A 57,671-nucleotide genomic window follows, 5' to 3' on the forward strand; every position below is an offset into this window, starting at 1 on the left:
GAAAAAAATGGAAAGAAAATTCACGATAGAAAAGAGCTTATAAATACTATTCCTTGTGTTCTTTTTTGTCATAACGATATGAGGTTTGCTACAGGAGAACCGGAACACCGGCGCTTTTTTTTAGACCAGTCTTTGACTATGTACGACAGTTTGTATATAGACGATTTACGGAATTACAGAAAAATTTTAAAAACACGAAATCTTTTGTTGAAAGAAAAAAATTATTCAATGATTGATATTTATGATGTTCAGCTTGCCCAGAAAGGACTTGAAATTCAAAAAAAGCGGAAAAATGCCATTTTTCAGTTTAATGAAATATTCGGGAAACTTTATGAACAGATTTCTGGGATAGAAGGCGTTTTCATTCAGTATATTCCGTCCTGGAAAGAAATAAAAATGGAAATAGGAACAAAATTTCCTGATGTAAATGACGTTCTTTCCGTTCTTTCTGAAAAACGAGAGCAGGACAAAATAATGTGTACTACAATGAGCGGTCCTCATCGTGATAAAATTGTTTTTGTAAAAGACGGAAGTCAATTTGTTCCAAACGCATCTACAGGTCAATGCCGCCTTATTTCTCTTTTACTGCGTGTTGCGCAGGCTGTTTACTATACGCGCATAACAGGAATAAAACCTGTTCTTTTAATGGACGACGTTATGCTTGAACTTGACCCTGAAAAACGACAGAAACTTACGGCAATGCTTCCGGAATATGACCAGCTTTTCTGCACTTTTTTACCCGGAGAACCGTACGAACGGTATAAAAAAGAGTCGACTAAAATTTATACTATAAAAAACGGAGAATGGAATGAACAAAAGTGAAGTAATTTCTTGCACAGATATGATATTAAATACGTTTTCTTCGATTGAAAAAGAAGCGTTCAATAAAAATACAAAGTTCATTTCTGTGTGGAAAAAAGTAGTTACAAAAATAAACGGATGCGGTCAGAAACTTTATGAACATTCTTCGCTGATAGAAATAAAAAACGGAATACTTCTAATTGAAGCAGATCATCCCGGCTGGATACAGCTTTTTCAGATGAATTCAAAATTTATTGTAAAGGGAATTTCAATGTATGCTCCTGAAATGGACGTAAAATCTCTTGCATTCAGGCTGAAAGGCAGTAATGCCCTGCTTCATAACGTTGACTATGACGAAGTTATGTCGAAAGAAAAAGAGATTATGAGAAAAAAATATGAAAATGATGAAAAAATAATTCAAGATACTGTCAGAAAAGTCGAAAATGAATGTACTTTATACGAACTTCCGCCTGAATTGCTTTCAAAATTTGAAAGTATGAAAAGCAGTGTGTTGACCAAGAATGAAAATAAATGATATATTTTCATACTGTCATTTTTGAAGATTTTTTAAATCGTAAATAAATTGAATCTAATTTAAGGAGTATAGTTCTATGTTACGGACATATCAACCTAGTAAAGTAAAGCGCAATAGAAAATTTGGTTTCAGAGCACGTATGGCTACTAAAGGCGGACGCAAAGTTCTTGCACGCAGACGCGCAAAGGGCCGCAAGAAGCTTACTGTTTCTGATGAAAAGAAGCCTTATTGATAAAATTAACTAGGGATGGAAAAAGATTTTAAGACAGGCTTTTTTAAACGGGAAGAACGTATAAAAAATCCTGTTGAATTTAAGAGCCTGTTTAAAAACGGAAAAAAGGCAAGTATTTCCGGTGCTAAAATTTTCATTCTTGAAAATGCACTGGAAATAAACAGAGTTGGATTTCCTTTGCCACGCGGCTACGGTAACGCAGTGCAAAGGAACTTGTCTAAACGTTACAGCCGTGAAGTCTATCGTTTACTAAAAGCACATTTGAACACCGGTTATGACATATTGTTATTGGTATATCCGGGGAATGATTCGTTCAGCACGCGATGTGTTCAATTTCGTACATTGTTTATTAAAGTAGGATTATTAAAAGAGTGAAAAATTTTTTAGGAAATTTTCTCTGCTTGTTTATCCGTATTTATCAAAAATATATTTCTCCGTTGTTTCCTGGATGCTGCAGGTTCACTCCGACGTGTTCCGAGTATGCTATTGAGGCAATAAAAAAATATGGTTCTGGTAAAGGAACTTTTCTGGCAATAAAACGAATAATAAGATGTAATCCATATTCTAAAGGCGGTTACGACCCTGTACCGTAATTTTTTCGTGCAGGGAGTTTAATGCCCCGATTAACTGTGCCGGGGTTATTGATTAGAAAAGAAAACTTATACGGAGAAAAGGATGAATAAAAACACCTTAATCGCAATAATCCTTTCTACTGTTGTAGTTGCCGTATCATTTATTCTTCAGCCAATTTTGTTTCCGGGAGTATATGAGCCGGAGCAGCCTGTTAATGAAGGATATTCTGAAACGGAACAGACAGCAGCAATATCAGAAGAAAAAGATAAAAAAGAAGCTGTTTTTTCAGAAATTCTGTCTGACGAAGCTGTAAGTGAAAAACAGATTACAATAAAGACAGAAAAAGCAGAAATTGTACTTACAAACCGCGGAGGCGATATTGTAAGTTACAAATTGAACGATCATATTGACGTTGATACTCAGGAAGGCGTCCAGATGGTTGATAACGTTACTGACAGAAACAGGGCGTGTTCAATGAGTTTTGGAGAAGCAGATTCTCCGGTTATAAATTCGTTGTTCAACGTTGACCAGAAAGACGAAAATACAGTTCTTTTTTCAAAGAAATTTACTGTAAGGAATGATGACGGTTCAGAAAGCAGTTTTATACTTGGAAAGAGATATACGTTTGTTCCAAATGAATATATGTTCAGGCTGGATATTCTTATTCACGGAGAAAATGAAAATACGGTAATAAATGTAGGAAATGCCGGCTATACGCTCAGGACTTCTCCGCAGATAGGACCGCATTTTGATCCGAAAATAAACCGCTATGAAAACAGGCAGTTTATTTCTTTCAACGGTAATAAGGCAAAAAGACAGGTTATAGGTTCAAAACAGTTTAAATCTTACAATAAAGAATATATATGGAACGGAATTGCCGGAAAGTATTTTGTAGAGCTTGCCATTCCTGAAAAATCCCAGAGTATGGATTTTACATATTATTCCACCCTTATAGAAACGGATGATTATGCGAATGCGCAGGCAATTATGGTCAGAAAGCCTGTAAAAGCGCAGGACGTACAGGATACATACTATATGTATTTTGGACCGCGCAACGAAAAAGATTTGAAAATATACAATGTTGCAGAAAACAACAGCTGGAATTTAAGCGGTCAGCGTCTTTCAGAGTGCCTTCAGTCAAACGGCTGGCTCGGCTGGCTTGAAACAATACTTAAATGGCTTATGGAAATCATCAATAAATTCACCAAAAATTGGGGAGTTTCCATTATTTTGATGACTATTTTAATTAAGCTGATTATGTTCCCTTTCACAAAAAATCAGTCGCTTTCAACGCTTAAAATGCAGGAAATCCAGCCGAAAATTCAGGCAATTCAGACAAAATATAAGGATAATCCGCAGAAACAGCAGGAAGCAATGGCAAATATCTATAAGGAAGCAGGATATAATCCGATGAGCGGATGTCTTCCGATGATTGTTCAGTTCCTTATTCTTTTTGCAATGTACAATCTGTTCAATAACTATTTTGAATTCCGCGGAGCAAGTTTCATTGACGGATGGATTTCAGATCTTTCTACTGGAGATACGGTTCATACGTTTGTAAGAAACATTCCTTTCTTTGGCAACCAGCTGCGCATTCTCCCGATGATTTATCTTGCTTCACAGTTGTTTTACGGAAAAATTACGGGTAACGGCGGAACGGCTGCTGCCGGTTCTACAAAAACACAGATGAATATGATGATGTACGGAATGCCTGTCATATTCTTCTTTATTTTTTACAATGCGCCTTCAGGACTCCTTCTGTATTGGACAGTAAGCAATATTTTCCAGATGATACAGCAGATAATCATCAACAATACGATGAAGCAGAAAAAAATTGAAATGGCAAAACGAAAATAATATTTTTTAGAGGTTATATAAATGACATACGAATTTGAAGGTAAAACTGAAAAAGAAGCAATTGAACTTGCCGCAAATGAGTTAGGACTTCAGCGCGACCAGTTTGATGTTGAAATTCTTGAAACACAAAAAACATCTTTATTCAAAAAAGGATATGTTAAGATTTGTGTTCATACAGCAGATGATGAACCAAGGTCAAGAGGTTCTAAATTTGAATCTTCCGCTGCATCAGGCGGAACAATAGCTGATCCTGTTCCGCAGGGCGTTTTTGAAGAAAAACTCGTTGATTTTATCAAGAACGTTATTGAAAAGATGGGATATGAAGTAAAGGCAGGAATTGTGTTCCGCGAGGAAAAAAAGCTCGGCATAAAACTTGATTCCGAACATTCTTCGATCCTCATAGGAAGAAAGGGAAAAAATCTTGACGCTCTTCAGCTTCTGGCAAACATTTATGCAGGACGGCTTGGTCACGAAGAAATCCGCGTAATTCTTGATACAGAAAACTACAGAATCCGCCGCGAAGAATCTCTTGTCCGCCTTGCTTATACGACGGCAGATAAAGTTCACCAGACACATCAGTCAATTCTGCTTGAGCCGATGAATCCGTTTGAGCGTCGTCTCATTCACACGACGTTGAACGATATTCCTGATATTGATACAAAATCTGAAGGCGAAGGATTGTACAAGCAGGTTCGCATCAGTTATAAAGGATTTGCAAGATAATAAAGGTGAGGTTTTTTATGAAAAAAATCAGTGCAGGTATTGCAGTTTTAATTTCTGCATCTTTTTTGTTTGCTCAAGGTGCAAAGCCGGAAGATTTTGTTTCTGCGGAATATCTTGAGCTGTTGAAAAAAGACGGAAAAATAGAGCTCATTCACGAAAAAGATGATACAAATTTAAATCTTGTTCCGGACTGCAAATACGGAGCGGCTGTTGAAGCGGAAAAAATCGTAAAGACGTCAAAACAGGTTCCGTTTGTGGCAGAATATTTGTATTTAGTTCCTAAAAATGACGGTGATGATTCTGTCGTTCCGGGAATAAAGGGAACTATTGATGATGTTTCGGTTCTTTTCCGTTCCATAAGCAAAATGAAGGGAATGAAATATCATTTTGAAAAATCAAAGCCGGAAACTCTTTACAAAGAAGCTTATATGATTGCAAGCGTAGATTCTGACGAGCCGGTTGCAGATCCTGTTGAAGGAAGCGCAGACGGTCTTGTAGCATACTGCTATCAGGACGATCATACATACGGTGATATGAAATACAAACTGTCATATCTACAGTCAGATAATATGCTTTTTGCAAATTTTCTGCTTGCAATTCCGATGTCTTATCTTGGAATAAAAGCCGTTGACACAGGGAATATGAAAATTAATATTATTGCAATTGAATGTGATGATTGTTATATACTTTATCTGAACACTGATGTTGCCGCAAAAAAAATTGCTATGGCAAATGTCAGAAAACAGATAAAAGATTCTATGACAGTCCGTATGGAAGCAGTATACAGATGGTTCTTGAATCTGCTGTAGTAATATTGGAAGTCAGGAAAATTTTTCTGGCTTCTTTTTATTGGAGGAAAAACAGTATGAAAAAAGTTCTATTATCAATCTTGTTTGGATTTACTATTTTAATGAACGGAGCTTGCAGCTCTAAAGGAAAAGGTATGGACGCAATTAAGGGAAAAGACGGTTTGTTCGCCGTAATGAGCACTTCTAAGGGTGATATTATTCTTGAGCTGTATTTCAAGGATACTCCGCTGACCGTAGCAAATTTTGTTGGTCTTGCAGAAGGAACTCTTGATGCAGCAAAAGGAAAAAAATTTTATGACGGACTGAAATTTCACCGAGTAATAAAGGATTTTATGATTCAGGGAGGAGATCCGCGCGGTAATGGAACAGGCGGTCCTGGATATAAATTTGCTGATGAAATTGTAGATAAGTATACGTTTACAGGTCCTGGAATTCTTGCTATGGCAAATTCAGGAGCTAATACAAACGGAAGCCAGTTCTTTATCACTCACGTAGAAACTCCGTGGCTGAACGGAAAGCATACGATTTTTGGTTCTGTAGTAACAGGTCAGGATGTTGTTGATGCGATTGCACAGGGCGATGAAATAAAATCCGTAACAATTATACGTAATGGTGCGGAAGCAAAAGCATTCAAAACGGAACAGTCTGATTGGAATGCGTATGCTGAGGAAGCTACAAAAAAAGTTCTGGCTGCAAAAGAAGCTAAACTTGCGGCAAAAATTGCAGAAGTTGAAAAAGCTTTTCCTGGATTTACAAAAACAGTAGACGGAATTTATTATAAAATTACGAAAGAAGGTTCAGGCGAAAAGACAGGTAAAGGAAAGAACGTTTCTGTTGATTACAAAGGTTATTTTGTTTCCGGCGAAGTTTTTGACCAGTCAGCAGGAAGAAGTCCGCTTGATTTTAAGACTGCCGCAGGTATGATGATTCCGGGATTTGACATTATGGTTCAGGATATGAAAAAAGGCGAAACAAGGACAATGGTTCTTCCGCCTGATATGGCGTATGGAGAGCGCGGAATTCCAGGTGCAATTCCGGAAAATTCCTACCTTGCATTTGATGTTACGCTTTTGAAAAACTAAGTTCTGTATTTACTGAATTTTTAATTTCATAAAAACTGCTTTTGGATTGGAATGTTTTTCCTTTTCAAAAGCAGTTTTTTTTACGGACATATATTCAGTCGGAAGAGTTTTGAATTTCTTTCCGGAGACCAAAGCGCTTTGCGTTCTTCCGACATAGAATCTGTTTTGTCCGGACAAAAGCCGATTTTTTCAAACCAGTCTGATGTCCGCGTAGTAAGAATGAAAATGCTTTTTACGTTCCGGGATTTTGCGCGCTTTATAAGGAATTCAATCATTTTAGGACCTATTCCCAGATTGGAAAAAGTTTCGTCAACGGCTACTGCGGCAATTTCAGCCTGATTGTCAGAATAAATATGGAGTGCGGCACAGGCGCGTATTCCGCCGTCGATTTCGTAGACAATGTAATCGTTTATTTTTTCAAGCAGCTGGTAATCGGTACGAGGAAGAAGTATTTTTTGTTCGACGAACGGGCGCATTACTGTAAGAACGGCAGGAATGTCCTGCTGAGTCATCTGGCGTATGCTGCCGTAATTCTGTGAGTAAATCATTGTTCCTGAACCGAGTTCGCTGAAAATTTCACACGGAAGCGCGCCGTCTGACGAACCGTTTACGATGTGCGCCCTCGTTACTCCGTTCCGGCACGCCTTTCCTGCCGTAGACAGCAGGGAAAGTGTTTTTTTGTCGGGAGAATTTTCATTTGCCTGAAGGAAAAGTTCGAGTTCCTCTAAATTCATTGCAGGAACCTGTGATTCTTCAGAAAGTCCTATTTTTTCCGGGATAATGAAATTTCCTTTTTTTATCTCGGCGTCTTTCATCAGGAAGAAAAGTTTGTCTGCCTTCAGTTCTACGGCAATTTCCTCTGCAAGCGTTATTGACGAAATGTTGTACGGTTTTCCAGTACTGCTCCACCCTATACACGGAAAAATCGGAATAAAACCGTTGTCCAGTGTATTCCGGATTGCATTTGCCTGAAGCTTGTCTATTTCGCCGGCAGTACCGTAATCAATTCCTTCTAAAACACCCTTAGCCCGGGCGCGCACCCAGTTTCCGATTGTTGCGGTAATCTGGTGGGCAGCAAGGCTTGTCATAACGATATTTGATACGTCAAAAGCAGCCATTTTTATCTGTGGAATTGCGTTTTCCGAAGTGATGCGCGTATTGTCTTTAAATTCCCATTCTATGTGGGATTCCGTAAGGACCTGGTCAATGCGTCGGCGAGCGCCCGGAACAATAACGACTTTTAAACCAGCCTGGTGAATAAGGCTGATGTCGCGCATATGGCTTGAAAACAGTGGCGAGTCGATAATTTCATCATCTATATAAATGACAATTACGGCGTTCTGAAAGCGCTGTATATACCGGATAACGTCCCGGATATTCTGAGCCTTTGAGTTTCGGGTCAAGTCTTGCATAGAAAAAAGTATACAGTTTCAGCGCGGATTTTGAAAGTAGAAAGCTATTTCAAATCGTACGTTTCATCGTATTTTACGGTAGTAACGTTCGGAAAGCCGTTCTGGTGCAGATAGTCAGTAAAGAATTCCTGCGCTTCTTTTTCTCCGTGGACAAGGAAAATATTTTTCAGGCGGCTTGTGTCTATCGTTTTGAGCCAGTCCGTCATTTCTGTATAGTCCGCGTGGGCGCTGAATGCGTTTATCTGTTCAACCTTTGCGTTTACGTGATACATATCGCCAAGAATTTTTACTTCCTTTTCGCCGTCACGGATTTTTCTTCCAAGCGTGTTTTCCGCCATATATCCTACGATAAGAATTGTATTGCGTTCGTTGCCGATTTCGTTTGCAAGGTGATACAATACCCTTCCTGCTTCGCACATACCGTCGGCGCTGATGATAATCATCGGTCCTTCCTTGTCATTGAGCGATTTTGATTCTTCTACGCTTGTAGTAAAGGAAAGTGAACCGAAACCGAACGGATTTTTATGATGTTTGAGGAACGCTTCGTTTACAGATTCGTCGTAACATTCCGGGTGGACGCGGAAAACGCTGGTTGCATTTGCCGCCATAGGAGAATCAACGTAAATCGGAACGACAGGTATTTTTTTTCTGTCGGTGAGCAGGTGCAGATAGAAAACAAGTTCCTGCGCGCGTTCGATTGCGAACGAAGGAATGATGATTTTTCCTTTTTTGGAACAGGTGTCGCGGACAACGCGCTCAAGTTCCTTCATTGCGAATTCAGCGTCTTCGTGCTTGCGGTTGCCGTACGTACTTTCAAGAACGATATAGTCCGGTGGAGGCATATTTACGGCAGGATTTCGGATAATCGGTTTTTCCTTTCGTCCGATGTCGCCGGTAAAAAGAACGCGCGTTTCTTCCGAGCCGTTTGTTATTGTAAGATACGCAAATCCTGAGCCGAGAATGTGTCCAGCGTCATAGAATTCGAGCGAAACGTTCGGCGCGATGTACATTTTCCTGTTGTAGGAAAGCGATATAATCTGGTTTGCTGTTTTTACAACGTCATCTTCATTAAAAAGCGGACGCCAGGTAAATTTTTCGCCTTTTTTGTTCGCCTGTTTTGCAAGGAATTCAGCATCTCGTGCCTGAATACGCGCGCTGTCCATCATAACAAGATTTGCAATGTCGCGCGTTGCCGGAGTTGCGTAAATATTTCCGGTAAATCCTTTTTTTGTAAGGACAGGCAAAAGTCCGCAGTGGTCATAGTGTCCGTGCGTAAGAACGACTGCATCAAGCTTGTCGGCAGCAATGTCGAAATCCCTGTTCTTTGTATCAGAAAGCTGGCGCTTTCCCTGAAAAGCACCACAGTCTATCATTATCTGATGTCCGTCTATTTCCAGAATATGCTTTGAGCCTGTTACTTCTTCTGCGGCTCCTAAAGAATACATTGTAATCATAATACTGCTCCATTCTGTTTGCAAAAGTTCTTTCTCTAAGTTTAAAACGGTTTTTGCTAATTAACAAGAAAAATATTTGCCACATCGGACTAATTCTACTATAATTCAAAGACGTAGAAATATCATTGAGGTATATTGTGTACACACGGTTATTGGAAAAAGTCCCTAAAAAGATTGTGCATAATGGAAAAATACAATTCGGTACTTTCTCTGGAGTTACAGATTATCTTGATATTCGGGGTGTTCGCGCTCCGTTCGCTGGAATTCCTACTTCCCGGTTTCTTTCAAATTTCAGGATAAAAAGCAGGCTTACATACGTTTTTTCACTGCCTGATTATATAGGACTTGTTGAATTTTTTGACGACAAGGCGTTTGGTCTTGCGGAAGTCATCTACTGGAATAAGGAAACTAATCAGAAGCTTGCATATCATACGTTTATGGGACCGCGCAGAAGGTTTGTTCCTGTAAATACGTCTGCGGCAGCCTGCATAAGTTTTGCAAAAACTCGATACATAAAAGTCAACTGGAACAGAAAGCGTGCAAAATCCGTTCTTTCGTTTACAGTCCGCGGTGATAAATTCCGCCCTGCATCGAAGGGAAAATTCATATCGCACATAAGCCCGGACAAACAGTCGGAGCTTCTTACCGTATGCCCTGCTCCAATTCATCAGCGTTGTTCTGCTACATGGTTTGTTCCTATGAATATTACAGGCGGAATTGCTACGGCTAAACACCGCAGGCAGATAAAGGAACTTCCGCAGACAAAGGGACAGGCGCTTATGCTTGTAAACAGAACGTATCTTCGTTTTCATTCTTCAAGCGAACTGATGGTCGGTTTTTTTGAATACGAAGGAAAAAAGATAACGTTTACTTTTTCAAGTACAAGTCAGGCGGCTCTTGACGGCGACAGATACAATGAGAATATGCTTTCCGTTGACGGAGATATTACGGCAATGCCTCCTGTGTGCATAACACATCCGTTTGGAATTCAGAAAAAGTGGATTGTTCAGGATACTGAAAGTATGGTAGACCTTTCGTTTATGCCGGTATCCTGTTCAAGCAGGACGCTGAATATCATTGTTATGCGGAATGCGTATACTACGATATATGGTAATTTTGAGGGTGTTCTTCTTACTAAAAACGGCGAAAAAATAGTATTGAAGAACTGTTCCGGCATTGTAAAAAAAAGTATGCTTCGATTGTAGGCGTGCAGCGCGTGTAAAAAGGCAAGGAATTTTTTATGGGTAATTCTAGACCAAAAACAGCAGACTGGGCTCCAGGAACTCTTGACAGAACGCGAAAGGCTATCGGCAATATAGATGAAGCTGAAGCAGAAAAGATGACTAAAGTGCTTGGTGGAGAGATTATGTATGAGCGTACAAGTAATCCTTCTTCATCAAAAAAAATAAAAGGAACGGGAAGACTGATGCGCCAGTCAGCATCTTCCGTGCAGAAGGATGTTATGAATACGCAGACGCAGAATTCAGGGAAAGGACGCAAGCATCAGGAAGGACTTATTGTTATTCCTGCAAAAGTAAACAGTTTGATAGACAAGCTGATGATGTCTGATGAATATGGAATAAAACCTGATTACGGTCTGTTTAATTTTATAAAATATTTTCAGACAAACGGCCACGAGCAGATAATCAGCGAATTCTGTACATTTACGATGAAAATGCACATTGAAAACCTCCAGAGTTTTATTACCGTTGTAAAAACGCTTATCCAGATTGCACCGGCTTCCTACAAGGCAAAAATTGCAAACGGAACAGAGCCGAAATTCAAATTCCTGCGTATGGTTGCCGGCTGGACACTCCAGGGAATAAAACTGACGTATATGGATTTGCTGAATCTTACGCAGCCGTATTACGTAACCGATTTAATTCCATATACAAGAAGCGTCTACAGGCTTCTTATTCAGGTATATTATTACGGAGAATCAAAAATTCCTAAGCTGATAAAAGAAATTTACGCAGATGAAGCGGCATATCCGGATGCACCTAAAGACAAGCTTTCCGGACTTGCAAAAGAAGCAATCACACAGTGGCTCTACATTCAGAATGAAATTATAAAAAAGATGTATCCGCTACTTATGCGTATGTGTTCAAATACATTTGAAGAATTCCCGGATTTTTTCAAGGTGAAAGTTGCAGATATCCTTAAATTCGTAGGACTTCATAAATACGATTTACTTTTGCAGGAAAAATCGAAAGAGCCGCCAGTTGAAGAAAAAGCAAAGGAACGAAAAGCCGCTGTTCCGACTAAAGGCGTAAAGGATGCGCTTGTTACTACGGGAATTTCTCTTCTTAATCAATTGTTTCCGCAGGCTGGTTTTGATAATCTGGAAAATCATCCTGACTTATATCCGTATTTTCAGCCGTTATATAAATTTGCAGACGGATTTAACGTACTTAGTCCGGAAAATCCTCTTCAGGTTACGGTTGTACTTTTGAGAATTATAGAGGATTTCTTTCAGGGATGCAGGAATATTGATTTTATAAATATAAAAGACGCATCAGAAAAAGATGAGGGCGATTCTATTTTAAAAGTCCTTGATGACTGGTCTGCATACCGCGAAAGCGTTTTTGAACGTCTTTATTGTTCTCCGCTTAATGATTTGGTCAATCAGATTTATTCGCAGAAAGATTTTGAAGATTCTCAGTTCGGTAAAAAACTTGTTACATCGCTTTTGTGGCAGACAAACTATCATTTTCTTCCGAACTTTAAGTTTGAACAGCTTATTCTTGAACGTCCGGCAGACGAAAGCAAATATCCGCCGCTTTTCAAAAGAACTGATTTTGTGCGGAAATATCTTACGTCTGTCGTTTCGCAGTGTGATTCGCTTGTAAAAACGCACGGTGACGTTACTTGTGTACGCAATCCGTGGGAACATTACAAATTCGACATTCCGAATGAAATTTCAAAGCGCATTGACATTCTTTTGGGCGCGCAGAACAAAAGTGCAAACACAAATGCTAATAATGCAAACCTTTTGAAATATACGCTATGCATTATTTCCGTTCTTGACTGGTGGATAAACAATCCGGAAAGTCCTGCCTATATGACTTCTCCGCGTCATATCTACCGTATTTCTGCGGAAGACGGAAAGCCACAGTTCTCCGTTCAGGAACGTAATGACCAGAATAAACTGTTTGCAGATGAAATTCGGGCTGCCTACCAGCGTAAATCGGCGGAGCAAAAATAAACAAAAGGAAAGACAGGCATAAAAATGAAAAAAGAACTTTCTCCTTCTGATACTGTAATTCAGAACGTTTGCAAAGTACGTAAAAATGAGCGAGTCTTGATAATTGCAAATCCGCATACGGCAGACATTGCTCAGGATTTATATACTTCTGCAAGTAATGCAGGGGCGCGGACGACGCTTATTTTCCAAAGCGAAAAAACGTCATTTGACAATGCAGAACCGGAAGTAATTGCTGCAATTGCAACAAATCCTGATGTGTGTATTTCCGTGTCTGCATGCAAACTTGGAAAAGACGCCGGTGCATCTGCAAAACCGTATATCCTTGAAACAGGCGAAAAATTCACCCATATTTTTGACTATCTTCTTGAAGGTAAAAAAACTATGCGCGCCGTATGGACGCCTGGAATTACGCAGGATATGTTCAGCCGGACGGTGAATATTAATTATGCGGAACTTGCCGAGCGCTGCCGGATTTTGGGAACGTATTTTAAGGACGTAGAAACCGTGAATGTTACTGCACCTTCCGGAACTGATTTAACAGTTCCAGTGCACGGACGGAAACTTCTTTTTGATGACGGTGATTTTTCAAAAGCAGGATGCGGCGGAAACATTCCTGCCGGAGAAGTATTTATAAGTCCTCTTATAGGAAACGGCGTTGATTTCGGCTGCTTTGGAAAAATTGTTTATGACGGTTCGATGACGTTTAGTGACGGAGATTCAATTATAGAAACGCCTGTTTGCTGTACGGTGGAACACGGATTTGTAAAGGAAATAACAGGCGGTGCAGAAGCAAAGCGTCTTTTAAAGACAATTACCGAAGCGGAAAACCGCGCAGTTACTATGGAAAAAGAAGGCCTTTTGCCGGAAGGAATGGGCGCGGTCTACAGGCAGAATGCGCGCAACATCGGAGAACTTGGCATAGGGCTTAATCCTGCAGCTATAATAACAGGAAATATGCTTGAGGATGAAAAGGCTTTTACAACATGTCATTTTGCCATTGGTGAAAATTATGATAACGATGCGCCGTCCCTTATTCATCTGGACGGTGTTGTACGAAACCCTACAATAGTGCTGAATTACGCAGACGGTTCTATGCGGACAATTTTGGATAAGGGTATATTACAGCTTGGATAAAAATGTGCGGCGTAAAAAAAGCTCCGGTTTGACCGGAGCTTTTTTTACATATTTTTACTAGAACAGTTTTTTTATAAGGTTTCCTGCTGCATCTCCTGCTGCGGCTTTTGTTGAGTTTGTAATCTGGTCATTTATCTGCTTTTTCTTCTGTTCAAGTTTTTTCTGAAGATTATTGACAGATTCTTTTGAAGAATTCACGCTATTTTTAATATTCGTAAATTGTTCGATTTTTTCGGTAGCAACTCCTGTTTTTTCTGAAAGCAGTTTTGCTGCACTGCTGCGTGCGTCTGCGGCGATTGAATTTAATTCAGCCGTAAGCGTTTTTACAACAGGCGTTGTAAGCTGGCTTGCAAGAGAATCAAGATTATTCAGCGAAATAGTCATTGTTTTGTCTTCATTTATGCCGATAGAAAAATCTACTGTCAGACGGCTGATGTTTGATAGAGCAGTATTGTACAGTTCGGAGATTTTTTCTACGTCAAACTGCATCCCTGTCATTTCGGAAATGTTCATATCAAGAACGCCGTTTAAAGATACTTTTCCGTTTGTATCGGCAGTCATTTTTGCTTTTATTGTTGATTTTGAAGTAAATGCAAATACCTGTGCGTCTGCATTTACTGGAATGCCGCTTCCGGTATAGGATGCAGTAACTAGCGGTGAATTTGTATTTGTACGAGCGTCAATTTTAACGGAAGCATTGTTCGGGTTGTCTGCAATTTTAAAATCAGCAGAAATATCTGTCGGTTTTCCAGTCATGTTCTGATTATTTGCAATATTTTTTGCATTTCCTTTGAACAGTAGATTATCTGTTTTGTATTCATAACCAGATGCAGTTACATTTTCTATAAATAGAGTTGGAACGGTATCTTGTTTAAAGAAAACAGTTCTTCCGGGATGGCGCGTCATTACCGTTTTTTCAGTTTTTTCTGCGGATTTTTCTGTTTCTTTTTCAGAAGAAGATTTTTGTGCAGAAAGGGCTGCATTCAGACCTTTGCTGACATACGGATAGTATTTGCCGCACATCTGGTATAGGACGGATTGCACGGCATTTGTCATAATTTCATTCAGTCCGGCAGGAGAAAGAACAGATTTCATTTCTGAAATTTTTGAATCTACCAAAGCATAGTCGCTTTTAATGGCTGTCTGTATTTTATTTGAATAGTCTGCTATTGCCTTTGAATCAGAAAAGAGGTCTGAATTTGATTTTTCAATCAGTTTTTTAAGTTCTTCGCCGCTTTTTGCGGTGGAATTTATCTTTTCAAGGGTAGATTTTAGCTTTGCAACGTCATTTATTTTTGAAAAATCTGTATTTGCAATATCGTTGACGTTTTTTGAAAAGGCGTTGACTTTTTCCTGCAGTTCTGCTGGAAGAGAGCTCCATTTTTCAACTTTCTGCTGAACATCTGTAGAAATCTGTGATGCAACAGCAGGGGATTTCAGTTCATTCTGAAGATTTTCAAGCATTTTTTCAGGATTGTAGCTGTCAAACATTTCTTTGAGTTTTGCAGATGCTTCTTCTGAAAGTTCCTGTTTTTTTGCAGAAAGTGCGCTTTCCGTCTGCTTTTCTTCCTTTGTTTTTGCCGGTTTTATCGGTAGTTCGCCAGATTTTTTGCGTTCAGTGTCTATAGCAACGCCTTCAACACTAAGGTTTTCCGCATGGAATTTTCCGCGTAGTAAATCAGTAAGATTGAAAGATGTTTTTATGGAATCAATCTGAAACAGATTTTTCATTGGAGAATCTTTGTTTGCCTGTTCAAGTCCGTTGATTTCAAGCGATGCGTTGAAAAACTGAAAATCGACTTTTGCAATGTCAGTTTTTGCACCGAAAATACCCTGCATGGCAGACGTAATGGCTTTTTCAATAATTATATTTTTGAAAAGCGATACTCCGGCTGAAAGAACAGCAACAAGAACTGCTACGGCAATAAGAGGAACAAGTTTTATTCCGCCTTTTTGCATTTTAATTTGCTTTGCAATAAGCTTATATCGCTTTAAGTCTGCCTTTGTAATTTCTGCCGATTTGTTGCAGACCATTATGTTTCTGCCCTTTTTATCCTGTGACGGAGAATACAGTTTTTCTACAAATTTTTTATCTGCTTCGATATAAAATTTTTTAAGAAGGTTTTTACTGTATGCTTTTTCCTTATATGTTTTTTTAAATATTCCCGGTAATTTTTTTGCAGATACAGTTTTTTCCGGTTTCTTAGATTTTGCCGGCTTTTTTGATTTTTTTGCCGGAGTTTTTGCAGTTTCGTTCAGTTTTGACGTATTCTTTTCCATAATAAAAATCCTGCCTATATTTTAGAAGCAATTTTTCCAAGAAGCGGAAGTTTGTAGATTGTCTTCAGAAGTTTTGAATCGTTGAATTTTGGAGCAATAAATTTGCGCCACAGATGAATTATTCCCAGCATAATAAAGAAAAGCGGAATGTAGCAGAGAATTCCAAGAACGAGAGAACCGCATACAATCGTGTTGTTGAATTTTGTAAATCCAACAAAAGGAACGTCTAAAAGCCACATAAAGAACGACTGGAATTTAGGGAAGGTAAGAACTGCGTATCCTACGGTGTCGAAAAGCGGGTCAAGGAACGAAGCGGTAAGAGAACCTGCAAGAATCATAATCAGATAGCCGGTTTTGTTTATTCTTACGAATGCAAAAAACACAAGAAGAATATACCATAAAAGATTGTTTTTCGGCATAAAACCAAGAATCAAACCGATGCAGAATGAATTTGCAATCTGGCTCGGTTTAGAATTGGAATTAAGAGCTTTTAAAAGATTGATAATGTAATTCAGCATTTTTTCTCCAATATATAAAAAGTTTTAAATTCAAAAACAGTATAGCGGTAAGATTTAGAACTTGTAAACAGTCTATTTTACTCCGAACGTTTTTTGCGCGAATGTTACTGTTGCCATTGCATCCTTACCGTAGAAGTCCGCGCCGATACTGTCTGCGTATTCCTGCGTCATTACAGCTCCTCCAACGCAAACTTTTGCCCACGGAGCATTTTTCCTGAGCTGGATAATCGTTTCTTTCATTGCAGGGACTGTTGTTGTCATAAGGGCACTTAATCCCACAAGTTCAATGTGATTTTTTACGCAGCATTCAACGATTGTTTCCGGCGGAACGTCTTTTCCTAAATCAATGACGGTGAAGTCATAATTTTCAAGAAGCACCTTTACTATATTTTTTCCGATGTCGTGAATGTCACCGTGAACGGTTGCTACAATTACCGTTCCCTTGCTTTCACCCTTTTTTCCGCTTTTTTCAAGGTAATCTTTTATGACGTCAAACGCAGATTTTGCCGCATCAGCCGCCATTAAAAGCTGCGGAAGATACATTGTTTTCTGCTCAAAACGTTTTCCTACGTAATCAAGTCCGGGAATAAGGTGTCCGTCGATTATTTCAACAGGTTCAACGGAAGCTTCAAGCAGTTTTTTCGTGCGTTCGGCGGAATCTTCCTTCAGTCCGTGAATGACGGCGTATTGGAGCGTAGATTTATCTGCCGTTTCGCCGATTTCCGCTGTTCTTCCCTTATGTTCAGCCTGTTCACCGGCTTTTACGTTTTCACCCAGAGTGCCGGCATTTTGCAAGAGTGCCTTCCTTTCAGCTTCTTTTTTTTCGTCAAACTTCTGCGCAAAATCAATATAGTTCAGACAGTCCTTGTCTTTTCCGGCAAGAAGGCAGAAACATCTCCACGCTTTCATCATTTCCATAGAAAGCGGATTCATAATTGCGGCGCCAAGACCGTTTTGCATTGCAAGCGTGAAAAAACTTGACGTTACGAATTCCCTGTCAGGAAGTCCGAACGAAATGTTTGATACGCCAAGAACGGTGTTTCCGCCGAATTCGTCGCGGACTGCGCGTACAGTCTGGAGCGTTGCAAGCGCTGCATTTATGTCTGAACTGACTGCCATTGTAAGCGCGTCTATTACGATGTCTTTTTTTTGAATTCCATAGCGTTCTGCATTATTGTAGATTTTTTTTATGATTTCTATTCTTCCGGTGCTTGTTTCAGGAATGCCGTTTTCATCGAGCGTAAGAGCTACGACAACGCCGCCGTATTTTTTTACGAGCGGAAACACTGCGTCCATAACTTCCTGCTTACCGTTTACGGAATTTACAAGCGCTTTTCCGTTGTATCGGCGCAGTGCGGCTTCCATAACGTCAGGACTTGACGTGTCTATCTGGAGCGGAAGATTTGTAACAGACTGGAGTTCCGTCATAACGCGAACCATCATCTGCTTTTCGTCAATTTCAGGTAGACCTACGTTTACGTCAAGAACGTGCGCGCCGCAGGCTTCCTGTTCAAGTCCCTGATGAACGATATACGGAATGTCACCGTTACGCAGAGCTTCCTTGAATTTCTTTTTGCCGGTTGGATTTATTCTTTCTCCGATAAGGACAGGAACATTCTCTCCGCCGATTTGTACGGTATGCGTATATGATGAAATGACGGTGCGCTCTTTAGGGAGAACGGCAGCAGGTTTTGTATTTTTCAGGTTTTCAGTAAGCGATTTTATATATTCCGGTGTTGTTCCGCAACATCCGCCCAGAATTACTGCGCCGGACTTTGCAATTTCCTGCATAGAAAGCGCAAAATCGTGCGGCTTTACGTCAAAAACTGTAGAGCCGTTTTCATCGTGCGGAAGACCTGCATTCGGTTTTACGATGACTGGCGTACTGGATACGGCAGTAAGGCGGCGTACGGTTTCTTTCATCTGTTCTGGTCCAAGACTGCAATTTAAGCCGAGCGCATCTACGCCAAGTCCTTCAAGAAGTGCCGTCATTGCTTCAGGCGATGCGCCTGTTAAAAGATGACCGGTTGCATCGTATGCATTTGATACAAAAATCGGCAGGTCCGCCCTTCCCGTTTCTTCGCGCACTTCTTTTGCGGCGATTACGGCGGCTTTTGTTTCGTAGCTGTCGCTCATTGTTTCAATAAGAACAGCATCTATGTTGCCTTTAAAACCGTGGCGGAATGTCTGTTTAAAAAGCGATACGGCATCTTCAAAATCAAGGTCGCCCATCGGCTTAAGAAGTTTTCCCGTAGGTCCGATGTCAAAGGTGATGAAACACGGCTGCGGCTCTACGGAACGCGCTTTGCAGTCAGAGATGTAACGTCTGCGCGCTTCGTTTGCGTTTTCTATGGCGCACTGAATGATGTTTTTAAGGGAAAAATCAGCGTTTTCTCCGGAGATTACGCGCATTGCGGAGTTTTTTACATTTTGGGTGCCGTTAAAGTTTTTTTTGTACGTTGTTAAATCTGAAAATTTTGTACTGAATGCACCGAAGGTATTTGTGTTTACGATGTTAGAACCTGCTGAAAAATAGTTGTAGTGAAGGGAGATTATTTCTTCCGGGCGAGTAACGTTCCATTTTTCCGGGAATTCGCCGGGTTTTAAACCGCGTGCCTGAAGGACAGAGCCTGTTCCGCCGTCAAAAAATAATATTTGCTTTCCTAACAGTGATTTTAATGAAGCCATTTGTCTTTCCTATTTCTTTTTATTCTGAAAGGAACTTGTATTCCGTTCCCAAAATACACCGTCTGTATAGCCTTGAATTGACATATCTTTTTCTGCCGTTTCAAGACGTTTTTGCGCCCAGGCGCAGTATAATTCGTTCTGTTCCGTTCCGCAGAAATGACGTTCCAGTTTTTTTGCAGTAACCGCCGTAGAACCAGAACCCATAAACGGATCGAAAATCATATCGCCTTTATTTGAACTTGCAAGAATGAGCTTTGCAAGGAGTTTTTCCGGCTTTTGAGTAGGGTGCGCCGTGTTTTCCGGCATTGACCAGTACGGAATGGAAATGTCGTCCCAAAAATTTGACGGAAAAGTGTCGCGGAATTTTCCGTCGGAAGTTTCTTCCCAGTCTTTAGGTTTTCCGTCCGCCGTGTACGGAGCAATGACTTTCCGCCGGCATTTTACGGCGTCTACATTGAACGTGTAATCGTCGCCGGAAGATTTTGTTGCAAACCAGATGTCTTCCATTGCATTTTTCCAGTTGCGTTTTGCGCCGCGTCCTTTTTCGCGCTGCCAGGTAATTCTGTTGCGGACGGTAAAATGGCGGCTGAGTACATATTCGATTGCCGTGCTTGATTTCCAGTCACAGCAGATGTAGACAGAGGCATTCGGTTTTAAAAGCGGTTCTGCAAGTGAAAGCCATTTTTCGGTGTAGTAAGCGTAGTCGTCAAAGCTCATCGGGTGAAACTGACTGCCGTTGAAATTTTTTTCAATATTGTACGGCGGATCGGCGATGAGAAGGTCTGCAAAATTATGCGGAAGTTTTGGAATTATGTCGAACAAATCCCCTGTTATGATTGAATCCTGAATTTTGTCTGCTGGAACGGACGTTTCATTATCCAGACGCACGCATTTTTCAAGATACGCGCCGGCTTCTTCAAGCGGAAAATCAATAGTTTTGTTCTTTTGGGACTTATTTTTTTTCAAGCGGACTCCATCTGCATTGCAGGATTACAGATACAATATCACAAAACGCGCTGATTTAAAATAGGTATGCATTTAAGAACAGTTGCGCGCGCGTCATTTTGCCTTTTTTGCGGGAACTTCCTCCGCCGTGCAGTTTTGTGGTAATATTGCGCTATGACACCATTTTTTTATAAGAGTGCGGCTTCTGAAATTCCGTGTGATGAGGCGGAAGCGGCGTATTATCTTGGCTATAAAAAAATCAATCCGCCGGGCGACGACGTTGCCGGACTTATTCACAAAAGCTGCCTTAAAATGCAGCCTGTTCTTGTTCCGCAGGCGGTGTATGCGGAATATGAACTTTCTGTCGGTGAAGATGAAACTATTTCCTTTGCAGACGTTTCATTCCGTTCAAAAGATTTGGCGCGAAACTTGCGTAATTGCAGAAAAGTCGTTCTTTTTGCCGCAACAATCGGGGCGCAGGCAGATATGATTATCAGAAGGGCGCAGCTTTCCGGGAGCGCTGACGCAGCAGTTATGCAGGGGTGCGGCGCAATGTTCATAGAATCGTTTGTTGACTTGTTGAATGATGAAATACGGAAAGATACTGAAGCACGGAAAATGCGCGCCCATCCGCGTTTCAGTCCGGGTTATGGAGATGTTCCGCTTACAATGCAGAAAGAATTTTTCCGCCTGCTCCCTTGTGAAAAAATTGGTCTTTCGCTTATGGATACGCTTATTATGGCACCGGAAAAAAGCGTAACGGCATTTATAGGGCTGGAATAAAAAGAATATGCTAAGGAAACACTGAATAAATCCTATTGAGGATTTTTCAGTGTTAACCTTGAATTTAGCTAATTGTCCGTAAGTCAATAACTTACGGCAATTTGACGGGAAGTGCTGAGTAATCGCTTCAAGTGTTAATCAGCACTTTCCTAAAATACATGCGTCCAGCTGAATGCAATACGGTTGAAGAACCATTCTGCGCCGCTGTAGGTAAGGAAAATTTCTTCCTTTGAGTCCGAATGTTCTTCTTCAAAACTCCTGCGTTTTTTGAACTCAAACAGGACGAACAGGCTGTCTTTTTTGGAAAAGTCAAATTTGAGCATAGGACTTATAGTTACGTTCGTAAAATCGCCGTTGTATCTGCTGCTGTATATTCCGTAGTCGTCTGAATTGAAAAGCGCATATACATCGGTGTTTACCGCAATCATACTTAGCGGAAGCGGCATCTGGTAGCCGAGCACAAAATTTGCAGTATACCGCCAGCCGTTGCAGTTGTTTCCCACAAGCTGCCACAGCCAGATTTTGCCGTCGTCTACGCCGGTAACTCCCACATAGGAAACCGTGTAGGAAGCCTGCATAACGGCGTGAGTCCAGTTGCCCTGAAAAATTGCGCCGGTGTCAAACTGGAACAGTCCGGAAAACCAGAAATCGTAGTAGTAGTTTCCGAACGGCGTAAGATTTTCGTATTCTATGAAGTCTTTGTATTCTTTTTTGTACCTTGGCAAAAAAGCAATTGGATTAGAAAATAAATCGTTTAAGAAGTGTTTCAATTTATTGGAATAAAAAGCATCTTCGTCAAGTTTGCACAGACCTTTAAATCCAAGTGCTGACCAGCCTGTTCCGATTGACGCGCCTGTGCTGAAAACAAGGAACGGAAGCGGCGTAAAACTGACGCTTACAAGCGGACGTACTGTTACAGGACACAGTTCAAAGGCTGTTTTTATCCTGACATTTGAGTCCTTTAAAAGAAAGTGCTTGCCAAGCGGAGCAGGAATACTGCATTCTGCATTGAAAGTCGTTTTTAATTCAAAACTGTTGAATAAGCCGGTTATCGGGGCAAAATGGTCGCCGCCGGAAACATAATCTGATTTAAAGTAGTATGCGCCAGCCGTTTGCTCGTAAAATTTCCAGATGAATGTATTTTTCTTCTGGTTTTTGCCTTTTTCTGCTTCCTGTGAAAAGGCTGCTGATGAAACAAAAACGACTGCCGACAATGATAACACAATCTTTCTGAACGATGTAATTTTCATAATTAGTTCCTGTGCCATAAAAATTACTTAAAAAATATTTTATCACAAAAAAAACGATTTCGGTATTTTTTATGATAAACGCGCCGTGTGAACGGAAAATGCAAAAAAAAGACCCCGGAAAATTACCGGGGTTAATTAAAGCGTAAAAAAATTTACTTGCTAAGAAGATTGTTAAGACTCTTAACGAATTCAGCCGGTTCCTTTATTTCTACGCCGGCAATCAGAAGTGCCTGATCAAGCAGAACGTTTGAAACGTCCTTGATAAGCGCTTCGTCGTCTGACTCGCGGATTTTGGTAACAAGCGGATGGTCTGCATTTATTTCAAGAATAGGTTTTATGCCGGACATTCCTTCCTGTCCCATTGCACGCATCATACGTTCCATCTGGAATGACGGATCGTTTTCATCTACAACGATGCAGGACGGGCTTTCTTCACCTAACCGCTTAGAAAGTTTTACCTCTTTTACCTCATCACCAAGCGCCTTTTTAATCTTGTCGGTAACCGGCTTGAATTCTTCTTCCTTCTTTTTAGCCTCTTCCTTGTCAACGCCAAGTTCTTCGTCGCTTCCGGCGCGGTTTACTGCTTTCAGTTCAAAGTCCTTGTATTTTCCGTAGCCAGGAATGACAATATCGTCGATGTCGTCTGCCATAATGAGTACTTCAAAACCTTTTGACGTGTACGCCTTTAAAAGAGGATTTTCGCGAAGGTTTTTTTCGTCCGAACCGGTAATGTAGTAGATTGCCTTCTGGTCAGGTTTCATGCGCTGTACGTAGTCTGCAAAACTTGTCCAGTTGTCATCGCCTGTTCCGCTAGCGTCTGTTGACTTAAAGCGTACGATTTCTGCAATTTCATCGCGGTTTGCATAGTCTGAATACAAACCTTCTTTCATCGGGCGGTTGAATGCAGAAACAAATTTATTCCATTTTTCAATGGCTTTTTTCTCGTCGTCCGTCGGTTTTTCAGCCTTGCGAGCTTTGTCCGCAGCTTCGCCCATTTTCTTGAATTCTCCAAGAAGTTTCTTTACGGACTGACTTTTTATTGTTTCAAGAATGCGGTTTTGCTGCAGGATTTCGCGGCTTACGTTAAGCGGCAAATCTTCCGAGTCAATAACGCCGCGCACAAAGCGAAGGTATGCCGGAAGCAGTTCGCGGTCGTCGTCCGTGATGAAAACGCGCTTTACGTAAAGCTTTACGCCGCTTTTGTAGTCTGCTTGATACATATCGAACGGCGCGCGCTGCGGAATGAAGAACAGCGTTGTGTATTCCTGCGTTCCTTCTGCGTGGGTGTGTACGTAATGAAGCGGCTCTTCGCCGTCGTGACCGATTGTTTTGTAGAATTCGTTGTAGTCTTCCGGCTTAAGCTCGCTTTTTGGGCGTTTCCAAAGGGCAGAAGCGCTGTTTACCTGGTCTACTTTATTTTCCGTAGAAGTTATGTTTCCCTTGTCGTCATATTTATTCTGCTCGTAGTGAAGGTAAATCGGGAACGCGATGTGGTCGGAATAGCGCTTGATAAGTTCTTCAATTTTCCAGCGCGATGCATATTCCTTGCTTTCGTCGTTCAGCTGCATTACGATTGCAGAACCGCTTGCGTCCGCACCGTCAAGACCGTATTTTTTTGCGGTGTCGCTGTCTGCGGTAATTTCGTCAAGGTCGTAGGAATTAGTACCGTCGCTTGACCAATGCCAGATTTTTCCGTCACCGGCAGCTTTTTTTGTATAGACATCAATCTTTTTTGCCGCCATAAACGCAGAATAAAATCCTACGCCGAACTGCCCGATTAAAGAGGAATCTTTTGCCGCATCGCTTGAAAGTTTCTGAAGGAACGCTTTTGTTCCAGAACGTGCAATCGTTCCCAGATTGTTCTGCAAGTCCTCGTCAGTCATACCTATTCCGGTGTCCTGAACAGTAAGAACGCCTGCTTTTTCATCAAAAGAAATGTCGATTTTTGGTGTAAACGTAATGTTCTTGAAGGAATCGTCTGAAACAGTAAGGTATTTCAGTTTGTCCAAAGCGTCAGAAGCATTTGAAACAATCTCCCTTAAAAAAATATCCTTGTTTGAATACAAAGAATGAATAAGTAACTGTAAAAGCTGGTTTACTTCTGTTTGAAATTCATGTTTCGCCATTTATCTAACCTCGTAACTACAAATATACCAACATAAATGAACAATCGGCAATGATTTTTGAATTTGTTTTTATAAAAACTGTCGTTTTGTCCAGATTTATCTATGCGCTTGACATTTCGTAACCGAGTCATTACTTTATTGTAATACGGCAAAGACGTCGCAGAAAAGCAGACAGGAATTCTGTCTGTTTTTCTACGGCGTCTTTTTTTATTTAACGACAATTCTGACTAGGAAAATTGAGGTGCGCTTATGTGTTCTATTATGGGTTATTTTGGTGAAGTTATTTCGATGAAGGATTTTCATGAGGGATTTGCAAAAACAGTATCCCGCGGTCCTGATTCCAGCCGGATTATAGAACTGAATGGCGGCGTGCTGGGCTTCCACCGGCTTGCGATTATGGGTCTTCAGCCAGAAGGAATGCAGCCGTTTTCCTTTGAAGGAAAATATGTTGTCTGCAACGGAGAAATTTACGGATTTCGTACTATAAAGGAAGAACTGATACAGAAAGGCTATTCGTTTAAAAGCGAATCTGACTGTGAAATCTTGCTGCCGCTTTTTAAGGAATACGGCGTTGAAATGTTCCGCCGCCTTGATGCGGAATATGCGCTTATCATTTACGATGAAAACGAAAAATCAGTGATTGCGGCGCGTGACCCTATAGGAATTCGTCCGCTGTATTACGGCTATGACTCAAACGGTCAGATTGCATTTGCAAGCGAACCGAAAAATCTTGTGGGATTTGTAGAAGAAGTCCTGCCGTTCCCGCCGGGCTACTACTACAAGGACGGACTTTTTACCTGTTACCGCGATATGACCGAAGTAAAAAGCGTATGCAGGGACGACCTTGAAACAGTCTGCAAAAACATTCACGACAAACTTGTGCGCGGCATAGAAAAACGCCTTGACGCTGACGCTCCGCTCGGTTTCCTTCTTTCCGGCGGACTTGATTCTTCACTTGTCTGCGCAGTTTCTGCAAAAATCCTTAAAAAGCCGATTGAAACATTTGCCATAGGAATGAAAACAGATGCAATTGACTTGAAGTATGCAAAACAGGTTGCAGAATTTATCCATTCAAACCACCACGAAATTATCATTACAAAAGAGGACGTACTTTCTTCTCTTGAGGACGTTATCCGCGCGCTTGGTACGTTCGACATTACTACAATCCGCGCAAGTATGGGAATGTACCTTATCTGTAAGGCAATCCACGAGCAGACGGACATCCGCGTTCTTCTTACAGGCGAAATAAGCGACGAACTTTTCGGCTATAAATACACTGATTTTGCGCCGAACGCCGCCGAATTCCAAAAAGAAGCGGCAAAAAGGATTCGCGAACTTCATATGTATGATGTTCTTCGCGCGGACAGATGTATTTCCGTTAATTCGCTTGAAGCGCGCGTTCCGTTCGGTGATCTTGATTTTGTAGAATACGTAATGAGCATTGATCCGGAAATGAAGCTGAATAAGTATAACAAGGGAAAATATCTTCTTCGCCATGCATTTGAGAAAGCGGAGGATGGAAGCCAGTATCTTCCGTATGACATTCTTATGCGTGAAAAGGCTGCGTTCAGTGATGCAGTAGGTCATTCATTGGTGGATGATTTGAAGGAATATGCAGAAAACACTTATACTGACGAAGAATTTGAAACGCTGCGCAAAAAATACACTCATGCACAGCCGTTTACTAAAGAATCGCTTTTGTACCGCGAGATTTTTGAAAAATATTATCCGGGACAGAGTCAGATGATTACAGACTTTTGGATGCCTAACAAATCATGGGAAGGCTGCAATGTAAATGATCCGTCTGCGCGTGTTCTTAGTAATTACGGTGATTCTGGAAAATAATTTTTTTCTGAAAAAATGTCTTGCGGTATTGATGAAATCCTGCTCCGGCTTAAAGGTACGCGGGAATACGAAATTTTATCAGGAATAAAAGAAATTTATTACAGTCTGGAAAAATGCCAGAATGAATGGTATGCAAGGACGGAATTTACATGTCCTGCCGGTTGCGGAAAATGCTGCCACAACTTTGAACCTGATTTATCTGAAGCAGAAGCCCTCTATCTTGCTGCCTGGCTTTTGCAGAATCAGACAGATAAAGCATATTCTATTGCAGACGGCACGTTTACGTATTCTCCGGAAAGAACATGTATTCTGTTCGATAATGAGAATTCATATCATTGTACATGTTATAACGGAAGGGCGTTTATCTGCCGGCTTTTTGGAGGAAGTTGCGTAAAAGACAAAAATGGTTTTCCGTGCTGGCGTCCATGTAAATTTTACCCGGACAGCCGTCTTGCTTCGCATAAGCCTCCGATTTTTCACCGGGAATATGATATGGAAGAAACAATGCAGCTTTTTGGAACGCTTCCGCCTGTAATGAGTGACGTAACGGCGCAGGCACTTGGATTTACGCCTGAAAACGAAAAAACAGAACCGCTTCGAAAAATTCTTCCGGAAAAAATACGCCTTTTAGTAACAATCCTGTCATTTTTGGAAAGTACTCCTGCTTAAATCGGACGGTTTGACATATATTTTGCAGTTTTTCATGCAAATTTCAGAAGATTTGTCCGCCCACTAGTAAAAGAAATAAAAAAATGATAGTATAAGACCATACGGCAAAGAGGTCGTAGACAGAATTCTATAGGTATTATTATGGAATTTTATCTACGGTCTCTTTTTTTTTGCTGAAATTTGTTTTCAAAACAAAAAATTTCTGTTGGAGGATGTAATGAATACTCTTTATGACCCGTCTTTTGAGCACGATGCCTGCGGTATAGGTGCTGTTGTAAATATAGACGGAACTGCAAGCCGCAAAATAGTGGACAATGCGCTTTCCATTGTTGAAAAGCTGGAACACCGGGCAGGAAAAGACGCTACAGGAGAAACAGGTGATGGCGTAGGTATTCTTGTTCAGATTTCACATACTTTTTTTAAGAAAGCTGCAGCAGAATCCGGCATAAAGCTTGGTGACGAACGCGATTACGGCGTAGGAATGTTCTTTTTTCCGCAGGATAAGTACATCCGTTCTCAGGCAATGAAAATGCTTGAAGTTCTTGCAAAAAAAGAGGGAATGAAATTTCTTGGCTGGCGTACAGTTCCTGTAAATCAGGATGTTCTTGGTCAGCGTGCAAAAGACTGTATGCCGTGCATTATGCAGTGCTTTATCGAACGCCCGGCAAAAGTTGAAAAAGGACTTGCGTTTGACCGAAAACTTTACATTCTGCGCCGCCAGTTTGAACATTCGCACCTGAATACATATATTGCTTCCCTTTCTTCGCGTACGATTGTGTACAAGGGAATGTTCCTTGTAAAACAGTTGCGCACGTTCTACAAAGATTTGCAGTCGGAAGATTACGTTTCTGCGATGGCGCTTGTCCATTCGCGGTTCAGTACGAATACAAATCCAAGCTGGCAGCGTGCCCACCCTAACCGCTTTATTGCTCATAACGGTGAAATAAATACAATACGCGGAAATGCGGACAGAATGCTTGCACGCGAAGAAACGCTGCGTTCTCCTGTATTCAGCGCAGAAGAAGTGCGCGAAATTCTTCCTGCCGTAGATATGACAGGTTCTGATTCTGCAATGCTTGACAACACGCTTGAATTCCTTGTAATGAACGGAATGCCGCTTCCGCTTGCCGTTATGGTATGTATTCCGGAGCCGTGGAAAAATGACGAAATGATGTCTTCTGAAAAGAAGGATTTTTACCATTACTGGGCAACTATGATGGAACCGTGGGACGGTCCTGCAGCAATCCTTTTCAGTGACGGCGATGTTCTTGGTGCAACGCTTGACAGAAACGGTCTGCGCCCTTCTCGTTATTACATAACAAAAGACAATATGCTCATCCTTTCTTCAGAAGTAGGCGTTCTTGATATTCCTGAAGAAAACATTGTAAAGAAATCACGCCTTCAGCCAGGAAGAATTCTTCTTGTAGACACAGTACAGAAACGTCTTATTTCTGACGAAGAATGCAAGAAGCAGTTTACAAGCCTTTATCCGTATGGTGAATGGCTTGATATGAACCTTCTTAAACTTAAGGATTTGTCAATTCCGAACAAGAAAATTCCTGTATATACGCAGGAAGAGCGCGACATTATGTACCGTGCATTCGGCTGGAACTACGAAGACGTAAACGAAATGATTTTGCCGATGGCAAAAACAGGCGTTGAACCTACGGCTAGTATGGGTGTTGATACGCCTCTTGCCGTAATGAGCGACAAGCACCCTGCCCTTTTCAATTACTTCAAGCAGCTTTTTGCACAGGTTACAAATCCGCCGATTGATTCACTTCGTGAAAAAATCGTTACCGACACCACCGTGTACGTCGGTTCTGACGGAAATATGCTTGAGCCGAAAAGTTCTAACTGCACCGTCCTTGAGATAAACAATCCGATTTTGACCGGCGTTGATATGCTCAAGCTTAAGAACCTGAACCGTCCGGGTCTTAAAACAGCCGTAGTATCTCTTTTGTATTACAAAAATACGTCGCTAAAAGAAGCACTTGATAATCTTTTCATAACGATTGACCACGAATATCACAATGGTTCAAACATCATCATTTTAAGCGACCGCGGAGTTGACGAAAACCACGTTGCAATTCCGTCACTGCTTGCAGTAAGCGGCGTAGAACAATATCTGGTACGCACGAAAAAGCGTACGGCAATTTCAATTATCCTTGAGTCTGCGGAAGTACGCAACGTTCATCAGGCGGCAATGATTTTGGGCTACGGTGCGCGTGCGGTAAATCCGTATCTTGCGCACGAGTGCATAGCTGAACTTATCGACCAGAAACTTCTGGACAAAGACTACCACACGGCGATTGACGACTACAACAAGGGAATTATAAACGGCATCGTAAAAATTGCCGCAAAAATGGGTATTTCTACAATTCAGTCCTACCAGTCTGCGCAGATTTTTGAGGCAGTGGGAATAAGCAAGGAAGTCATCGACCAGTACTTTACGAACACAGTAAGCCGCGTAGGCGGAATAGGACTTAAGGAAATTGAGGACGACGTAAACTTCCATCACAACAAGGCGTTTGATCCGCTTGGTCTTACGGTAAACACGCATCTTGACAGTGTTGGAAACCATAAACTGCGCCGCGGTCCTACGTGCGAAGATCACCTGTATTCGCCGGAAACAATAATTGCGCTTCAGGAATCTACGAGAAACGGCGATTACAGCCGCTTTAAGGAATATACCGCTCTTGTTGACGACAACGCCCATCCGCACACGCTGCGGGCAATGCTCAAATTCGACTTTGACGCTGCGCAGGAAATTCCGCTTGATGAGGTAGAAAGCGTTGACGAAATTGTAAAGCGCTTTAAGACAGGCGCAATGAGTTACGGTTCAATCAGTCAGGAAGCACACGAATGTATGGCGCTTGCGATGAACCATCTGCACGGAAAATCAAATTCCGGTGAGGGCGGAGAACGTCCGGAGCGCCTTGGAACAGACAGGAATTCTGCAATCAAGCAGGTTGCTTCCGGACGGTTCGGCGTAACGGAAGAATATCTTTTGAGCGCAAAGGAAATCCAGATAAAAATGGCGCAGGGAGCAAAGCCGGGCGAAGGCGGACATCTTCCTGGCAAAAAAGTCTATCCGTGGATTGCACAGACACGCTATGCAACACCTGGCGTTTCGCTCATTTCACCGCCGCCGCACCACGACATCTATTCTATAGAAGATTTGGCGCAGCTTATATACGACTTGAAAAACGCAAACCGCGCCGCACGCATTTCCGTAAAACTTGTTTCTGAAGCAGGCGTCGGAACGATTGCTGCCGGTGTTGCAAAAGCCGGCGCGCAGGTTATCCTTATTTCCGGACACGACGGCGGAACGGGAGCTGCGCCTTTAAGTTCAATCCACCACGCAGGCTTGCCGTGGGAACTTGGACTTGCAGAAACACACCAGACGCTCATTCAGAACGGACTTAGAAGCCGCGTTGTCATTGAAACTGACGGCAAGCTTATGAGCGGACGCGACGTTGCAATCGCGGCGCTTTTAGGTGCGGAAGAATTCGGCTTTGCAACTGCGCCGCTTATCACGATGGGCTGTGCAATGATGCGCGTATGTAACCTTGACACTTGTCCGTTCGGCGTAGCAACGCAGAATTCAGAACTGCGCAAGCGTTTCACCGGAAAGCCGGAATACGTTGAAAACTTTATGAAATTCATCGCACAGGAACTGCGCGAATATATGGCAAAACTCGGCTTCAGGACGCTTGACGAAATGTGCGGACATACCGAGCTTTTAAAGATAAAGGAAAAATGCTCGTTCCCTCGTGCAAACCTTGTAGATATGAGCAGGATAATAGGCTGGAAAGCACCGGACGGAGCAAAATCGCACTTTGACCCGGCGGACATATACGACTTCCAGCTTGAAAAGACAGTCGATGAAAAAGAACTTCTGAAAGCGTTTGAAAAAGCAAAGAAAGCTAAAAAAGGCACGTTCAGCATTTCAATTTCTTCTACGGACAGAACCGTGGGAACAATACTCGGTTCAGAAATCCAGAAGAATTTTGGCGGAACGCTGAAAGACGATTCGTTTGTAGTAAACTGTACTGGCGGCGGCGGACAGAGCTTCGGCGCGTTTATTCCAAAGGGAATGACGCTGAGACTTGAAGGCGATGCAAACGACTATCTTGGAAAAGGTCTGAGCGGCGGAAAAATCGTTGTTTATCCTTCTAAAAACGCCACGTACAAGGCAGAAGAAAACATCATCATCGGAAACGTTGCCCTTTACGGCGCAACAAGCGGCGAAGCGTACATAAACGGACTTGCCGGCGAGCGTTTCTGCGTTCGTAATTCCGGTGCAGTTGCCGTTGCAGAAGGATGCGGCGACCACGGACTTGAATATATGACAGGCGGAACGGCAGTCATTCTTGGTCCTACAGGACGAAATCTTGCGGCCGGAATGAGCGGCGGAATTGCCTACGTTCTTGATGAAAACCATGACCTGTACCTTCGCCTGAACAAACAGCTTGTTTCTATGGGCGAAGTTACCGACAAGCACGACATAGACACGCTCCGTGATTTGATTGAACGCCATACAAAAGAAACCGGCTCTAAGCTGGGAAAAAAGATTCTTGCAGATTTTGATACGTACATCACAAGCTTCAAGAAGATTATTCCGAACGACTACCAGCGGATGATGACGGAAATAGCGAAGGGTGAGGCACGAGGTCTAAACCATGAAGAATCGGTTATGGAAGCATTCAAGGTTGTTACGGCAGGAAAATAGCATTTCTGGGTAATAAAAGGCTGTCCTTAGGGACAGCTTTTTTTTGTAAATTTTTATTATATTTGCAATATTTGTCTTGCACATTTGTGGGGGGGGGGCGTATAATAAAACGGTTTAAAAACTTTTTTTTACGGAGTTTGTTATGAAAAAGCATTTTCTATTTTTGTCCGCCCTGGCATTGTTCCTGTCGTCCTGTGAAATTTTCAGTTCGCTCTCTGAAAAGACAGGTGCCATTTCCATAAAAATGCCGGAGGGTTCTGAACGGATTGCAGAAACGTATGACGTAAATGAAATTACGTCCTTTACCGCAGAACTTTATGATTCAGGCAGTTCCCCTGTTGCGAAGGTAAGTTCCGCGCCGGGAAAATCCATAACTTTTGAAAGCCTTACACCCGGCTCTTATGCGATTGTCATAAAGGCATTTAAGTCAACAGAATGTGCCGCCTATGCAGAAAAATCTGGCATTGTTGTAGAAGCCGGCGCTACGACGTATGAAACAGTCACGCTTTTTAAAAACATTATAAAAAACATAGAATCTGTAGAAATTGCTAAAGAATCTCTTGATAAAATCACAAAAAATTATACAGTCGGACAGACATTTGCTCTTCCTGATAACGTTTCCATAATTGCTCATTTTATACACGGATATGAAAAAGAACTTGAACCAGATGACTACGAAATATATATCTGCAATGCAGAACAGTTTGCAGAAAGTTCTTTGGTAAAAGATTTGACGCTTTATGCAAAAGCGCGCTTTGCCGTAATCGGAATATGCACGGAATCCGGGTATAAATATTCTGAGCCGGTTTCCCTTGTAATGAATGCAGAAGAACCTGTAGTAACCTGGACAATTCCTGCGGTAAAAGACAATGCAATTTCTTTTGAACTTTCTGCAATAGCAAGCGGAGAAATTTCTTATATATGGGAAAAAGCAAAAACTGCTGATATGGCGGGAAAAACAGACTGTACTTCTGAAATTGAAATTGCATCAGACGGAACGGTTGCATTGCCTTTGAAAGATGAGTCCGGCAACTATATTTATTATTTGTGTACTGTTACGAATAAAAATATTGTCGTGAACGGAGCAACAACAGCTTCAAGGCAGACAGATGTATTCGGCGGTCAGATTGTAAGTTTTGACGCACGATATACCGGAGAATATGAAGTTTCAGGACAGCTTGATAATATTACGGCTTTTGAAATTACAGAAACGTATGCAGACGGTTATGTTTTAAACATTCAGTCTCTTCCTGTAAATTATAAATTAGCTTATGCAGAAAATCTTTCAAATCCAGAACAGCTGGTTGGAAATATTCCTCTTGTAATTACAAATCTTGCTGCTTTTGACGCAGACGGTAAGAATTTAACGTATGAAGTGACAGTTCCGTTTAAATATTCTTTTGATGAAGATGATTTGGCTTTTGAAATTACGGCAGACGGCGGCAAACAGGAAAATGAAACAATAACGATTGCACAATATTCGGGAATAATAACACTTTCTGCATCTAACAGTTTGCCGGCGTATATGCTGTATGACGGCGAAAATAATGCTTCAACTGCGATTGAAAATACCGTGTCTTATGCGTGGTACAACAGTTCTTCAGAAACAATAGACAGCAAGATTGGAAATCTTGAAAATGATGCGACTTATTATTGCGAGCAGACAATAACAAGTTCTGAGCCTGAATGGTATGTTTCGTCTGAGCCTGTTAAAAAATCAATTGAAATAAAAACAGAGCCGTGGATTATTGAAGTAAGAAAAAGCGAAGATGATGGAACTGTAGAAGGCAGTTTGGACGCAGGAGAGTATACTCTTTCTTGCACAAACAGCTGTGCAAGTGAAAATGAGACAATTGTTTATTCTATAAATCCAGAAGGTATTGTAACGCTGGATGAAAACAATGGATTTACTGTTAATCAGCAGTCAAACGAAGTTACCATTAAGATTTCTCTCTCTATTGACGGTAAAGTTGTAGCAACAAAAGAATATACAATACCGAAACAGGGAACGTATATTGTTACGTTTGAAACAAACGGTGGAAGTGCCGTTGCTTCTCAGACGATTGTAGACAACGGCACTGCTACAACACCTACAGCACCGACAAAGGAAGGATATACATTCGGCGGTTGGTACACAGATGAAAATTGTACGGCTGCGTATAATTTTTCAACCAGTGTGACAGCGGACATTATTTTGTACGCAAAGTGGACGGTAGAGGTAATTACTGACTGGGATACTCTTTCTGAAAAATTAAGCAGTGCGACAACTGATGTCGGTGATATTTATGTATCAGGAGATTTTGAAATAGCTTCTACAATAAGTTTTTCAGGAAAAGCAAATATTATTTCAACAGGCACTCGCGTTACATTTAGAAGAAAAAAAGGCTATGCAAGTAATTTTTTCTCTCTATATTCAGCTAGTCTGACATTTAAAGGTTCGGAATCAGCTCCTATAGTATTTGACGGAACTTCTGAAACAGAAACTCAACCGTCGAACTTAATTACAAATGGGGGTACGACAACTTTTGAATATTGTTCATTTCAGAATAACTCTTCATCGAGTCACGCTTCAGTTTACTTAGTGGATGATTATACTTCTTCTGACACAACATTTAGATTTTGTAGTTTTACAGGAAATAAAGGCCCTAAAGGTGGAGCTGTTTATGTAGGAAAAACAGCATACAATGTTTGTTTTGAAAATTGTAGATTTGAAAATAATACGTCAAGTAGTGATGGAGGTGCTGTTTACATAGCAGCTTCTGCAACAGCAACTTTTAGTGATTGTATTTTTGGAAATGCTGAATATGAAAACTTGGGAAATTCTTGTACAGGTTCAATTGGAGGTGGAGGAGCTGTTTATGCTACTGGTGCATCAATAACCCTTTCTAATTGTGAATTCTATTATAATAAAGCAACGGGTGACAGTGGAAATGGAGGAGCAATTGGAGCAGATTCTTCTTCTACAGTCACGATTACGGAGGGTTGTATATTCAAGAATAATGAAACAGCCTTAGTAGATAGTTCATCAACTCATGGCGGAGCATTATATATAAATAAGAGTTCTTTAGTATTACCAAATTCGGGTAACATTTTTGAAAATAATAGAGAAGGCAATAAAACAGTGTACATTCTTTCGGACATTTATATTGTTTCGTCGGGAACGTTGGGAACTGTAAATGGAACTGTTTATGATTCTGGTTCTTATACAGTTGGAGAAGATGAAAATGGAATTCTCAAACTCACTTCCACTTCTCAGTAAGATGCAGGAAATGTTTTTCCATTTTGCTGATTTTGTTACGCTAGTCCGGATATTTAACCGTACGGAAGATTACAAGATTTTCTAAGATATTATTTTTCTTGTTTCTATTGACAGTAATCTAATGTTGGTGTATGTTTCTATAAAAAGAAACGTTACTATTCATAGTAATAAATGCTTTCATTTGAGGACTGTAATTATGGTAAAAAGAACAGACGGTATATATCTTACGCTTCCTAGCGACCGCTACACGCCGTTTTCACTTGCGCGGAAAATTGGTGCAAAGGCAATTTTGGAAAGTGCGCGCTTCAATATGGGAAAAGAACGTTATTCCATTCTTATGGCGGAAGAAGCGTTTCACATTCTGCAGGACGATGAAGGAATTGCGTTCATCATTGACGGACGGCGCGTTCCGTTTACGGCGCAGACTGATGCAGAAAACGGCGCAGAAGCAGAAAAAATTGCGCCGGGAAGTACTGTTCTTCACAAGCCGGACATTCTTGACGCGCTTTTGTATGTTGCCGGTGAAAACGAACTTCCAGTAAAAAACATTCCTGTTCCTGCAAGCGGCGTAGGCTACCTTAGCTACGAATTCTGCGCCCGGTGCGACACAATCAACCTTGCCCCACAGAAAGATGAACTTAAAATTCCTGAAAGCGAATTCGTTGCTGGTCATATCTACATTGTATTCGATCATTTTACCGAAACCCTGCATATTTTTGCGCTTAACTATATGGAACACCAGATTGACCTTCAGAAAGCAGTTGATACGCTTAAAAACAGGCTTAGTGACCTTGACTTCAGCTATCTTGCGCCGCCGGAAGAACCGCGTCCGTGCCGGACTATTACTGATTTGGCTCAGTCAGAGCGCGAATACAAGGAAAAAGTCGTTGAACTTAAAAAACATATTGTTGCCGGCGACATTTTTCAGGCAGTTCCTAGCCGCCGTCTTCAGCTTGAATGTGAATCCGGCGCGCTTGAAATTTACCGCCGCCTGCGTTCGCTTAATCCATCTCCGTATCTTGTATACATCGATTTTGGCGACAGGCAGCTTTTGGGAAGTTCCCCGGAAAGTCTTGTGCGCGTGCGTGAAGGCATTGCGTCAATTCGCCCGATTGCAGGAACACGCCGCCGCGGAAAAACTGCTTCCGAAGACGAAGCTCTTAAGGCAGATTTGCTCGGTGACCACAAGGAAATCAGTGAGCATTTAATGCTTGTTGACCTTGCCCGTAACGATTTGGGACGTGTCTGCCAGAGCGGAAGCGTTCAGGTTACGCGCTATATGGACTGCGAATATTTCAGTCATGTTATGCATCTTGTAAGCGACGTTCAGGGAAAGGTAAAGGACGGACTTAAGCAAATTCAGGTTCTCCGTTCGGCGTTCCCGGCAGGAACTGTAAGCGGTTCGCCTAAAATCAGCGCAATAGAAATTTTGAGCCGTCTGGAAAACGTAAAGAGGCGTTTTTATGCCGGTGCAATCGGTTATCTTCAGGCTTCCGGCGATCTGGATTTCTGCATAGGAATTCGCTGTGCATTAAAGCAGGACTCAACCTGGACGTTACAGGCCGGCGGCGGAATTGTGTACGACAGCAATCCTGACCGCGAGTGGGAAGAAACGAACGAAAAACTCGGCGCTCTCAGGGCAGTTATTGAAGGATCAAAATAAACAGTCAGAAAAAGGCAGGACGATATGATACTTGTTATAGATAATTACGATTCGTTTACATACAACATTGTGCAGGCTCTTCAGCGGCTTGGAAACGAGGAAGTGCAGACTATCCGTTCAAAGGAAATTACCGTTTCGGAAATTGAGGCGATGAATCCTTCTCACATTGTAATAGGTCCGGGACCGGGAACGCCGTCTGATGCTGGCGTAAGCGTTGAGGCAATTAAATATTTTGCCGGAAAGATTCCTATTCTTGGAATTTGTCTTGGTCATCAGGCAATCGGTCAGGCGTTCGGTGCGAAAATTGTTCAGGCAAAGCGCATCTGCCACGGCGTTGTTGAGGAAATGGAACTTGACGGACGCGGTCTTTTCCGCATTATAGGAAAACGTTCTTCGTTTACGCGCTATCATTCGCTTGTAATTGATGAGGCAACTATTTCTGAGGATTTTGAAGTTACTGCCCGTGCAAAAGACGGCGACATTATGGGCGTGCGACACAAGACCATGTTTATTGAGGGTGTACAGTTTCATCCGGAGTCGATTGCTTCACAACAGGGCGATGATATTTTCCGTGCATTTCTTAATTACCGGCGTGACAGTTTTGCTGCTGCAGCATACCTGAATCAGCTTATAGACAGAAAAGACTTGACTCAGGAACAGGCGGCGCTTTTTATGGAAAACCTTACGGACGGAATTCTTGACGAGCGCGTTACGGCTGCTGTTCTTACGGCAATTGCGGCAAAGGGACCTAGTGCTTCGGAACTTGCAGGCTGTGCGTCCGTTCTGTGCAGGAAAAAGACGCCGCTTAACGTTGATGGTGCAAAACTTGCAGAAATCGTAGGAACAGGCGGCGACGGCAAGGGAAGCTTCAACATTTCTTCCCTTGCAGCGATTATTGCGGCAAGTTGCGGTCAGCCTATGGCAAAGCACGGAAACCGCGCCGTTTCAAGCAAGTCCGGTGCGGCGGACTTTTACGAATGTATCGGAATTAAAATTGACAATCCGCCGGAAAAAACAGCGGAACTTATTAAAAAGACGGGCTTCGGCTTTTTGATGGCAACAATCTATCACAGCGCGATGCGTTTTGCCGCTCCTGTGCGAAAGGCGCTTGGAATTAAGACGATTATGAACGTTCTTGGTCCGCTTTCAAATCCTGCCGGTGCGGCATATCAGGTTCTTGGCGTGTACAGCAAAAATCTTCTTGTTCCTGTTGCGCGTGCGGCAAAATCGCTTGGTGCAAAGCGTGTTCTTGTAATTACGAGCGAGGACGGTTTTGACGAGATTTCTCCGTGCGTTCCGACTTATGCCTATCAGATTAATGAGGACGGAAAGGAATATTCCTATACTATAAATCCGGCAAAATACGGAATTACCGGAGTTGACGTTGACGAACTTGCCGGCGGAACTGGCAAGGAAAATGCAGAGCTTGGTCTTGAAGTTCTGAACGGACGCGGAAGAAAGGCGATTGTCGAGGCGGTCTGCCTTAATGCCGGTGCGGTTCTTTACATTTCTGGAAAGGCGCGTAACATTCAGGCAGGCTATGAGCTTGCAAAAAAATCTATTGCGGACGGAACGGCGTTAAGAAAACTGGAAGAAGTAAAGCGCGTTTCAAACAGCCTGTAAATAAGGAAAGAAAGTGCATATTCTTGATGAAATTGTAGAAAAACGAAAGGAAGATATAAAGAAATACGGCTATACGTTCGGCGTGGCAGTTCCGGAAAAACGCTTGCGCGGAATAACGCCGTTCCTTTTGAAAAAGGGTGCTGTGCTTGAGGTAAAGCGCGCCTCGCCGAGTAAAGGTGATATTGCACCTGGACTTGATGCGGCAAAAACAGCGGAAACGTATGCGGAGGCAGGAGCAGCTGCTATTTCCGTGCTTACGGAAAAGCGGTATTTTAAGGGTGACTTGAATGATTTGATGGCAGTGTGCCGTTCGGTGGATTTGTATGCTGTCCGCACAGGAAAAATAGCTCCTTGTGTTCTTAGAAAAGATTTTATTCTTTGCCCGGAAGAAATTGACGTTGCGTATAGATGTGGTGCGGACGTTGTCCTTCTGATTGCGCGCATTCTTGATGACGATATGCTTCTTGAAATGGTGAAAAAATGTCGGACGCTTGGTATATCTGCATTGCTTGAGCTTCGCCTTGACGATGATTTACGCAAACTTGCACTGATTGCGGAAAAAGCCGGTACTGATAATCTTGTATGCGGCGTTAATTCGCGCGATTTAAGCACGTTTGCCATCGACCTGCTTACGCCGGCAGGAATTCTTGATGAAATCCGGCACATTGCAGGAAAAAATGTGCGCGTCATTTTTGAAAGCGGTATTCGTACTCCGAAGGCCGCCGCCTTTGCAGGCAGTATGGGTTTTTCAGGAATGCTTTTAGGAGAGGCGGCGGCGCGTAATCCCGGAGAAGCAGCTGCTCTTACAGCCGCTTTTGTAAATGCCGCGACTTCGCAGAATGCGCAAAGATGGCTTTCGTTTGCAAAAGCCGTTCGTGCAAAAAAACATTTGTCTGGTGGTGAAAAAAAGCCGTTTGTAAAAATATGCGGACTTACAAGTGCTTCCGATGCGCTGAATGCTGCCGAATGCGGCGCTGATTTTTTGGGATTTATTTTTTGTGCAAAAAGTCCGCGTAACGTAAGTGCAGAAACTGTCCGAGAAATAAAAAAAGCGCTTTTGGAGCGCGCAGAACAATCAGGCGGAAAAGATGTTGGTTCTCTGCCTGTACTTGTTGCCGTAATTACGGAATGTAACAGTGCGGAAGGGCGCGCGGCGATTTCTCTTGCAGAAGAAGGAACTGTGGATATAATTCAGCTGCACGGAAAAACGGCTTCCAATGAATTTTTTGAGGAAGAGGCGTTTTCTTCCCTGCCGCATTATGTTGCGGTAAACGTCAGTACGGAAGATGACCTTGATAAAATTGACGAATTGCGGAAAATAGGAGAGCCGCGCATTCTTGTTGATGCACAGTTCGCCGGAAAAATTGGCGGTACGGGAATGCAGGTCCAGGGAAGTCTTTGTACGGCAGTCAGCAAAAAAAAAAACTGTGGCTTGCCGGCGGAATTTCTGCCGAAAATATCCGTCAGATTGTGCAGGACTATGAGCCGGAGCTTATAGACATAAACAGCGGCATTGAGTCTGCGCCTGGAAAAAAGGATGTGCAGAAGATGAAGGCTTTGTTCGGTCAGCTTCAGTAAACGGTGAGCGATGGACGGTGAATGCTGACTGGCGGACAATGAACGCTGAACGGTAATCAGAAAAAGATAAACGGTAAGTAAACAGTAAAAATAGAATTTTTGTGGGGAACAATATGAAATCAACAGACGGATTTTTTAATCAGTACGGCGGAAAATATGTTGCGGAAGTTCTGCGCCGTCCACTGGATGAACTTGCAGAGGCATTTCATTTTTATATGAACGACAAGGTGTTTCTGGAAGAACTGCGCATAATCCAGCGTGATTATATCGGGCGCGAAACGCCGCTTTATTTTGCTCCTACGGCAACAAAACTTCTTGGCGGCGCACAGATTTACATAAAACTTGAAGGTCTTGCGAATACAGGCGCACATAAAATCAACAATGCAATAGGTCAGTGCCTTCTTGCAAAGAAAATGGGAAAAACGCGCATTATCGCCGAAACCGGTGCAGGTCAGCACGGTCTTGCAACTGCTGCCGCCTGCGCTAAACTTGGTCTTGAATGTATTGTATATATGGGTGAAGTAGACGTGCGTCGCCAGCAGCCTAACGTTGCCGCAATGGAACTTTACGGTGCAAAAGTGTGTGCCGTTACAGCAGGAAGCCGCACGCTGAAAGATGCGGTAAATGAAGCAATGCGCGACTGGGCGGCTAATTTTGAAAATACGCATTACGTTTTGGGAAGTGCGCTCGGGCCTGCTCCGTTCCCGGACATTGTACGCGAATTCCAGTCTGTTATCGGAAACGAGGTAAAGCGGCAGTGCGAAGAGCGCAGCGTAAAAATCGGCGCAATGGTTGCCTGTGTGGGCGGAGGTTCCAATTCAATAGGATTTTTCAGTCCGTTTATAGACCAGAAAGAACCGCGCCTTATTGGTGCAGAAGCCGGCGGAATAGGTAACGGCGTGGGCGAAAATGCAAGCCGTATGACAGGAGATGCGGCGCGTGACGGAATTATGCAGGGTTACAAGAGCCGTTTTCTTCTTGATGATGACGGTCAGGCTCTTCCGACGCGCTCTATAAGCGCAGGTCTTGATTATTGCGGAATAGGACCGCAGCTTGCCGCGCTGGGAAAATCCGGCAGAATTGAATTTACCGCAATCCGCGATGAAGAGGCACTTGAAGCAGTTAAGTTCTTTGCGAAAAACGAGGGAATTCTTTTTGCGCTTGAAAGCGCACATGCTGGAGCTGCCGCAATGAAAATCGCGCGTGAAATTCCAAAAGACCAGGCTGTTGTAATCAATATGAGCGGACGCGGTGACAAGGACGTGTTCATCACAAGCCCGGTATTCCGCCCTGAAGAATGGAATCAGTTTCTTCATGCGGAAATTGAGCGTCTTGAAAGCAACAAGGACATTCACGATGCAAAAATTATGACAAAATAAAATATAGAATTTGAACGAGGTTTGCTATGCCTAAAATAAAACTGATGAGTCATCTTGTTGCCGGTTATCCTACTGATGACCTAGCTCTTACTGCGGCGCGTGCGCTTGTTGCCGGCGGTGCAGATATTCTGGAAATTCAGCTTCCGTTCAGTGACCCTAGCGCGGACGGTCCTGCAATTCAAAGCGCATGTACAGAAGTTCTTGCGCGCGGCTACCGTACGGCAGACGGTCTTGAATTCATAAAAACGCTTCACGCAGAATTTCCGTCCGTTCCGATTTACATTATGAGCTACGGTTCGCTTATTTATACTCCCGGGGTGGACGCATTCTGCAAAAAAGCCGCCGATGTCGGTGTAAAAGGAATGATTATTCCTGACTTGCCTTTTGACAATGACGAAGGGCTTACGAAAGCGTGCAGGGAAAACGGTATGGAAAATATACCTGTTGCTGCACCTAGTATGGCACCTGAACGGCTTGAAAAGCTTGCCGCAGCAGGATTTAAGTACATTTACGCGGCTTTGCGCGCCGGAATTACGGGAACAAACACTACGATTGACGAAAATACGCTTTCATTCCTTAAAAACGTGAGCGCCGGGGGAAGCAAAGTGTACGGCGGATTTGGCATTTCAAACGGAGAACAGTCTGCGGCACTAGCTTCAAGCGTAGAAGCTGTTGTTGCAGGAAGTGTTTTTGTCCGCCTTATAGCACAATACAAGGACGATGCACACCTGCTTTCCCAAAAAATCACCGAAAAAGCGCGGGAAATCACCTGTTCCTAGAAAAAAATGCGTCTTATGATGTAAAAATGGCTGCCGACTAGTCAAAGTCGGCGCAATCTGCTATTATAAGGGCAAATACGGCAAAGAGGTCGTAGATAAAATAGTCTATGGGATAACCATAATTATTTTGTCTGCGACCTCTTTTTTTTATCCTTTTTACATTCAGGAGTTTGATGATGGGAAAAAATGATGGATTTTTGTTATATGAGCGCAAAAATAACGGAGATATTCCGCCTTTAAAGAGGACAGAAAATTTCAAGGAATTCCATACATATCTTGATGACGAGGAGCGAAGAAAGCAGGCGGCGCGCTGTATGAACTGCGGCGTTCCGATGTGCCAGAGTGCAATAAAGCTTGCCGGAATGGTTACCGGCTGTCCTCTGCATAATTTTATTCCTGAATGGAATGACGCGCTGTACAAAGGTCAGTACGATATGGCGGCGTGGCGTCTTTTAAAGACTTCAAGTTTTCCTGAATTTACAGGACGTGTCTGCCCGGCTCTTTGCGAAAAGGCTTGTAACTGCGGAAACGGCGGCGATATAAAAGAAGCCGTTACAATTCACGATAACGAACTGTATATCATAGAAAAGGCATTTGAGTCCGGCTATATGAAGCCGCAAATTCCTAAAGTCCGCTCGGATAAAAAAATTGCGGTTATCGGTTCTGGGCCTGCTGGTCTTGCAGTTGCCGACCTTTTGAACCGTCGAGGTCACAACGTTACTGTATATGAGCGCGAGGACAGAATAGGCGGACTTCTGATGTACGGAATTCCGAATATGAAGCTCGACAAGAAAATAATTGACCGCCGCGTAAATCTTATGAAGGCGGAAGGCGTTACGTTCATTACGAATGCTGATGTCGGAAATACAGTAGCCGCAGATACGATTTTGAATGAATATGATGCAGTTGCCCTTTGCTGCGGCGCGAAAAAAGCCCGTCCGCTTAATGCGCCTGGCGCAGACGCTGAAGGCGTTATGTTTGCCGTAGATTTCCTTAAATCAGTTACGAAAAGCCTTGTTAATTCTAACCTGAAGGACGGGCAGTTCTTTAATCCTGAGGGAAAAAACGTAATTGTAGTTGGCGGCGGTGATACCGGTAACGACTGTACGGGAACGAGCATCCGTCTTGGTGCGGCAAGCGTAACTCAGCTTGAAATGATGCCGTGTCCGCCGGCAGAACGCCAGCCTGATAATCCGTGGCCGCAGTGGCCTAAAGTCCTTAAGACGGACTACGGTGCAGAAGAATCAATCGAAAAATTCGGTCACGATCCGCGCGTCTACAAAACGACGATAAAAGAAGTCTATCAGAACGAAGGAAAAGTCTGCGGAGTAAAGACAGTACAGGTTGAATTCCGAATGGTAGACGGAAAGCGTACGCTTTGTGAAATCGAAGGAAGCGAAAAGGATCTTCCGGCAGATTTAATTCTTATTGCAGCAGGATTTTTAGGCTGTGAGGATTATACGGCACAGGCGTTCGGCACGGAACTTTCCGCACGGAATACAGTTCAGACTGAAAATTGCAGCTATGCAACGGCGGTTGATAAAGTGTTTACTGCTGGAGATATGCATCGCGGTCAGTCGCTTGTTGTATGGGCGATTGCAGAAGGTCGCGAATGTGCCAGAGAAATAGACGAATATCTTATGGGCTATTCAAATATCTAAGTGATATGATGTGATACTATGGAGCGCATATAATGTCAGACGATAAATTGCACGACGAATGTGGTGTTGTCGGTGTTTTTCTGAACAATGCGAAGACTGATTCTGCTGCTACCCTTGCCTACTACGGTCTTTATTCATTGCAGCACCGTGGTCAGGAAAGTGCCGGAATTGCCGTAAGCAATGATGAAGTCATTAAAATTCAGAAAGCGATGGGACTTGTTTCCGACGTGTTCGTACCGCAGCATCTTGCGGAACTTAAAGGACATATTGCCGTAGGACACGTGCGCTATGCAACGGCAGGCGGACGGACGATAGAAAATGCCCAGCCGATGCTTAACAAATTCAAGCTTGGTTCTATTGCGCTTGCCCACAACGGACAGCTTGTAAACTACGAGCCGCTTCAGGAAATGCTTGAAGAAACAGGATCTACGTTTACTTCTACAAGCGATACGGAAATTATCCTTAAGCTGATTGCCCGGAACTACAAAAAAGGTCTTGAACAGGCGGTAACGAATGCAATTCAGGTTATAAAAGGTTCGTTTGCGCTTTGCGTAATGACGGAAAACTGTCTTATCGGTGCGCGCGATCCTTACGGAATTCGTCCGCTGTGTCTTGGTCAGCTTGAGGACGGATGGGTTCTGGCAAGCGAATCGTGTGCAATTGACGCGATGAACGGAACGTTTGTGCGCGACGTAAATCCCGGCGAGGTTGTTATTATTACTTCAGACGGGTTGAAATCTGTAAATCTTAACGAAAAAACTTCCAAGCAAACGTGTATTTTTGAGTACGTGTATTTTGCCCGTCCGGATTCGATTATTGATGGAATTCCGGTGCAGTATGCGCGTCTGAAAATGGGAGAAATGCTTGCGAAGGAAAATCCTGTTGAAGCGGATGTTGTGGTAGGCGTTCCTGACAGCGGAATAGGGGCGGCGCTGGGATATTCTGCCGTTTCTGGCGTTCCGTATGCGACGGGGATTGTAAAAAATAAATATATAGGACGAACGTTTATTGCGCCAACTCAGAAAGAGCGCGAAAATATGGTTTTTGTTAAACTGAATGCCATAAAAAGCGATTTGAACGGAAAGCGCGTTATTGTTATAGACGATTCTATTGTGCGCGGAACGACAAGCCGCCGTCTGGTGCAGATTTTGCGCCGTGCCGGTGCAAAAGAAGTTCATTTCAGGGTGTCTTCGCCTCCGGTAAAATTCCCGTGCTATCTTGGAATTGATACTCCTACAAAGGCAGAACTTATTTCGTCTGCACATGATGTTGAACAGATACGCAAGGAAATCGGCGCAGATTCCCTGTCATTCATTTCTCTTGAAGGTATGCTTGAAGCGCTCCGTTCCTGTCGTCCTGAGTCAAACGGTTACTGTAAAGGCTGTTTCTGCGGAGAATATCCGATAGCGCAAGTCTAATAACGCAACACTAGTTGTTCGTTCATTATATTTATGGATTGTAGTTGCGTTTGCTTGTTTTGCTTTGCGGTGAAAAAGCGGTGGCGGATTTTGTATGGGTGTAGGACGCTAGATAGTTTTTAATTTTACAATGGATTTTGGCTGTTTGGTTAGGCCGGATATTTTACTTGGCAAAATATCCGGCAATTTTTTTGGTGGACGGGTTAGTAAATTCCCAGAATGCGTACGTCGTCGGCCATTGTTTTTAGTTCTTCAACGGCTTTTTCTATGTATTCGCGTATTCCTTTTTCGGAATTTTCCAGTTCGGGAATCTGCTCACCTAGCGCGGAAATGTCTGCATCTGCGTAGAACCAGTAGCGCCACGGCTCTCCTTCTATTGGGCGCGATTCAAGCCTTGAAAGGTTCAGCTTGTATTTATCGATTATTCCCAGACAGTGATAAAGCGCGCCCGGCTGATTTTTTGTCTTGAAGATGATGCTTGCGGTTTTAGGGGTAACGTTCATCATCTTAAGCTTTGGTTTTGCGTTGTTTGCAGAAATTACTACAAACCGCGTGAAATTTCCCGGATTGTCTTCAATGTCCTCGCATAAAACGTCAAGTCCGTACAAAGACGCATTCACTATGCTTGCTATGGCGGCATTCTCGCTTGATTCCAGCTGTGACACCGTTTTTGCGGCGGTTGCAGTAGAAACTGCATCTACGTGTTTCCATTCCGGGTGGTTTTCAAGATATTTTTTGCACTGGCTCAATGCCTGCGGATGGGAATAAACGTTCTTTACGTCTTCCAGCCTGCCGCCTTTTACACCAAGCAGTGCGTGGCGGATGTTCAGCGTTACCGAACCGATGATAGAAACGTCCTCAAACCGTGAAAGATTGTCGTAATTTTCGTAGACAGAACCGGCAAGTGAATTTTCAATCGGAACCATTCCGAAATCTGCCTTTCCGTCAGTTACGCTCTGGAAAAGTTCGCTGAAAGAGGACGTCGGGAGTTCCGTAATGGCTTCTGAATCAAAATACCGTGCGATTGCCTGTTCGGCATAAGCTCCGCGGTTTCCGCTGTATGCACATAAAATCGAACCGGGTTTCTTTTCATTTTCTTTGTCTGTCTTTTCCTTTGAAAGCGCAAGCGGTTGAAGCCTTATATGTGCGATTGATTTTCCAAGAACAGGTGCAAGAGCTTCGATGTCGTGCATAAGCTTGTCAAACTGCTGCGGATACAATGCCTGCGGTCCGTCACTAAGCGCTTTTTCCGGGTGACAGTGGACTTCGACGATAATTCCGTCTGCACCGCCGGCAACGGAAGCAAGTCCCATCGGAGGAATTTTATCGCGAATTCCGACGGCGTGGCTTGGGTCTACAATAATAGGAAGGTGGGTGAGCCCCCGGAGTACCGGAATTGCACTTAAATCAAGGGTGTTACGCGTTGCTTTTTCAAAAGTGCGTATTCCGCGCTCGCACAGGATGACTTTTTCTGTTCCGCTTGCAAGCAGATATTCTGCCGCCATTAAAAAATCTTCGATTGTGGCAGAAAGTCCGCGCTTAAGGATGACAGGTTTTCCAAGCATACCGACTTTTTTCAGAAGTTCAAAATTCTGCATATTGCGTGCGCCAATCTGATACACATCGACGTATTTTTCCATAATCGGAATGAGCGAGGAGTCAACGATTTCCGTTACTACAGGCAGACCGTATTTATCTCCGGCTTCCTTAAGGTATTTCAGACCTTCTTCGCCTAATCCCTGGAACGAATACGGCGACGTACGCGGTTTATACGCTCCTCCGCGAAGCATAACTGCGCCGCTTGCTGCAACTGCTGCCGCAACTTCAAGCATCTGCTCTCTGCTTTCAACGGCGCACGGTCCTGCGATTGTTACGATGCGCGAACCGCCTACGCGGATTACCTGTCCACGGTTGTTCGGGATTTCAACGATAGTATTTTCTTTTTTATACTCTCGGCTTGCAAGTTTGTACGGTTTCTGTGATTCTGTGTTTTCCATAATAAAATGCTCCTTAAAAATTACGGGATAGTTTAATAAAGTCAGTAAAAAGTGCTATGTGCAGCGAAAGGAGCTTTTAAAGGGCGGAGTATAACCGTTCTGCCAGTTGCATACGGTGTGGGAAACGTAATATCTGAAGAAAGACTGCAATGTGCGGACGAGGCATACAGGTAAGGAAGAACAGGGTAGTTTAGTTATTGCCTGTATTTTTTGACTTTGATTTTGCATATCCGTCATCTCCTTTCAACAAAAATTCCCTGTTCATAAAAAAAACTGAAAATGAAAATCTAAAAAACTCAAAGCTGCTAAAGCTAAAGGAATTTTTAAAGAATGTCATATTTCAGCCTCCTGAAGTGGAAATCTTTGCGTTCGATGACGCACAATAATGGGTATACTATACTATCTTTTTTTTGTTTTGTCATCAAAAATCTTGTTTTATGCCTCTTCATCAGTGTGAAACAGCATATTCATTGACAAATTTTCCGTCATAGAATATTCTGAACGTATATGAGCAAAGGCGTTCATTCAATTTTCTGATGGCAGTAGTGTCGGCATATTGAATGAGCGTCTTTTTTTTGGAATATTTGGAGTATATATGTATACAGAGAATGAAGTTTTGGAATTTGTGAAGGAAGAAGACGTAAAATTCGTCCGTCTTGCTTTCTTTGCCCTGAATGGAAAGCAAAAAAACATTTCTATTATGGCAAGCGAGCTTCCGCGCGCGTTCAAATATGGAGTCAGCTTTGACGCATCAAGCGTTACGGGCTTTCAGACTCCTGATAAATCGGATATGTTCCTTCATCCTGACCCGGCGACTCTTGCCGTTCTTCCGTGGCGACCGTCAGCCGGAAAAGTTGTCCGTATGTTCTGCGACATAAAGTACCCGGATGGAACTCCTTATGAAAAAGATTGCCGGCATCTTCTGAAAAAAGCGGTTCAGACTGCAAAAAATGATTTTGGTGTAGAAATGATGTTCGGTTCGGAAATCGAATTCTACCTTTTCAAGCTTGATGAAAACGGCGAACCAACGAAAATTCCTTTTGACAATGCCGGATATATGGATATTGCGCCGGAGGACAAGGGCGAAAATATCCGCCGTGATATATGTTTCACCCTTGAGCAGATGGGAATTATGCCGGAAGCTAGCCACCATGAAGAAGGTCCTGGACAGAATGAAATAGATTTTCATTATGGAAATGCACTTTTAAGTGCGGACAATACTGCTACGTTCAAGTGGGTCGTGCGCACAAAGGCTGCGGCGAACGGACTTTTTGCGGATTTTACGCCTAAGCCTTTGCCGAAGCAGCCGGGAAGTGGAATGCACATCAATATGTCCTGCCACAGCGTAGACAAGAACGATAAAAAAGATTATATGGAGCAGGTTCTTGCCGGAATTATAAAGCACGTAGATGAAATGACGCTGTTTTTTAATCCTACGGTGAATTCCTACGACAGGCTTGGTGAATGCAAAGCGCCTAAATATATTAGCTGGAGCAAGGAAAACCGTTCGCAGCTTATCCGTATTCCGGCAAGCAGGAACGAGCGCCGCATAGAAGTTCGTTCGCCAGACCCTAAGGCAAATCCTTACCTTGCGTTTACGCTTCTGATATATGCCGCTTTGGACGGAATAAAAAATAATCTTGTTCCGCCATCGGCTGTTGACGAAAATTTATTTGCGGCGGACAAAAAAATAACGTCCGCATTGAAAATCCTTCCTGACACGATTGAGGAGGCGCGCAGAATAGCCGCTAAAAGTGATTTTATAAAAGAAACTCTTGGAGAAGAAATACTGAAGGCATTTCTTGACTAAATATGGAAGCTGACATTACAAGCGTTCTTGTTGTAACGAAAGACAGTAAAATTTCCTCTCCTATAGGGCAGATGCTTGTTGCGCCGGTTTTTGACGTAACGTTCTGCGCCGATTTTAACGATGCACGCCGGAAAATAAGCGAGATGCGCTATAAAATCATTATTGTAGATTCCGGCGACGGAAGTGACTCTGATTTTGCGATAGACGTAAGCGATACGCTTTCTACCGTTCTTTTGCTTGCACCGGCGCATTTATTCGACCAGATTTCGTACAGGGCAGAACCGTACGGAGTCCTTACCCTTACAAAACCGTTTGATTCGTTTTATTTTTACAATATGATAAAAATTGCGCTTGCCGTTCAGGCAAAGGTGCAGAGGATTTCTTCCCAGACCGTAAAATTGAAGGAAAAAATGGAAGAAATCCGTATCGTAAACAGGGCGAAAATGCTTCTTATGCAAAATCAGAAGATGACGGAGCAGGAAGCGCACCGCTTTATAGAAAAAGAAGCGATGGACAGATGTATGAAGCGCATTGCCGTTGCGCAGAATATTATTGAAGAAAATTAAAATTTTCCGGAGAAACGAAAGGACTGAATGGCGGAAATGCAGAAGATTGCGTTTCCGCCATTTTTTATGCTATTTGCAGCAGCTTTTTACGAATTCTACGAACAGCGGCTGAGGTTTGTTCGGGCGGCTTTTGAATTCCGGGTGGAACTGTACGCCCATAAAGAACGGATTTTCCTTTTCGGAAAGTTCAACCGCCTCTACAAGCAGTTCGTCCGGCGAAGTGCCGCTTATTACAAGCCCCGCCTGTTCCATCTGCTTTCTGTATTCATTGCTGAATTCGTAGCGGTGCCGGTGGCGTTCTTCGATTAAGTCGGAAGCGTACGCTTTGTGCATAAGGGTTGATTTTTTTACTTTGCACGGATATTTTCCAAGGCGCATCGTTCCCCCTTTCTTTACGCCTTTCTGTCCTTCCATAAGGTCGATGACGCAGTGTTTGCCTTCTTCATTGAATTCGCGCGAATTGGCGTCTTTAAGTCCCAGAACGTTCCGCGCAAATTCTATTACAAGAATCTGCATTCCAAGACAAATGCCGAAGTACGGAAGATGATTTTCACGCGCATACTGACAGGCGTTAATCATTCCTTCAATTCCGCGCATACCAAATCCGCCTGGAAGGATAATTCCTGCGCAGTCTTCAAAGATTTTCGGCGCAGACTCAGGTGTAACGGTGTCACTGTCTATCCATTTGATTTTTACGTTTTTTCCTGCAACAAAACTTGCGTGATTAAGCGCTTCTACAATCGAAAGGTATGAGTCGTGGAGCTTTACGTATTTTCCTACAAGCGCAATCTGAACTTCGCCCTTGCGTGCGTAAATGTAGGAAACGAGTTTTTCCCACTGTGCAAGGCGGACTTTTGTATCTTCAATTCCAAGTTCGCGACATACAACGTCGTCCATTTTTTGTTCGTGGAGCATAATCGGTACTTCATACAGACACGGAAGGGTTGTATTTGAAATAACGCAGTCAGGACTTACGTTGCAGAACAGGGATATTTTTTCGCGGATGTCTTTTGGAATTTCCTTGTCGCTTCGTGCTACGATGATGTCCGGGTGAATTCCGAGTCCCTGGAGTTCGCGGACGGAATGCTGTGTCGGCTTTGACTTGAACTCATCTGAACCGGTAATGTACGGAACAAGGCATACGTGTATGAAAAGGCAGTTCCGCCGTCCTACTTCAAGCGCAAGCTGGCGTATTGCTTCAAGAAACGGCTGGGATTCGATGTCGCCTGTCGTTCCGCCGATTTCAACGATGCTTACGTCTGCGCCTGTTTCGTTCTGGTTTTTAAGGATGAATTCTTTTATTTCGTTCGTTACATGGGGAATAATCTGCACTGTCTGTCCAAGATATTCGCCGTTTCGCTCTTTGTTCAGGACGTTCCAGTACACTCTGCCGGAAGTGAGGTTTGAGTATTTTGTAAGGTTTTCGTCTATGAACCGCTCGTAGTGTCCAAGGTCAAGGTCGGTTTCTGCGCCGTCTTCCGTTACGAATACTTCTCCGTGCTGATACGGACTCATCGTGCCCGGGTCAACGTTCATATACGGGTCAAGTTTCTGCGATGTGATTTTAAGCCCGCGGTTTTTCAAAAGCCTTCCGAGGCTTGCCGCCGTAATTCCTTTTCCAAGACCGGAAACAACGCCGCCTGTTACAAAAATAAACTTACGCATTTTTACTCCAAACATTTTAAAACTGACTGAAAAATCCGTCAGTCAGTTCTGAATTAAGGGTGAACTGCTTAGAATGGCAGTTTTCAGGTGTGATAAAATAAAAAGGCGTTCATTTTATTTGCCGACACTGATTTCAGCATCAGAAAATAAAATGAACGCCTTTGCTCATTGACTTTATAGGTATAATTATTTAATTGAAAAAAGTCAAGAAAGGGCGGAGTGCAGAAAAAATAACTTGGTTTAAAACAATTGACTTTTTTTTTCGAGTGATGTATAAATCTTTCAAACGGCAAAGACGTCGTAGATAAAGTTCCGGATTTTTCGGGATTTTGTCTGCGACGTCTTTTTTTTCGGCAAAGGCGTCGGAATTTGTGCAGAGGAGCGTTCCCTGTAAAAATTCCGGCGCCTTTTTTTGTAAGCTGCATCGTAATTTGAACGAAACGGCTTCCTGCCGTACGAACTTTATCAATTTTTAGAGGAGGTTCCTATGGAATCAAAGGTAACAGAGATTTTTGGAGACATGGTTTTTGATGAAACAACGATGAAAGCACGTCTTCCAAAAGAAACATTCAAACAGCTGATGAAAACGATTCAGGGCGGCGAAAAGCTTGATCCTAGCGTTGCAACAGTTGTAGCAAATGCAATGAAAGACTGGGCTGTTGAAAAAGGCGCAACTCACTTTACGCACTGGTTCCAGCCGCTCACAGGAATTACGGCTGAAAAGCACGACAGTTTCATCACTCCGACATCAGACGGAAAAATCATTATGGAATTCTCCGGAAAAGAGCTTGTTCAGGGTGAACCGGACGCTTCTTCATTCCCTTCCGGCGGTCTGCGCGCTACGTTTGAGGCACGCGGCTATACTGCCTGGGATCCGACAAGCTATGCATTCATCAAGGACGGTACGCTCTGCATTCCGACTGCATTCTGTTCATATACAGGCGAGGCTCTGGACAAAAAGACTCCGCTTCTCCGCTCTATGCAGGCAATCAACAAGCAGGCTCTGCGCGTTCTTCACCTGTTCGGAAACGAGGACGTTACAAGCGTAAAAACTACTGTAGGTCCTGAGCAGGAATACTTCCTTGTAGACAAGAGCGTTTATGACAAGCGCGAAGACTTGATTTTTACGGGACGCACGCTGTTCGGCGCAAAATCTCCAAAAGGTCAGGAACTTGAAGATCATTACTTCGGTATGATTAAGCCGCGCGTTCAGGCATTTATGAAAGACCTGAACAACGAATTGTGGAAGCTCGGAATTCTTGCAAAAACAGAACACAATGAAGTTGCACCGGCTCAGCACGAACTTGCGCCGATTTTCAGTACGACAAATATTGCCTGCGACCACAACCAGCTTACGATGGAAATTATGCGTAAAGTTGCTGCAAAGCACGGAATGGTCTGCCTTCTTCACGAAAAGCCGTTTGCAGGAGTAAACGGTTCAGGAAAACATAACAACTGGTCAATTTCAACGAACACAGGAAAGAACCTGCTTGACCCTGGCGCAACGCCTGCAAGCAACGCACAGTTCCTTCTGTTCCTGTGCGCCGTAATCAAGGCTGTTGACGAATATCAGGATTTACTCCGCATTTCCGTTGCAAGTGCAGGAAACGACCATCGTCTTGGTGCAAACGAGGCGCCTCCGGCAATCGTTTCAATGTTCCTTGGCGACGAACTTAGCGAAATCCTGCAGTGTCTTGAGGAAGGAAAACCTTACGGTATTCACGAAAAACAGAAAATGCAGATTGGCGTTACTGTTCTTCCAGAGTTCAACAAAGACACGACTGACCGTAACAGAACAAGTCCGTTCGCATTCACAGGAAACAAATTTGAGTTCCGTATGCTCGGTTCTTCCGAGTCAATTGCGTGTGCAAACGTTTTCCTGAATACTGCCGTTGCAGAAGAGCTCTGTCAGTTTGCAGATGAACTTGAAAAGTCAAAGGATTTCCAGAAAGATATGCAGGCTCTTGTCCTTAAGACAATCAAAGAGCACAAGCGCATTATCTTCAACGGAAACGGCTACGATGATGCCTGGGTAAAAGAAGCTGAAAAACGCGGTCTTTCAAACCTTAAGTCTACGCCGGAAGCACTTGTTCATATTCTTGACGAAAAGAACAAGAAAGTTCTTCAGAAGCACGGTGTATACAGCGAGTCTGAAATTGTTTCACGTTTTGAAATTCACAACGAAGGCTATTCAAAAGTTATCAACATTGAAGCAGAAACTATGCTTGATATGGCAAAGAAATACATTCTTCCTGCCGGAAGCAAATTTGCCGGAAAACTTGCAGATACGATTGCTTCAAAGAAAGCAGTTTGCGATGCTGCTGATGTTACATACGAAACGGAAATGCTTACGAAAGTTTCAAGCCTGACTTCTGAAATCTACAAGAAAGTTCAGCAGCTTGAAAAAGATGTCTGCGATGTAAAGGAACTTTCAGGCGATGCAAGCAAGACTGCGTTCTTCTACCGCGAACACGTGTTCGAGTCTATGAACGAGCTGCGCATAAGTGCCGACGAGCTTGAAACCATCGTTCCTAAGGAACTGTGGCCGTTCCCAAGCTACGGCGACCTTTTGTTCAGCGTACGATAAAAACTGATGCAGTGCCGGATACCCCGTCCGGTGCTGTTTTTGATGGGCCTCTAAAAAATTGGTATATTTTTTGGCGCGGATATAGACGTGTTACGTATGTATCCGCGTCTTTTTTTTATGTCAGGAAAACTGCTTCAAGGCGCGCTATTGTTTCCGAAATGCGTTCTTTTTTAATTCCAGAATAATTTACTACAAAAGTATGTTCACCGTCTTTCTGCTCTTTTTTTCCTTCGTAATAAAAATCTGAAAGCATTGCAATTTTTATTCCTGCGTTTTCAAGAAGTCCGTTAAGTTCCGTCTTTGTTTTTAAAGACTGTACGGACAGAAGAAAATGAAGTCCGGCTTCCTGTTCCGTTATGTGCGAGATATGAGAAAGACGGCTTTTCTGCAATGCGCCGATAAGGTCGTTCCGAAGCGTGCGGTAGTAGTTTTTCATTCTGATAAGGTGCTTTCCGTAAAATCCGCCGCGGATGAAGGCAGAAAGCGTGTACTGTTCGAATGCAGATACGGAGCAGGAGTAAAAGCCCAGCGTGCGGTTGAATGCGTCTGTAAGTTCCGGCGGAAGAACCATATAGCTTATTCTGAAAGACGGAGAAAGCGTTTTGGAAAATGTATTTATGTAGATGACGCGGCCGTTCTTGTCATAGCTTTGGAGCGTCTGGAGAGGCTTTCCGTTGAAGCGGAATTCGCTGTCGTAGTCGTCTTCGATTATAAATCTTCCGTTTTTTTTCTGTGCCCATTCAAGAAGTTCAAGCCTTCTGCGGACAGGCATAACTATTCCCGTAGGAAAATGGTGCGACGGAGAAACGTGTACTACGTCCGCCTTCACTTTTTCAAGCAGCGCAGGGTTTATTCCCTGTCCGTCGATTTCAACGGGTATGCATTCTGCGCCGTTTATTTTAAAGACGTTTGCCACTTTTCGATAGCCCGGATTTTCTACGGCATACAGTTTTTCCCTGCCTAAAAGCTGTACAATCATTGCATAAAGATTTTCCGTTCCTGAACCGATGACGATTTGTTCCGGGCGGACGTCCATATTCCGGAATTCCAAAAGGTATTCGGCAACGGCGCACCTTAATTCAAATGCGCCGTGTACGGAAATGCGCTGAAGCAGTTTTTCATCGGAAGAATTAAGGACTTTACGCATAAGGTGCGCCCACAGACTGAACGGGAATTTTTCTACGCTGGTGGCATTGCTCGTAAAGTCAGTAAAATACGTTCTGGCGTCTGGTGCTGCTTCGTTTTGCGGCGACGGCGTAATTCTGGTGCGGCTTTCTGCCGGTGCATCAGCTCTGTTTTTAAGAAACGGACTTTCGATTGAAATATCGGTAACAAAAAACCCCTTTTTTTCGATGGAGTACAGGTAACCTTCGGAGATAAGCTGACTGTATGCGTTCTGTACGGTGATGACGCTTATTCCCAGATGTTCGGCAAGGCTTCGTTTGGAAGGCAGTTTTTCGTCCGCCTTGAGCGTTCCGTCAAAAATCTGGTTTTTCAGGGAAAGATAAAGGAATTCGCAGAGTCCGTGAGTTCCCCTGTTGTTGAAGTCTATTGTTATCATAATCTGATATTACTATAAATGCCGTAATTCGGGTATGGCAATAGTATCAAAAAAGTTCTTTATTAAAAAATGCAATGTATATATAATTTTGCTATGAAATTTTCAAGAAAAGAAACGGTAAAAATTTCCATAATATATTCACTGATTTTGATTTTTGCAAATATTCTGGGAATTCTCATTTCATCTACGATAGAATCACCAGGCGGACACATAAAGCGGACGAGCGAATGTGTAAGGATTTTTGTAAATAAATTGAAAAATACGGAACAGTATAAAAAATATTCAGATTCGTTCTATCAGTCTGTCGTCCGGGCTGCTCCGATGCACGATTTGGGTAAAATTGCCGTAGAGATGCCGTTTTGAGAAAGCCGGGAAAATTTACTGATGAAGAATATGAGAAAATGAAGGCACATTCAAAAGAAGGAGCCAGAATTGTAAAGGAAGTAATTAAGTCTGTAGAAAACGAAGAATTCAAGCAGATTGCAATAAACGTTGCTCATTTTCACCACGAAAAATGGAACGGTCAGGGGTATCCTGAAAAATTAAGCGGAAACCAGATTCCGTTTGAAGCCCGTATAATGGCTCTTGCCGATGTATTTGATGCTCTTGTAACCAGGCGCTGTTATAAAGACAGTTTTTCATACGACAAGGCGTTTCAGATTATAGAAGAGTCGCTTGGCTCTCATTTTGATCCTGAACTTGGAAAAATATTCATACAGTGCCGTCCGCAGCTGGAAGAACTGTACAATACGTATCAGGTTGAATAATTACGCTGAAAAGCCTGCATTAAATTTTACTTTAGTGAATTTAAAAATATCCAAATTCTTTATTGACATAAAATAAAGAATGGTGTATAAAAACTACATACGGCAAAGACGTCGTGGAATATTATTCCACGACGTCTTTTTTTTGGTGTCTGCGTAATGCGGACGTCTTTTAAACGGCAATGGTGTCGGATGCAAAGTGCACTTGTATTCGATATCATTGCCGTTTATTTTTTGGGATGCTGCGAAAGCGTCCTTTTGGAGGCATTTTATGGAAGAAGTAATGAGTGCAATTCAAGAAACTCAGGGTATGATTTTTGCCGTCTGGTTTCTGATTGGAGCCGCATTGGTTTTCTGGATGCAGGCTGGTTTTGCAATGGTAGAAACTGGTTTTACCCGTGCAAAGAACACTGGTAACATCATTATGAAAAACCTGATGGACTTCTGTATCGGTACAGTAATGTTCATCCTTATCGGTTTCGGGCTTTTGCTCGGCGAAGATTTGTTCGGTTTTATCGGAAAACCTGGATTTGATATTTTTACTTCATACGCTGATTTTGACTGGTCTAACTTTGTGTTCAACCTTGTATTCTGTGCAACAACGGCAACAATCGTTTCCGGTGCTATGGCAGAACGCACAAAGTTCCTTTCATACTGTATTTATTCAGCAGTTATTTCTGCATTGATTTACCCGATTGAAGCACACTGGATCTGGGGCGGCGGATGGCTTTCACAGCTTGGCTTCCACGATTTTGCAGGTTCCTGTGCAATCCACATGGTCGGCGGTATTTCTGCTTTAATCGGTGCAAAGCTTCTTGGACCGCGTATCGGAAAGTTCACGACTGACAAGTCTGGAAAGGTAACGGCTGTTCATGCATTCCCGGGACACAACCTTCCGATTGGTGCTCTTGGTGTATTCATCCTTTGGTTGGGCTGGTACGGATTCAACGGTGCAGCTGCAACTTCGGTAGAGCAGCTCGGCTCAATCTTCCTTACAACAACAGTCGCTCCGGCAGTTGCAACTGTTGTATGTATGATTTTCACATGGATTAAATACGGCAAGCCGGACGTTACGATGTGTCTTAACGCTTCACTGGCTGGTCTTGTTGCAATTACTGCTCCGTGTGATGTTACTGACTGTTTCGGTGCTGTTGTAATCGGTGCTGTTGCCGGACTTCTCGTAGTATTCGGTGTATGGTTCCTTGATTATGTACTTCACATTGATGACCCTGTAGGTGCAGTTGCAGTTCACTGTCTGAACGGTATCTGGGGAACAATTGCAGTAGGTCTTTTTGCAACTCCTTCTGCTCCTGGATACGGAATTGCAAATGCAGCCGGTGAGGAATTGAAAGGTCTTTTCTACGGCGGCGGATTTGAACTTCTTGGCATTCAGCTTCTCGGTTTTGTTTCAGTTGCTGCATGGACGGCTATAACAATAACGGTTGTATTCCTTGTTATAAAGTTAACGGTTGGACTTCGTGTTTCTGCTGAAGAAGAAATTGTCGGTCTTGACAAGCTTGAGCATGGTCTTGATTCTGGCTATGCCGGATTTATGACTCCGTACTCTGCTGAAGAATTTGCAGAAGCAAAGGAAGCCGGAGTTTCTATTCCGGTAAGCCAGGCTGTTCCTGTAACAAAGGTAGAAAGTTCTGCTTCAGGAAAGGGTCAGAAGCTTTCAAAGGTAGTCATCATTACACGTCAGACA

General features: G+C 42.9%; 40 protein-coding genes and 1 pseudogene (2 of these 41 only partly in view). 30 read left to right on the forward strand and 11 right to left on the reverse strand.

Annotated elements, in window-relative coordinates:
* From recF to B5D55_RS01060, 9 genes are all read left to right on the forward strand, one after another.
* On the forward strand, positions 1-822 hold the 3' portion of the coding sequence (gene recF / locus B5D55_RS01020; protein ID WP_078932117.1) for a DNA replication/repair protein RecF. 285 nt of this gene lie to the left of the window's left edge; 822 of the gene's 1,107 nt are visible here — the last part of the coding sequence; its start codon lies off the left edge, out of view; it ends in the stop codon at positions 820-822.
* Positions 809-1,336: a DciA family protein gene (locus B5D55_RS01025; protein ID WP_078932118.1), complete on the forward strand. Its 528-nt coding sequence runs from the start codon at positions 809-811 to the stop codon at positions 1,334-1,336. Before recF ends, B5D55_RS01025 begins: the two co-directional genes overlap by 14 nt.
* A 76-nt stretch (positions 1,337-1,412) precedes the next feature.
* Complete coding sequence (gene rpmH / locus B5D55_RS01030) at positions 1,413-1,568, forward strand: 50S ribosomal protein L34 (RefSeq protein WP_078932119.1); 156 nt, start codon at positions 1,413-1,415, stop codon at positions 1,566-1,568.
* Positions 1,569-1,583: 15 nt separating this feature from the next.
* On the forward strand, positions 1,584-1,943 hold the full coding sequence (gene rnpA / locus B5D55_RS01035; RefSeq protein ID WP_078932120.1) for a ribonuclease P protein component: 360 nt from the start codon (positions 1,584-1,586) through the stop codon (positions 1,941-1,943).
* Positions 1,940-2,161 carry a membrane protein insertion efficiency factor YidD gene (gene yidD / locus B5D55_RS01040; RefSeq protein ID WP_078932121.1) on the forward strand — a complete coding sequence of 74 codons (222 nt, stop codon included), beginning with the start codon at positions 1,940-1,942 and terminating at the stop codon, positions 2,159-2,161. Before rnpA ends, yidD begins: the two co-directional genes overlap by 4 nt.
* Positions 2,162-2,243: 82 nt before the next feature.
* Positions 2,244-3,998, forward strand: a complete 1,755-nt coding sequence (gene yidC / locus B5D55_RS01045) for a membrane protein insertase YidC (RefSeq protein WP_078932122.1) — start codon at positions 2,244-2,246, stop codon at positions 3,996-3,998.
* A gap of 21 nt (positions 3,999-4,019) precedes the next feature.
* On the forward strand, positions 4,020-4,721 hold the full coding sequence (jag, locus tag B5D55_RS01050) for an RNA-binding cell elongation regulator Jag/EloR (protein WP_078932123.1): 702 nt from the start codon (positions 4,020-4,022) through the stop codon (positions 4,719-4,721).
* Between the two features lie 17 nt (positions 4,722-4,738).
* Positions 4,739-5,530 (forward strand): DUF6675 family protein, encoded by a 792-nt coding sequence (locus B5D55_RS01055; RefSeq protein WP_078932124.1) that lies wholly within the window; start codon positions 4,739-4,741, stop codon positions 5,528-5,530.
* Between the two features lie 56 nt (positions 5,531-5,586).
* Complete coding sequence (locus tag B5D55_RS01060) at positions 5,587-6,612, forward strand: peptidylprolyl isomerase (protein WP_078932263.1); 1,026 nt, start codon at positions 5,587-5,589, stop codon at positions 6,610-6,612.
* 80 nt (positions 6,613-6,692) lie between these two features.
* Here B5D55_RS01060 and argA read toward each other — a convergent pair whose 3' ends face one another.
* Positions 6,693-8,024 carry an amino-acid N-acetyltransferase gene (gene argA / locus B5D55_RS01065; RefSeq protein WP_078932125.1) on the reverse strand — a complete coding sequence of 444 codons (1,332 nt, stop codon included), beginning with the start codon at positions 8,022-8,024 and terminating at the stop codon, positions 6,693-6,695.
* A gap of 44 nt (positions 8,025-8,068) precedes the next feature.
* Positions 8,069-9,481: an MBL fold metallo-hydrolase RNA specificity domain-containing protein gene (locus B5D55_RS01070; protein ID WP_078932264.1), complete on the reverse strand. Its 1,413-nt coding sequence runs from the start codon at positions 9,479-9,481 to the stop codon at positions 8,069-8,071.
* A 134-nt stretch (positions 9,482-9,615) separates the two neighbouring features.
* On the opposite strand from B5D55_RS01070, the gene B5D55_RS01075 reads away from it, so the two are divergent.
* Genes B5D55_RS01075 through B5D55_RS01085 form a run of 3 tightly spaced genes read left to right on the forward strand, consistent with a single transcriptional unit; the run spans position 9,616 to position 13,817 of the window.
* On the forward strand, positions 9,616-10,683 hold the full coding sequence (locus B5D55_RS01075; RefSeq protein WP_159446119.1) for a DUF2804 family protein: 1,068 nt from the start codon (positions 9,616-9,618) through the stop codon (positions 10,681-10,683).
* A gap of 35 nt (positions 10,684-10,718) precedes the next feature.
* Positions 10,719-12,683 carry a hypothetical protein gene (locus tag B5D55_RS01080; protein WP_078932127.1) on the forward strand — a complete coding sequence of 655 codons (1,965 nt, stop codon included), beginning with the start codon at positions 10,719-10,721 and terminating at the stop codon, positions 12,681-12,683.
* A gap of 24 nt (positions 12,684-12,707) precedes the next feature.
* Entirely contained in the window at positions 12,708-13,817 is a 1,110-nt protein-coding gene (locus tag B5D55_RS01085) for an aminopeptidase (protein WP_078932128.1), read from the forward strand.
* 57 nt (positions 13,818-13,874) lie between these two features.
* Here the strand turns inward: B5D55_RS01085 and B5D55_RS01090 are convergent, their stop codons facing one another.
* From B5D55_RS01090 to B5D55_RS01105, 4 genes are all read right to left on the reverse strand, one after another.
* The gene (locus B5D55_RS01090) at positions 13,875-16,097 is read right to left on the reverse strand and encodes a TIGR03545 family protein (protein ID WP_078932129.1); all 2,223 of its coding nucleotides are present in this window, start codon (positions 16,095-16,097) and stop codon (positions 13,875-13,877) included.
* 14 nt (positions 16,098-16,111) lie between these two features.
* Positions 16,112-16,615 (reverse strand): TIGR03546 family protein, encoded by a 504-nt coding sequence (locus tag B5D55_RS01095; protein ID WP_078932130.1) that lies wholly within the window; start codon positions 16,613-16,615, stop codon positions 16,112-16,114.
* Between the two features lie 72 nt (positions 16,616-16,687).
* Positions 16,688-19,303, reverse strand: a complete 2,616-nt coding sequence (locus tag B5D55_RS01100) for a homocysteine S-methyltransferase family protein (RefSeq protein ID WP_078932131.1) — start codon at positions 19,301-19,303, stop codon at positions 16,688-16,690.
* A 9-nt stretch (positions 19,304-19,312) separates the two neighbouring features.
* Positions 19,313-20,269 carry a DNA-methyltransferase gene (locus tag B5D55_RS01105; RefSeq protein WP_078932132.1) on the reverse strand — a complete coding sequence of 319 codons (957 nt, stop codon included), beginning with the start codon at positions 20,267-20,269 and terminating at the stop codon, positions 19,313-19,315.
* A gap of 153 nt (positions 20,270-20,422) precedes the next feature.
* On the opposite strand from B5D55_RS01105, the gene B5D55_RS01110 reads away from it, so the two are divergent.
* Positions 20,423-21,031 (forward strand): vitamin B12 dependent-methionine synthase activation domain-containing protein, encoded by a 609-nt coding sequence (locus B5D55_RS01110; protein WP_078932133.1) that lies wholly within the window; start codon positions 20,423-20,425, stop codon positions 21,029-21,031.
* 149 nt (positions 21,032-21,180) lie between these two features.
* On the opposite strand, the gene B5D55_RS01115 is transcribed toward B5D55_RS01110, so the two are convergent.
* Both B5D55_RS01115 and htpG read right to left on the reverse strand, forming a co-directional pair.
* Positions 21,181-22,281 (reverse strand): hypothetical protein, encoded by a 1,101-nt coding sequence (locus B5D55_RS01115; RefSeq protein WP_078932134.1) that lies wholly within the window; start codon positions 22,279-22,281, stop codon positions 21,181-21,183.
* Between the two features lie 152 nt (positions 22,282-22,433).
* The gene (gene htpG / locus B5D55_RS01120) at positions 22,434-24,407 is read right to left on the reverse strand and encodes a molecular chaperone HtpG (RefSeq protein ID WP_078932135.1); all 1,974 of its coding nucleotides are present in this window, start codon (positions 24,405-24,407) and stop codon (positions 22,434-22,436) included.
* Positions 24,408-24,656: 249 nt separating this feature from the next.
* On the opposite strand from htpG, the gene asnB reads away from it, so the two are divergent.
* The 11 genes and pseudogenes from asnB (at position 24,657) to purF (ending at position 45,016) form a co-directional block, all read left to right on the forward strand.
* Positions 24,657-26,252 (forward strand): asparagine synthase B, encoded by a 1,596-nt coding sequence (asnB, locus tag B5D55_RS01125; protein ID WP_078932136.1) that lies wholly within the window; start codon positions 24,657-24,659, stop codon positions 26,250-26,252.
* 15 nt (positions 26,253-26,267) lie between these two features.
* Positions 26,268-26,921 carry a YkgJ family cysteine cluster protein gene (locus B5D55_RS01130; protein WP_078932137.1) on the forward strand — a complete coding sequence of 218 codons (654 nt, stop codon included), beginning with the start codon at positions 26,268-26,270 and terminating at the stop codon, positions 26,919-26,921.
* Positions 26,922-27,138: 217 nt separating this feature from the next.
* A complete protein-coding gene (gltB, locus tag B5D55_RS01135) occupies positions 27,139-31,656 on the forward strand; it encodes a glutamate synthase large subunit (protein WP_078932138.1) in 4,518 nt (1,505 codons plus the stop codon).
* 142 nt (positions 31,657-31,798) lie between these two features.
* The gene (locus B5D55_RS01140; protein ID WP_078932139.1) at positions 31,799-34,915 is read left to right on the forward strand and encodes an InlB B-repeat-containing protein; all 3,117 of its coding nucleotides are present in this window, start codon (positions 31,799-31,801) and stop codon (positions 34,913-34,915) included.
* 196 nt (positions 34,916-35,111) lie between these two features.
* Complete coding sequence (locus B5D55_RS01145) at positions 35,112-36,578, forward strand: chorismate-binding protein (RefSeq protein WP_078932140.1); 1,467 nt, start codon at positions 35,112-35,114, stop codon at positions 36,576-36,578.
* A 24-nt stretch (positions 36,579-36,602) separates the two neighbouring features.
* Entirely contained in the window at positions 36,603-38,201 is a 1,599-nt protein-coding gene (locus B5D55_RS01150) for a bifunctional anthranilate synthase component II/anthranilate phosphoribosyltransferase (RefSeq protein WP_078932141.1), read from the forward strand.
* Between the two features lie 142 nt (positions 38,202-38,343).
* Positions 38,344-39,779: pseudogene (gene trpF / locus B5D55_RS01155) on the forward strand (phosphoribosylanthranilate isomerase).
* Positions 39,780-39,892: 113 nt separating this feature from the next.
* On the forward strand, positions 39,893-41,158 hold the full coding sequence (gene trpB, locus B5D55_RS01160) for a tryptophan synthase subunit beta (RefSeq protein ID WP_078932142.1): 1,266 nt from the start codon (positions 39,893-39,895) through the stop codon (positions 41,156-41,158).
* A 26-nt stretch (positions 41,159-41,184) separates the two neighbouring features.
* Complete coding sequence (gene trpA, locus B5D55_RS01165; RefSeq protein ID WP_200805262.1) at positions 41,185-41,937, forward strand: tryptophan synthase subunit alpha; 753 nt, start codon at positions 41,185-41,187, stop codon at positions 41,935-41,937.
* 176 nt (positions 41,938-42,113) lie between these two features.
* Positions 42,114-43,598, forward strand: a complete 1,485-nt coding sequence (locus B5D55_RS01170; protein ID WP_078932266.1) for a glutamate synthase subunit beta — start codon at positions 42,114-42,116, stop codon at positions 43,596-43,598.
* Between the two features lie 32 nt (positions 43,599-43,630).
* Positions 43,631-45,016 carry an amidophosphoribosyltransferase gene (gene purF / locus B5D55_RS01175; RefSeq protein ID WP_078932143.1) on the forward strand — a complete coding sequence of 462 codons (1,386 nt, stop codon included), beginning with the start codon at positions 43,631-43,633 and terminating at the stop codon, positions 45,014-45,016.
* 203 nt (positions 45,017-45,219) lie between these two features.
* Here purF and aroF read toward each other — a convergent pair whose 3' ends face one another.
* Positions 45,220-47,013, reverse strand: coding sequence for a 3-deoxy-7-phosphoheptulonate synthase (gene aroF / locus B5D55_RS01180; protein WP_078932144.1), 1,794 nt, complete (start codon positions 47,011-47,013; stop codon positions 45,220-45,222).
* 595 nt (positions 47,014-47,608) lie between these two features.
* On the opposite strand from aroF, the gene B5D55_RS01190 reads away from it, so the two are divergent.
* Positions 47,609-48,823 (forward strand): glutamine synthetase family protein, encoded by a 1,215-nt coding sequence (locus tag B5D55_RS01190; RefSeq protein WP_078932146.1) that lies wholly within the window; start codon positions 47,609-47,611, stop codon positions 48,821-48,823.
* Positions 48,824-48,825: 2 nt separating this feature from the next.
* Positions 48,826-49,389: an ANTAR domain-containing response regulator gene (locus tag B5D55_RS01195; RefSeq protein ID WP_078932147.1), complete on the forward strand. Its 564-nt coding sequence runs from the start codon at positions 48,826-48,828 to the stop codon at positions 49,387-49,389.
* A 69-nt stretch (positions 49,390-49,458) separates the two neighbouring features.
* Here the strand turns inward: B5D55_RS01195 and B5D55_RS01200 are convergent, their stop codons facing one another.
* Entirely contained in the window at positions 49,459-51,054 is a 1,596-nt protein-coding gene (locus B5D55_RS01200; RefSeq protein ID WP_078932267.1) for a CTP synthase, read from the reverse strand.
* A 487-nt stretch (positions 51,055-51,541) separates the two neighbouring features.
* On the opposite strand from B5D55_RS01200, the gene B5D55_RS01210 reads away from it, so the two are divergent.
* The gene (locus B5D55_RS01210) at positions 51,542-53,641 is read left to right on the forward strand and encodes a glutamine synthetase III family protein (protein WP_078932149.1); all 2,100 of its coding nucleotides are present in this window, start codon (positions 51,542-51,544) and stop codon (positions 53,639-53,641) included.
* A gap of 115 nt (positions 53,642-53,756) precedes the next feature.
* On the opposite strand, the gene pdxR is transcribed toward B5D55_RS01210, so the two are convergent.
* On the reverse strand, positions 53,757-55,202 hold the full coding sequence (pdxR, locus tag B5D55_RS01215) for a MocR-like pyridoxine biosynthesis transcription factor PdxR (RefSeq protein WP_078932150.1): 1,446 nt from the start codon (positions 55,200-55,202) through the stop codon (positions 53,757-53,759).
* Between the two features lie 93 nt (positions 55,203-55,295).
* Between pdxR and B5D55_RS01220 the strand changes: the two genes are divergently transcribed.
* The 3 genes from B5D55_RS01220 to B5D55_RS01230 form a co-directional block, all read left to right on the forward strand.
* Positions 55,296-55,565: a hypothetical protein gene (locus tag B5D55_RS01220; protein ID WP_078932151.1), complete on the forward strand. Its 270-nt coding sequence runs from the start codon at positions 55,296-55,298 to the stop codon at positions 55,563-55,565.
* Positions 55,562-55,969, forward strand: coding sequence for an HD-GYP domain-containing protein (locus B5D55_RS01225; RefSeq protein ID WP_078932152.1), 408 nt, complete (start codon positions 55,562-55,564; stop codon positions 55,967-55,969). Before B5D55_RS01220 ends, B5D55_RS01225 begins: the two co-directional genes overlap by 4 nt.
* A 268-nt stretch (positions 55,970-56,237) precedes the next feature.
* On the forward strand, positions 56,238-57,671 hold the 5' portion of the coding sequence (locus B5D55_RS01230; RefSeq protein ID WP_078932153.1) for an ammonium transporter. It continues 318 nt past the right edge of the window; only the first 1,434 of its 1,752 coding nucleotides appear in the window; its start codon is at positions 56,238-56,240; its stop codon lies off the right edge, out of view.

The sequence above is a fragment of the Treponema porcinum genome, assembly GCF_900167145.1.
GTDB classification, from domain to species: domain Bacteria; phylum Spirochaetota; class Spirochaetia; order Treponematales; family Treponemataceae; genus Treponema_D; species Treponema_D porcinum.

Bases quoted from the DNA above. Each gene is read 5' to 3' on its own strand.
- B5D55_RS01025 (WP_078932118.1), top strand. From the start codon at position 809: ATGAACAAAAGTGAAGTAATTTCTTGCACAGATATGATATTAAATACG.
- rpmH (WP_078932119.1), top strand. From the start codon at position 1,413: ATGTTACGGACATATCAACCTAGTAAAGTAAAGCGCAATAGAAAATTT.
- rnpA (WP_078932120.1), top strand. From the start codon at position 1,584: ATGGAAAAAGATTTTAAGACAGGCTTTTTTAAACGGGAAGAACGTATA.
- yidC (WP_078932122.1), top strand. From the start codon at position 2,244: ATGAATAAAAACACCTTAATCGCAATAATCCTTTCTACTGTTGTAGTT.
- jag (WP_078932123.1), top strand. From the start codon at position 4,020: ATGACATACGAATTTGAAGGTAAAACTGAAAAAGAAGCAATTGAACTT.
- B5D55_RS01055 (WP_078932124.1), top strand. From the start codon at position 4,739: ATGAAAAAAATCAGTGCAGGTATTGCAGTTTTAATTTCTGCATCTTTT.
- B5D55_RS01060 (WP_078932263.1), top strand. From the start codon at position 5,587: ATGAAAAAAGTTCTATTATCAATCTTGTTTGGATTTACTATTTTAATG.
- argA (WP_078932125.1), bottom strand. From the start codon at position 8,024: ATGCAAGACTTGACCCGAAACTCAAAGGCTCAGAATATCCGGGACGTT.
- B5D55_RS01080 (WP_078932127.1), top strand. From the start codon at position 10,719: ATGGGTAATTCTAGACCAAAAACAGCAGACTGGGCTCCAGGAACTCTT.
- B5D55_RS01085 (WP_078932128.1), top strand. From the start codon at position 12,708: ATGAAAAAAGAACTTTCTCCTTCTGATACTGTAATTCAGAACGTTTGC.
- B5D55_RS01090 (WP_078932129.1), bottom strand. From the start codon at position 16,097: ATGGAAAAGAATACGTCAAAACTGAACGAAACTGCAAAAACTCCGGCA.
- B5D55_RS01095 (WP_078932130.1), bottom strand. From the start codon at position 16,615: ATGCTGAATTACATTATCAATCTTTTAAAAGCTCTTAATTCCAATTCT.
- B5D55_RS01100 (WP_078932131.1), bottom strand. From the start codon at position 19,303: ATGGCTTCATTAAAATCACTGTTAGGAAAGCAAATATTATTTTTTGAC.
- B5D55_RS01110 (WP_078932133.1), top strand. From the start codon at position 20,423: ATGACACCATTTTTTTATAAGAGTGCGGCTTCTGAAATTCCGTGTGAT.
- B5D55_RS01115 (WP_078932134.1), bottom strand. From the start codon at position 22,281: ATGAAAATTACATCGTTCAGAAAGATTGTGTTATCATTGTCGGCAGTC.
- htpG (WP_078932135.1), bottom strand. From the start codon at position 24,407: ATGGCGAAACATGAATTTCAAACAGAAGTAAACCAGCTTTTACAGTTA.
- asnB (WP_078932136.1), top strand. From the start codon at position 24,657: ATGTGTTCTATTATGGGTTATTTTGGTGAAGTTATTTCGATGAAGGAT.
- B5D55_RS01130 (WP_078932137.1), top strand. From the start codon at position 26,268: ATGTCTTGCGGTATTGATGAAATCCTGCTCCGGCTTAAAGGTACGCGG.
- gltB (WP_078932138.1), top strand. From the start codon at position 27,139: ATGAATACTCTTTATGACCCGTCTTTTGAGCACGATGCCTGCGGTATA.
- B5D55_RS01140 (WP_078932139.1), top strand. From the start codon at position 31,799: ATGAAAAAGCATTTTCTATTTTTGTCCGCCCTGGCATTGTTCCTGTCG.
- B5D55_RS01145 (WP_078932140.1), top strand. From the start codon at position 35,112: ATGGTAAAAAGAACAGACGGTATATATCTTACGCTTCCTAGCGACCGC.
- B5D55_RS01150 (WP_078932141.1), top strand. From the start codon at position 36,603: ATGATACTTGTTATAGATAATTACGATTCGTTTACATACAACATTGTG.
- trpB (WP_078932142.1), top strand. From the start codon at position 39,893: ATGAAATCAACAGACGGATTTTTTAATCAGTACGGCGGAAAATATGTT.
- trpA (WP_200805262.1), top strand. From the start codon at position 41,185: ATGCCTAAAATAAAACTGATGAGTCATCTTGTTGCCGGTTATCCTACT.
- B5D55_RS01170 (WP_078932266.1), top strand. From the start codon at position 42,114: ATGGGAAAAAATGATGGATTTTTGTTATATGAGCGCAAAAATAACGGA.
- purF (WP_078932143.1), top strand. From the start codon at position 43,631: ATGTCAGACGATAAATTGCACGACGAATGTGGTGTTGTCGGTGTTTTT.
- aroF (WP_078932144.1), bottom strand. From the start codon at position 47,013: ATGGAAAACACAGAATCACAGAAACCGTACAAACTTGCAAGCCGAGAG.
- B5D55_RS01190 (WP_078932146.1), top strand. From the start codon at position 47,609: ATGTATACAGAGAATGAAGTTTTGGAATTTGTGAAGGAAGAAGACGTA.
- B5D55_RS01195 (WP_078932147.1), top strand. From the start codon at position 48,826: ATGGAAGCTGACATTACAAGCGTTCTTGTTGTAACGAAAGACAGTAAA.
- B5D55_RS01200 (WP_078932267.1), bottom strand. From the start codon at position 51,054: ATGCGTAAGTTTATTTTTGTAACAGGCGGCGTTGTTTCCGGTCTTGGA.
- B5D55_RS01210 (WP_078932149.1), top strand. From the start codon at position 51,542: ATGGAATCAAAGGTAACAGAGATTTTTGGAGACATGGTTTTTGATGAA.
- pdxR (WP_078932150.1), bottom strand. From the start codon at position 55,202: ATGATAACAATAGACTTCAACAACAGGGGAACTCACGGACTCTGCGAA.
- B5D55_RS01220 (WP_078932151.1), top strand. From the start codon at position 55,296: ATGAAATTTTCAAGAAAAGAAACGGTAAAAATTTCCATAATATATTCA.